Origin of the sequence: Pseudomonas sp. B40(2017) (assembly GCF_002112855.1) — a bacterium.
In the GTDB taxonomy this organism is placed as follows: Bacteria; Pseudomonadota; Gammaproteobacteria; order Pseudomonadales; family Pseudomonadaceae; genus Aquipseudomonas; species Aquipseudomonas pharyngis.
In genome coordinates this window covers 1-57,671 of the sequence record NZ_NEIT01000012.1, presented here as the reverse complement: position 1 = coordinate 57,671, position 57,671 = coordinate 1, and the positions used below count along the sequence as shown (strand labels likewise).

Sequence of the window (57,671 nt, the reverse complement as noted above, 5' to 3'; positions counted from 1 at the left end):
TGTACTTCCAGGATCAGTTCGTGTTCCGCGACAAGATGAAGGACTACGATCCGGCGAACCCGGGCAACATCCTGTTCTACTTCAAGCAGAAAGTGACCGCGCCGGCACGTCTGGCCGGTGGCGTGCTGCTGGTGCACGAGACCCTCGACCAGGTGAAGGAGCCGCGTTCGGCGTGGGTCTACAACGCCGGTCAGCGCCGCGTACGCCGTGCGCCACAAGTGTCCTATGACGGCCCGGGTACCGCGGCAGACGGCCTGCGTACCTCCGACAACCTGGACATGTTCAACGGTGCGCCGGACCGCTACGACTGGAAACTGGTCGGCAAGCAGGAGATGTACATCGCCTCCGACAGCTACAAGCTCGACGATCCGAAACTCAAGTACGCCGACATCATCAAGGCCGGGCACATCAACCAGGATCTGGCGCGTTATGAACTGCGTCGCGTCTGGCATGTGACCGCGACGCTGAAGGAAGGTCAGCGCCACATCTACGCCAAGCGTGACTTTTTCATCGACGAGGACACCTGGCAAGCGGCGGTGATCGATCACTACGATGGTCGCAACCAACTGTGGCGCGTGGCGGAAGCCCACTCCCAGAACTACTACAACGTGCAGGTGCCTTGGTACACCCTGGAAACCCTCTACGATCTGCAATCCGGTCGCTATCTGGCGCTGGGCATGAAGAACGAAGAGAAGTCGGCGTATGACTTCGGCTTCACTGCCACCACCAGCGACTTCACCCCGGCCGCCCTGCGTCAGGATGGTGTTCGCTAAGCGCCTGTAAATCGAGGCCGCATCCTCGTGAAAACGCCCCGACAGGTTCGGGGCGTTTTTTTTGCTTGCAGTTTTTCCGTAGGCTTTTTGTAGCCATTTGTAGCAACGACCTTCATAACCGCTCCGTTTAAGGCTAGTCTGCGGACATCTGCTACGCCGCCAACAGCCATACGAACAAGAGCCGGCCATGACTGATCTGTCCCCACTTCCGGGTCCCGCAAGCGTTGCCGTCGCGGCACTGGACGGACGTTTTTTCCGTCCTCCGCTGCCTGATGGGTACGTATTGCGACCACGACTTTGCGAGCGCCTGCAAGCCGGGCTCGGTGGACGTCTGTTGCTGGTCAGCGCCCCGGCCGGGTTTGGCAAAAGCTCGCTGGCCGTGGAGTTCTGTCAGAGTCTGCCGGCGCACTGGCAAAGTTTGTGGCTGGGGCTGAGCGCCCGCGACAGTGACCCGGGACGCTTCCTCGAACGCTTGCTCGAGGGCCTGCAGGACTACTTTCCCGAACTCGGCAGCGGCGCACTCGGTTTGTTGAAAATGCGCCAGCGTCACCAGCCGTTCGCCTTCGAAGAATGGCTCGACGGCTTGCTCGATGAGCTGGCTCTGCACCTGCTACCGACTTCGCCGCTGCTGCTGGTACTCGACGATTACCACCTCGCCCAAGGGCCGGTGCTCGATCGTTGCCTGCAATTTTTCCTCAACCATTTGCCTGATGGTCTGCTGGTCATGGTCACCAGTCGGCAGCGCCCGGACTGGCATCTGGCGCGCTTGCGTCTGTCGCGGCAGTTGCTGGAGTTGCATGAGCAGGATCTGCGCCTGACCCATGACGAAGCCCTCACGTTACTCGATCGCCACAGCAGCTCTTTGCGCGGTGAAGCGCTGGAAAGCCTGATCCAGCGCAGTGAGGGCTGGGTGGCGGGGTTGCGATTCTGGTTGCTGGCGATTTCTGAAGCAGGTACCGAATCGGCGTTGCCGCAGGCTTTGAACGGCGGGGAAGGGCTGATCCGTGAATACCTGCTGGAGGAAGTCATCGACTGTCTGCCGGCCGAGGTGCAAGCGTTCCTTTATGACACCGCACCACAGGAGCGCTTTTGCAGCGAGCTTTGCGATGCTGTGCGCGAAGCCCACGACAGTGCCGAAATCCTGCGTTTCCTGCTGGCGCATCAGGTGTTCCTGGTGCCGCTGGACGAGCACGGTCACTGGTATCGCTACCATCATCTGTTTTCCGATCTGTTGCGCAGTCGGCCGATCACTCGGGCGATAGTCCCGGCCGCCACGCTGCACTTGCGCGCCTGCCGCTGGTTCAATGCCCAGGGCCTGCTGGATGAAGCGGTGGAGCAGGCCCTGCGCGCAGGACATCTGGATGTCGCAGCCAATCTGGTGCAGAACCTGTCCGAAGAACAACTGCTGGCCGAGCAGAATGTCGGCATGCTGCTGCGCTGGAAAATGGACTTGCCTGACAGCCTGCTGATCAGCACCCCGCGCCTGATCGTGTTGTACAGTTGGGCGTTGGGGCTGGCCTGTCAGCTCGACGCGGCCGAAGAACTGGCCAGCCATCTGAGCCGGTTTCTGCCGGCGCCATCGGCAACCGCCCAGAAGTCGATGCTCGCCCAATGGCTGGCGCTCAAAGGCATCATCGCCCGTGGACGGGGTCATCGCGAGCAGACCATCGAGTATTGCAGCGAGGCACTGGAAAGCCTGCCGGCCAAGCGTTACGGCCAGCGCCTTATGTGCCTCTCAACCTTATCCAATCTGGCGATTGCCGACGGCGATCTCTGGCGTGCACGGGGCCTGAACCGCGAGTCGCTTGAACTGGCGCAGCGGGTCGGCAATCCCTTGTTCGAGGCGTTGGCGCATTACGATCGTGCCCGGGTCCTGCAGGCGCGCGGCGAAATCCTGCGCGCGCTCGATGAAGTGCACCAGGGGCTGGAGCGCTTGCGCGGCTTGTCCGCACAGCGGTTGTACGCCGTGCGTGCGCGCCTGACGCTGTATGAGGGGTTTCTGCTGGCCATGCGGTTGCAGCCGCAGGCGGCAAGGGCGCGATTGCAGGCAGGCCTGACGGAAGCGCGGGCCTGTCGTGACATCAGTGTGTTGATCGGCCACTGCGTGATTGCACGACTCGACGGCAGCAGCGGCGATTTCGCCAAGGCCTTCGCCGAGCTGGCCGAGGCCGAACGTCTGATGCACATTTGGGACGTTCCGCCGATCTACTACCTGGCGATGATCACCCTGGTCAAATGTGAACTGTGGCTGGCCCAGGGGCGCATCGATCTGGCTGAAGCCTGGCTGGCTCGACTGGGGCAGACTTACACCGGTGAACGCGCGGCGGCGCCACCGGAGTTTCATCCGCAGTTGCCGTTGCATGTCGAATTGCAGCAGGCGTTGCTGGATGTCATTCAGGGGCAGCCGATGCTCGCCGAAGGCCGATTGAATGTGCTTTTGGAAAACGGTCAGCAGACCGGACGACAACTGCTCAGCGTGATGGCGTTGACGCAAAAGGTTGTGCTTTTACTGGCGGGCGGGCGCGAGTCCGAGGCTCGCAAGGCTTTGGGGCAGGCGCTGGAGGCGGCTGCTGGCGGTGTGCTGCAACCTTTCGAGATCTTGCTCAAAGAGCATTCGGAGTGGTTGCGCGGGCAATTGCAACTGAACGCAGCGACCGCGTTTTGCCAGCAGTTGCTGGAGCACTTTCCGCAGGCGAGCGTCCGATCGCAAGCGGAATCCGTTGCGACCGAGCAGCTCAGTTCCCGTGAATTGGCCGTATTGCGGTTGATTGCACAAGGCTGCTCGAACCAGGAAATCAGCGATCAACTGTTTATTTCCCTGCATACCGTGAAGACCCATGCCAGCCACATCAACAGCAAACTCGGAGTCGAGCGACGTACACAGGCAGTGGCACGCGCCAAGGAGCTGGGGGTCTTGAGTTGATCGGTACAGGTTTCCACACAACAAAACGCCCCGAACCAGTCGGGGCGTTTTGTTTTACGGGCTGACCTGTTTCAGGTCATGTTCGCAGATTAGGCCACCAGATCATTGGCGCTGAAACTGTTCACACCCACCAGTTGGATTTCAAAGTCCGCACCGGCGTTGCCGCTGACATTGCCTGACAGCACGTGATCGACAAAGCGCAACTGGCCTGCGCCGGTGAAGTCATTCGCGCCGATGAAGCTGAAACCGTTGAAACCGGCACTTAACAGGTTGGCGTCGAATTTGCTCAGATCGATCTTGTCGCCCTGCAGGCTGCTGAAATCAGTGATGACGTCACGGTTGGCACCGGTTCCCATCTCATTGACTGCCGAGAACACGAAGGTGTCGGCACCGGCTCCGCCGGTCAGCAGGTCGGCCCCAGCTCCGCCATCAAGGATGTTATTGCCGGCATTCCCTACCAGATTGTTCTTGAGGGTATTGCCGGTGCCGCTGAAATTGCCCCCGCCCAGCAACAGCAGGTTTTCTACGTTGGCACTCAGGCTGTAGCTGATCCACGACATGACAGTGTCGATTTCAGAGGCGGAAGTACCGGTCTCGATCACGACGTCACCGACATTGTCTACCAGGTAAGTGTCGTTGCCGGCACCGCCATTCATGATGTCCGCACCGCCCAGGCCGTCGAGCACGTTGTCTCCGGCGTTGCCGATCAGGGTGTTGCCGAGGGCGTTGCCGACACCGGCCAGGTTGGCGCTGCCGACCAGAATCAGGTTTTCCAGGTTGGCGCCCAGCGTCCAGCTTACCGAGCTCTGCACAGTGTCGATTTCGCTGGCGCTGGTGCCGGTTTCGATGACCACGTCCAGAGCGTTGTCGACGATGTAAGTGTCGTTGCCGGCTCCGCCGTTCATGACGTCCGTGCCGAGGCCACCATTGAGTACGTTGTTGCCGGCATTGCCGATCAACACGTTATTCAAGGCGTTGCCAGCGGCGTTGAGGTTGTCGCCACCCAGCAGGGTCAGGTTCTCGACGTTAGCGCCCAGGCTGTAATTGATCCAGGAGAGCACGGTGTCGACTTCGCTTGGCGAAGCGTTGTTTTCGATCACCACGTCACCGACGTTATCGACGATGTAAGTGTCGTTGCCCGCGCCGCCGCTCAGGGTGTCGGCGCCGCCCAGACCATCGAGCACGTTGTTGCCGGCGTTGCCGATCAGGGTGTTGTTGAGGGAATTGCCGACGGCGCTGAGGCTGTCGCTGCCGAGCATGGTCAGGTTTTCGACGTTGCTGCTCAGGCCATAGCTGATCCAGGACAGGACGGTGTCGATCTCGGTCGGCGAGGCATTGGTTTCGATGATGGTGTCGGCGGCGTTGTCGACGATGTAAGTATCGTTGCCGGCACCGCCATTCATGATGTCCGCGCCACCCAGGCCGTCGAGCACGTTGTCGCCGGCGTTGCCGATCAGGGTGTTGCCGAGGGCATTGCCGACACCGGCCAGGTTGGCGCTGCCGAGCAGGGTGAGGTTTTCCAGGTTGGCGCCCAGTGTCCAGCTGATCGACGACTGCACGGTGTCGATTTCGCTGCTGCTGGTGCCGGTTTCAATAACCACGTCCAGGGCATTGTCGACGACGTAAGTGTCATTGCCGGCGCCGCCGTTCATGATGTCCGCGCCGAGGCCACCGTTGAGCACGTTGTTGCCGGCATTGCCGGTCAGCACGTTGTTGCCGGCGTTACCGGTGGCGTTGAGATTGTCGCCACCCAGCAGAGTCAGATTCTCAACGTTGGCGCCCAGGCTGTAATTGATCCAGGAGAGCACGGTGTCGACTTCGCTTGGCGAAGCGTTGTTTTCGATCACCACATCACCGGCGTTATCGACGATGTAGGTGTCGTTACCCGCGCCGCCGCTCAGGGTGTCCGCACCGCCCAGACCATCGAGCACGTTGTTGCCGGCATTGCCGATCAGGGTGTTGTTGAGGGCATTGCCGACGGCGCTGAGGCTGTCACTGCCGAGCATGGTCAGGTTTTCGACGTTGTTGCCCAGGCCATAGCTGATCCACGACCAGACGGTATCGACCTCGGTTGGCGAGGCATTGGTTTCGATGATGGTGTCGGCGGCATTGTCGACGATGTAAGTGTCGTTGCCGGCACCACCGTTCATGATGTCCGCACCGCCCAGGCCGTCGAGCACGTTGTCGCCGGCGTTACCGATCAGGGTGTTGCCGAGGGCATTGCCGACGCCGGCCAGGTTGGCGCTGCCGAGCAGGGTGAGGTTTTCCAGGTTGGCGCCCAGCGTCCAGCTGACCGAGGTCTGCACGGTGTCGATTTCGCTGGCGCTGGTGCCGGTTTCAATGACCACGTCCAGAGCGTTGTCGACGATGTAAGTGTCGTTGCCGGCGCCGCCGTTCATGATGTCCGCGCCGAGGCCACCGTTGAGCACGTTGTTGCCGGCATTGCCGGTCAGCACGTTGTTGCCGGCGTTACCGGTGGCGTTGAGGTTGTCGCCACCCAGCAGAGTCAGATTCTCAACGTTGGCGCCCAGGCTGTAATTGATCCAGGAGAGCACGGTGTCGACTTCGCTTGGCGAAGCGTTGTTTTCGATCACCACGTCACCGGCGTTGTCGACGATGTAAGTGTCGTTACCCGCGCCGCCGCTCAGGGTGTCGGCGCCACCCAGACCATCGAGCACGTTGTTGCCGGCATTGCCGATCAGGGTGTTGTTGAGGGCGTTGCCGACACCGGCCAGGTGGGCGGCGCCGAGCAGGGTAAGGTTCTCGAGATTCGCCCCCAGCGTCCAGCTCACTGCCGACAGGACAGTATCGATCTCCGTTGGAGAGGTGCTCGTTTCGATGATGGTGTCACCGGGGTTCTCGACCAGGTAGGTGTCGTTACCCAGCCCACCGATGAGTACGTCTGCGCCGGCACCACCATTGAGCACGTTATTCCCGGCGTTGCCGGTCAGAGCGTTGTTGAGCGCGTTGCCATTGGCAGTGAGGTTGGCCGTGCCCATCATCGTCAGGTTTTCGACGTTGGCGGTAAGGCTGTAATCCACCCACGAGAGAACTGTGTCGATCTCCCAGGGCGAGCTGCCGGTTTCCACGACGGAGTCGGCAATATTGTCCACAACATAGGTGTCGTTGCCGGCCCCGCCATTCATGGTGTCAGCCCCGCCACGCCCGTCAAGGACGTTGGCCAGCGCGTTTCCGATAAGTACATCATTTTGCGCTGAGCCGACCGCATTCTCGATCTGGGTTCCATAAGCAATGGCCAGACCCTGGTTGAACATGGTCATGTTGTCGTATTTGAGGAACGCCTTGCCGATCTGACTGAACTGACCTTCATTGAGGTTCAGGATAACGGCGGTGTTCTGGTTGCTGGCATCGATCGTATCGTTGCCGCCGGCATCCCAAATGGTCTCGAAAACAGATTGGTCGGGCGCCCAGCTATAGGTGTTGTTACCTGTCTGCCATTGAGTATTGGCGCCGTAGATTGTCTGCATGGCAGCAATGTCCAGCATCATCGGCGTGGTGGGCTGGAAAGCATAACCATCGTTGTAGCTCATGACGGTGTAGCGAACATCGTCCAGTGCATAGGGCAAGGTGTTGAAGTTGCCGATGCCAATGCTGAACGGATGCTTGAGTCCCAGGGCGTGACCGATCTCGTGTACGAAGGTCAGGTAGTCGTAGGAGCCTTTCGACGGATCCAGGCTGTCGGTTTCCGGACCGATCCAGACGTCTCCGGCGCGCGGAGTATCGTCGGGCAAGTACGCCCATGCCACCGTGCCGTCTGGCATGTTCGAATAGCCGCCAAAACGCAGGTCTCCGACATTGCTCGAGGTCTCGGTGACTTGTATGAATTTGACGTTGGCGACCGAGCTCCATGCGCTCAAGGCACTCTGGACGGCCGTTTTCTGTACGTCCGTCAGTTCAAAACTCTTCAGGAATTCGTTATTACTGCTGTAGTTGCGAGCGAAACTCGATTGGCCAATCGAAAGAAAGCTGTAGGTTAGGCTGGTGATGGCGCCGGTATGGTTCAAAGGATTGTTCATCCATTTGGTACCGAACAACAGACTGTCGATCTGCGCGTTTCCGGTGAGATCGACATTTGAACTATAGGAGTAACCAATCGGGCTGGGCATGCGGATTTCCTGAGTGCTCTGCGGCCCTTCCTGGATGCGGCCGCTACAAAAAAAGAAGCGATTTTGCACGAGTCACAGTGAGTTTGACATCACTGTGCCACTATTTTTCGGATCAATGGCGTCAAATTGCTGACTTGGCGGAATGTATCGGCGATTACAGTAGAATCCTGAGGCTGTTTCAGTGCCGTTTGTCCAGGAACCTCATCTCTTATGACAGTCACCGCTCCAACGCTCATCCGCGAAACCTTCCCTGTCGGTCCTCTGCAGTGCAACTGCACGATCATCGGCGATCCGATCACTAAAAAAGCCATCGTTCTCGATCCGGGCGGCAATTCTGACCTGATCATGGCTCGCCTCGATGCGCTCGGTCTGAAAGTGGTCAGCATCATTCACACCCACGCGCACCTCGATCACTTCCTGGCTTCCGGCCAGATGAAAGAGAAGACCGGCGCCACGTTGCACCTGCATAAAGAGGATCAGTTCCTGTGGGACAACCTCGAGATGCAATGCCAGATGTTTGGTGTGCCTTATACCCCGGTGCCGTCACCGGATCGCTGGTTGAGCGACGATGAAGAGCTGGCCTGTGGCTGTGGCGTGGCGTTGCACACGCCGGGGCATACACCAGGTTCCATGAGCTTCTGGTTTTCCGAGGCTAAGCTGTTGATAGCCGGCGACACGCTGTTTCGTCGCGGAGTAGGGCGCACGGATTTGTGGGGCGGCGATCAGGCGACCATCGTGCGATCGATCAAGCAGCGGCTGTACACCCTGGATGAAGACGCGACCGTTGTGGCCGGGCATGGTCCGGATACGCGTCTTGGGGATGAAATGCGCGAGAACCCGTTTGTGCGTGCCTAAACATTTTGTCACGGGTGCCCAGCGGAATTTTTGTGCATTGTCATGATCCAACGCCCGCACGGGCCAATTGCCAATGGCCGCGGCATCACAGAATGCAAAATGTAGGAGCACTCCATGTTCACCACGCGTCGTTTGATTATTGTCGCTACTGCCGTGGCCGTCTTGTCCGGCTGCGCCTCGCCCAACCCGTATGACAATCAGGGTCAGGCCGACGGTGGCTCTCAGGGCATGAGCAAAACCGCCAAGTACGGTGGCCTCGGTGCACTGGCCGGCGCGCTGGCTGGTGCCGCCATCGACCACAACAACCGCGGCAAGGGTGCGCTGATCGGCGCAGCCGTGGTCGGTGCCTCGGCCGCCGGTTACGGCTACTACGCCGACCAGCAGGAGAAAAAACTGCGCGCCAGCATGGCCAACACCGGGGTTGAAGTGCAGCGTCAGGGCGACCAGATCAAGCTGATCATGCCCGGCAACATCACCTTCGCCACCGATTCGGCGAACATCGCTTCCAGCTTCTATCAGCCGCTGAACAATCTGGCCAACTCCCTGAAGGAGTTCAACCAGAACCAGATCGAAATCGTCGGCTACACCGACAGCACCGGCAGTCGTCAGCACAACATGGACCTGTCCCAGCGTCGTGCGCAGAGCGTGGCGACCTACCTGACTTCGCAAGGCGTCAGCGGTGCCAACCTGAGCGCCCGCGGTGCCGGCCCGGATAACCCGATCGCCAGCAACGGTGACGTCAACGGCCGGGCGCAGAACCGCCGCGTCGAGGTGAACCTCAAGGCGATCCCGGGCCAGCAGTATCAACAACCTGGCCAGCCTGTTCAGCAGTACTGAAAAAGGGCCGAACAAAAAAACCGACAGTTCGCTGTCGGTTTTTTTTTGAATACTTTTGCGTGAGCGCTACGGATCATGGCGCAGGCGCGTCCACGGTGCTTCTCAAGGCGAAGTCTTTTCCACGCTTTTTGCCTGTGGAAGTGGGCGATCAAACCACTTCTTCAGCGACATGGATGGTTTTTCAATGACTTTCCAGGACACAAATGCTGCTGGGGCAAGTACCACCATCGTAATCAGGAAGTAGCTGAAAACATTTAGTTTGACGCTGTGTTGTGCTGCGATTGCAACGATTGCCTGCGCAATCGGCCAGCCATAAATGTAAACGCCATAAGAAATGTCGTTCTTCAAACTCATCAGAGGCCTGGTGTGTTTGCCGAGGTAAATGATGAAGGCTGGAAATGCCACCATGTAGCCAATTCGTACAAACTGCTCAAATGATACTTTTGGCCCCCACAAAAACGGAATGTTACTGGAGATCCATTCGTAGATTGCCAGCGGCAGGGGCAGGTAGGCGAGAAAGGCCAAGATGGCGCAAGACCACACTGCGAGTTTTCCGAAGCACAATCTGGCTTCAACAAGCGCAATGAACATCCCCGCCAGGAACATCATGATCAGCGGGGCAATGACCAGAACAGGCGCACTGTCACTGGACAGGTTCAAGAGATAGAGCAGCCAGGCCACAGCAAAGAATACCGAGAATCCGTCACGGTTAAGTGTTCCCAGCAGTCCGAGTACGGCAAGCATCAAATAACACACAACTTCCCAGGTCAACGTCCAGACCGGGCCGTTTGCGATATACGGTACGGGGTTCTCTTTGAAACCTCCGAAATGACTGGCAATCAATCCTGTTGCAAACATGGCGACAAGCAGTCCTGGCAATATGCGCAACACCCGGTTTGCAGCAAAGGAAACAAACGTGCTGCTTCTCAAGTAGCTCTGGCAAATCAGATATCCGCTAATGACGAAGAAGCCATGAACGGAAAGGTTTCCAAGAGACCGACCCCATATAATCGGCTCCTCGTAACCCAGCAAGGCATACGAGTGTGAAAACACAACTAGCGTTGCAAACACCAGTCGCAGCAAATTGAAATTATTATGATGGGATGGCACGGCCATTCTGCTTGTCCTTTCTGGCGCACCCGTGTGCGACGTATTGAGAATATTTCTTTCTTGCCAGCGATATCCGCAGCATCTTCAAAAAATGGTTACTGGCTGCAAAACTCGGTCGAGAGTGTGATCCCCGGGTTGCTGCACCATCCTGAGCCTGTGGCATGGGCGAGGCATCGGATTCATGTCTTCGTCACCGGGCGAGACTGAATTTTTGCGCATGATAGCGTGTGGACCCCGCCGTTAGGTAATCCAGGTATGTGCTGCATGTCCGGCAGTGGAGTGGTGAGACGGCATTTCAGTGGCCTCACGCTCCCTGGAAAACGAAAAACCCGCCAAGCGTAATGCTTGCCGGGTTTTTTTTTGGTTCGAATTTGTGTTGTGGTGTTGCTTGATTACTTCTTCAGGCCGTAATGCTCATCAAGCATGCCCGGCGAGTTCGGGGTCTTCGGCGCGTAGTCACGCGGCGGTTCCTGATCCCGTGGTGGCGTCAGGCGTTCCCGTGGGGCCTGTGCTGCTTCGGAGTGCAGCGAGGCCAGCAGGCGTTGACGAGTCTGTTCGTCCAGGGCCAGGCGGTTGGCACCCTCGGCGAGGTGATCCTGCACTTCCTGATAGCTCTGGGTCAGTTTCTTGACCAGATTGGCGGTGCTGTTGAAGTGGGTTACCACTTCGTTCTGATAACTGTCGAAACGTTCCTGAATATCGTCCAGTTGACGCTGCGTGCGGCTTGGCGCGGCGTTCGGCGCAACGCGAGCGATCAGGAAACCAATGGCGACACCCACAACCAGGGCAAGAGTCGGTAACAACCAAACTAAGAGCGAGTGTTCCACGAGTCCTTCCTCTATAAACGGCTTTGCTTTACGTTAACGGCTCGAACCTGCGCTGTATACCGCGATTCACTCGCAATAGACTGGCACAGACAATTTGCTAGACGAGTCGACCCGATCCGAGGTCACGGAGTTCCTTCCTTGCTGATGCGTGAAACCCCTGTAGTGATTGATGGCCCGGTAGGGCAACTTGAGTCTTTGTATCTGGACAACGAGCAGCCGCGCGGCATCGCGTTGATCTGCCATCCTAACCCGGTGCAGGGCGGCACCATGCTCAACAAGGTCGTCTCGACCCTGCAGCGCACCGCACGCGACGCCGGCCTGATCACCTTGCGTTTCAACTATCGCGGCGTCGGTGCCAGCGAAGGCTCCCATGACATGGGCACCGGTGAAGTCGAGGACGCCCAGGCCGCTGCCGCCTGGTTGCTGGAAAAGCATCCGGATCTGCCGCTGACCCTGTTCGGTTTCTCCTTCGGCGGATTTGTTGCAGCAAGTCTCGGCGGCCGTCTCGAAGCCCAAGGCATTCAGCTCAAGCATCTGTTCATGGTCGCGCCGGCGGTGATGCGCCTGGGCGAGCAGGATCAACTGCCGCAGCAGGGCGAGTTGACCGTGATCCAGCCGGAAACCGACGAAGTGATCGATCCGCAGATGGTCTACGACTGGTCTGAAAAACTCCAGCGCCCCCATGAGCTGCTGAAAGTGGCAGAATGCGGACACTTTTTTCATGGCAAGCTGACCGATCTCAAGGATCTGATCCTGCCGCGTCTCTCGAATTGATTGCAGTCTGACAAGCGATTACCCATGACGAACCGTACCCGCATCCTCACCGGCATCACCACCACCGGCACCCCGCACCTGGGCAACTACGCCGGCGCCATCCGCCCGGCGATTCTCGCCAGCCGCGACAGCCATGCCGATTCGTTCTACTTCCTGGCCGACTATCACGCCCTGATCAAGTGCGATGACCCGCTGCGCATCCAGCGCTCGCGTCTGGAAATCGCCGCGACCTGGCTGGCCGGTGGCCTGGATGTGGATCGCGTGACCTTCTATCGTCAGTCCGACATCCCGGAAATCCCCGAGCTGACCTGGCTGCTGACCTGCGTCGCCGCCAAGGGCCTGCTCAACCGCGCCCATGCTTACAAGGCTTCGGTGGACAAGAATGTCGAGACCGGCGAAGACCCGGATGCCGGCATCACCATGGGCTTGTACAGCTATCCGGTGCTGATGGCGGCGGACATTCTGATGTTCAATGCGCACAAGGTGCCGGTCGGTCGCGATCAGATCCAGCACGTGGAAATGGCCCGCGACATCGGTCAGCGCTTCAACCACCTGTTTGGCCAGGGCAAGGAATTCTTCACCATGCCTGAAGCGCTGATCGAGGAAAGCGTGGCCACGTTGCCGGGCCTGGACGGTCGCAAGATGTCCAAGAGCTACGACAACACCATCCCGCTGTTCTCCAGCGCCAAGGAAATGAAGGACGCGATCTCGCGCATCGTTACCGACTCCCGCGCGCCGGGCGAAGCCAAGGATCCGGACAACTCGCACCTGTTCACCCTGTTCCAGGCTTTCTCCACGCCAGCGCAGGCCGACGAGTTCCGCAGCGAGCTGCTGGGCGGTCTGGGTTGGGGCGAGGCGAAGAACCGTCTGTTCCAGCTGCTCGACAACGAGCTGGGCGAATCCCGCGAGCGTTATCACCAGTTGATCGAACGTCCGGCAGATCTGGAGGACATCCTGCAACACGGCGCCCAGAAGGCCCGTGCGGTGGCGACGCCGTTCCTCAACGAGCTGCGCGAAGCGGTCGGCCTGCGTTCCTTCGTCAATCAGGTTCAGGTGGCCGCGACTACCAAGAAGAAAGCCGCGAAAGCCGCACGTTTCGTCAGCTTCCGTGAAGACGACGGCAGCTTCCGTTTCCGTCTGCTGGCGGCTGACGGCGAGCAACTGCTGCTGTCGCGCAACTTCGCCGACGGTAAAACCGCCGGTCAGGTGACCAAGCAGCTGCAATCGGGTCAGGCGCTGGATGTACGTAGCGAAGGCCTGGGCTTCAGTGTCTGGCTGGAAGGCGAGTGCGTCGGCGACAGCCCGGCGTTCGCCGACGTGGCTGCGCGGGATGCAGCTGTCGAGGCCTTGCGGATCGCTCTGACACCGGTTCAGGAATAATCAACGGCTCGGCCCGACCAAGGGCCGATTGCCATTCCCACGGGCCATCGCTACAGTGACGGCCCGTTTTTGTTGCCTTGCTAACGAATTATGACGCCCCTAGAACGATATCAAGCTGATCTGAAACGCCCGGACTTCTTCCATGATGCCGCGCAGGAAACTGCCGTTCGTCATCTGCAACGCCTGTACGACGATCTGATCGCGGCCGAGCAGAACAAGCCGGGTTTGCTGGGCAAGCTGTTTGGCAAAAAGGATCAGACGCCGGTCAAGGGTCTGTATTTCTGGGGCGGCGTGGGTCGCGGCAAGACTTACCTGGTGGACACCTTCTTCGAGGCGCTGCCATTCAAGGAAAAGACCCGTACCCACTTCCACCGCTTCATGAAGCGTGTGCACGAAGAGATGAAAACCCTCGGCGGCGAGAAAAACCCGCTGACCATCATCGCCAAGCGTTTTGCGACGGAGTCGCGGGTCATCTGCTTCGATGAATTCTTCGTCTCCGACATCACCGACGCCATGATCCTCGGCACGCTGATGGAAGAGCTGTTCAAGAACGGCGTGACCCTGGTCGCCACTTCGAACATCGTGCCGGACGGCCTGTACAAGGACGGCCTGCAACGCGCGCGCTTCCTGCCGGCCATCGCGCTGATCAAGCAGAACACCGAAATCGTCAACGTCGACAGCGGCGTCGACTACCGTCTGCGTCACCTCGAACAAGCGGAACTGTTCCACTTCCCGCTCAACGAAGCCGCTCATGAAAGCCTGCGCAAGAGCTTCCGCGCGCTGACGCCGGAATGCACGGCGGCGGTGGAAAACGATGTGTTGATCATCGAGAACCGCGAAATCCGGGCCCTGCGCACTTGCGACGACGTGGCCTGGTTCGACTTCCGCGAACTGTGCGACGGTCCGCGCAGCCAGAACGATTACATCGAACTGGGCAAGATTTTCCACGCCGTGCTGCTCAGTGGCGTGGAGCAGATGAGCGTCACCACCGACGACATCGCCCGACGCTTCATCAACATGGTCGACGAGTTCTACGATCGTAACGTCAAACTGATCATTTCTGCCGAAGTCGAGTTGAAAGACCTGTACACCGGCGGGCGTCTGACGTTCGAGTTCCAGCGTACCCTCAGCCGTCTGCTGGAGATGCAATCGCACGAATTCCTGTCCCGGGCACACAAACCTTAAGCGGATTCGGCAAACAAAAAGGGCCTGCAGATGCAGGCCCTTTTTTGTGTCTGGTCGAGTCGTCAGGCAGCCTGCTGAAACTGCTGTCGATACTGGTTCGGCGACAGTTCCGTGTGCTGGCGGAACAGCCGTGCGAAGAAGCTCGCATCGTCGTAGCCGACTTCGTAGCTGATGGTCTTGATGCTCTTGCGGCTGCCGGACAACAGCCCTTTGGCGGTCTCGATGCGAAGCCGTTGCAGGTAGTGCAGCGGCTTGTCGCCGGTGGCGGTCTGGAAGCGGCGCATGAAGTTGCGGATGCTCATGCCGTGCTCCCGCGCCACGTCCTCGAAGCGGAACTTGTCGGCGAAATGCTCTTCGAGCCAATGCTGGATCTGCAGGATGATCACGTCCTGGTGCAGCTTCTGACCGCCGAAACCGATGCGTCCCGGGGCGTAGCTGCGCTGCACTTCATAGAGAATGTCGCGAGCTACTGCCTGGGCCACGTTGGCGCCGCAGAAGCGCTCGATCAGGTAAATGTAGAGATCGCAGGCCGAGGTGGTACCGCCGGCGCAATACAGGTTGTCGGCGTCGGTCAGGTGCTTGTCCTGATTGAGATAGACCTGCGGGAAGCGCTCGGCGAAGGCGTTGAAGAAACGCCAGTAGGTGGTCGCTTCCTTGCCGTTGAGCAATCCGGCCTCGGCCAGCCAGAACACCCCGGTCGCCTCGCCGCACAGCACGGCGCCCCGGGCATGCTGTTCGCGCAGCCACGGCAGGATTTGTGGATAACGCTGGCACAGGGTATCGAAATCGTCCCAGAAGGCCGGAAGGATGATGACGTCGGCGTTTTCCAGGCCGCCGTCCACCGGCATGATCACGTCACTGAAGCTGTTCACCGGTTTGCCGTCGGGGCTGACCAGGCGGGTTTCGAACGCCGGAGTCAGGCCGTGGCCCAGTTGTTTGCCGTAACGCAGGCTGGCCAGATGGAAGAAATCCTTGGCTTGCATGAGGGTAGAAGCGAAAACCCGGTCGATCGCCAGGATGCTGACGCGCCGCAAGGGCGGGGAGACGTGCTTGGACATAATTCAACTTTTGTTTTTATAAGGGAAAGTGGTCACCAGACGGCTGGATCGTCTTATTTTTTGTCGGATGTGTCCAGTGTCCTGTATCGGAAGTGAGGCTTAGTCTCTGAAGGTCTGATCCGTCCAACAATAAAGAAAAGGTGCCGTATGATTCCCAGAACCTTGTTCAGCTCCGAGCACGAATTGTTCCGCGACAGCGTACGAACATTCCTCGAAAAAGAGGCCGTGCCGTTCCATGGGCAATGGGAAAAGCAAGGCTACATCGACCGCAAACTGTGGAACAAGGCGGGGGAGGCGGGGATGCTCTGTTCGCACTTGCCGGAGGAATACGGCGGGCTGGGGGCGGACTTTCTCTACAGTGCGGTGGTGATCGAGGAAGTCGGCCGGTTGGGCCTGACCGGCATTGGTTTCTCGCTGCATTCGGACATCGTTGCGCCGTACATCCTGCATTACGGCAGCGAGGCGCTGAAGCAGAAGTACCTGCCGAAACTGGTGTCCGGCGAGATGGTCACCGCGATCGCCATGACCGAGCCGGGCGCCGGTTCCGACCTGCAAGGGGTCAAGACCACGGCGGTACTGGATGGCGATGAGTATGTGATCAACGGTTCGAAAACTTTTATCACCAATGGCTTCCTGGCGGATCTGGTGATCGTCGTCGCCAAGACTGACCCCAAGGCCGGCGCCAAAGGCACCAGCCTGTTTCTGGTGGAGGCGAACACCCCGGGCTTCGACAAGGGCAAGCGCCTGGAGAAGGTCGGAATGAAGGCGCAGGACACGTCGGAATTGTTCTTCCAGGACGTGCGCGTACCGAAGGAAAACCTCTTGGGTCAGGCCGGGGCTGGGTTTGCCTATTTGATGCAGGAACTGCCGCAGGAACGTTTGACCGTGGCGATTGGCGGTCTGGCTTCAGCCGAGGCGGCGCTGCAATGGACGCTGGATTACACCCGTGAGCGCAAGGCGTTCGGCAAGTCGATTGCCGACTTCCAGAATACCCGCTTCAAACTGGCGGAAATGGCCACCGAGATTCAGATCGGCCGAGTGTTCGTCGACCGCTGCCTGGAGCTGCACCTGCAAGGCAAGCTCGACGTGCCGACAGCGGCGATGGCCAAGTATTGGGGGACCGATCTGCAATGCAAGGTGCTCGATGAGTGCGTGCAACTGCATGGTGGCTACGGTTTCATGTGGGAATACCCGGTGGCCCGGGCCTGGGCGGATGCGCGGGTGCAGCGGATCTATGCCGGGACCAATGAAATCATGAAGGAGATCATTGCGCGGTCGCTGTAATGCAGTGTGATCGTTCCCACGCAGACGGTTCGCCGCCTCGACGTGGGAACGATCATCGTCTTGGATCAAGGCGCCGGGTTCGGATGATCCTTGTGAATAGCTTCGATCCCTTCCAGCACTTCCCTCGACAGTTTCAGCTCGTAGCTGGCGATGTTGCTGTCCAGTTGCTCCAACGTCGTCGCGCCGATGATGTTGCTGGTGACGAACGGTTGCTGATTCACAAACGCCAGGGCCATTTGCGCCGGATCCAGACCGTGTTCCCGAGCCAGTGCCACATAACGGCTGCACGCCGCTTCCGATTGCGGGTTGAAATAGCGGCTGAAGCGGCTGTAGAGGCTCAGGCGGCCTTTCGGCGGACGCGCCCCACCTTCGTACTTGCCCGACAGGAAACCGAACGCCAGCGGCGAATAGGCGAGCAGGCCGCACTGTTCACGGATGGCGATTTCTGCCAGGCCGATCTCAAAACTGCGGTTGAGCAGGTTGTACGGGTTCTGGATCGACACTGCGCGCGGCCAGCCCCGCGCTTCGGCCAGGGCGAGAAAACGCATGGTGCCCCACGGCGTTTCGTTGGAAAGACCGATGTGGCGGATCTTGCCGGCCTTCACTTGCTCATCGAGCGCCTCAAGGGTGTCTTCGAGCGGCGTCAGGTTGGCTTCGGTCTGGTGCTTGTAGCCCAGTTGTCCGAAAAAGTTGGTGCTGCGCTCCGGCCAGTGCAATTGATACAGATCGATGTAGTCGGTTTGCAGGCGCTGGAGGCTGGCGTCCACGGCTTCGGTGATGTGCTGGCGATTGTGGCGCAGGTTCCTGTCGCGGATGTAGTCGATGGTGTTGCCGGGGCCGGCGATCTTGCTGGCGAGGATCCAGTCGGCGCGGTCGCCGCGGCTCTTGAAGTAATTGCCGATGTAGCGCTCGGTGGTGGCGTAGGTTTCGGCTTTCGGTGGCACCGGGTACATCTCGGCGGTGTCGAGGAAATTGATCCCGGCCTCTTTTGCCCGTTCGATCTGGGCGAAGGCTTCAGCTTCAGTGTTTTGCTCGCCCCAGGTCATGGTGCCGAGGCAGATTGCACTTACGTTCAGGTCGGTACGGCCTAGCTGGCGATAGTCCATCGGGTGCTCCTTGGGCAAAACAAGCATAAAAGCAGGTTGAAATTTTTTTCGCAATCTGCATAATTGCCGACCTCTTTCTGCAGTGGAAGTGATGCCCCGCCGCCGAAGAATCTTGCCGTTGAACGGACGCGCCGACCCGAGCCCCCGAAAGCGTCTGTATCCGGCTGCCTTTGACTTGTCAAAGTACGCACTATTCAGTAAGATCCGCCGTCTTATTTACAGGCGGCCCCTGAGGCTATAAAGAATGAAAACTTTTACTGCTAAACCGGAAACAGTAAAGCGCGACTGGTTTGTCGTCGACGCTGCTGGTCAGACCCTGGGTCGTCTGGCCACCGAAATCGCGAGCCGTCTGCGTGGCAAGCACAAGCCTGAGTACACTCCTCACGTTGACACCGGCGACTACATCGTCGTAATCAACGCTGAGCAGATCCGTGTTACCGGCGCTAAAACCACTGACAAAATGTACTACTCCCACTCCGGTTTCCCGGGCGGCATCAAGTCGATCAACTTTGAAAAGCTGATCGCCAAGGCCCCTGAGCGCGTGATCGAGACCGCGGTTAAAGGCATGCTGCCTAAAAACCCACTGGGTCGCGACATGTACCGTAAGCTGAAAGTCTATGCGGGCGCTGCACACCCTCATACTGCTCAGCAGCCCCAAGAACTGAAGATTTAACGGAATAGTTCATTATGTCGGCGACTCAAAATTACGGCACTGGCCGTCGCAAGACCGCAACCGCACGCGTTTTCCTGCGTCCGGGTACTGGTAACATCTCCATCAACAACCGCTCCCTGGACACGTTCTTCGGTCGCGAAACTGCCCGCATGGTAGTTCGTCAGCCGCTGGAACTGACTGAGACTGTCGAGAAGTTCGACATCTACGTCACCGTCATCGGTGGTGGTGTAAGTGGTCAGGCTGGCGCAATCCGCCACGGCATCACTCGCGCTCTGATGGACTACGACGAAACCCTGCGTGGCGCTCTGCGCAAAGCTGGCTTCGTTACTCGCGACGCACGTGAAGTTGAACGTAAGAAAGTTGGTCTGCGTAAAGCGCGTAAGCGTCCGCAGTACTCGAAGCGTTAATTTCGCTTCCACGTTCAAAAAGAACGCCCGATTCCTCACGGAACCGGGCGTTTTTTTATGCGTGCGATTTCTTGAATAATTGCGCTGTGACAACTTGCCACATTCGTAGACCCCCTATACTACAAGGCTTGAGGGCCAGCCCTCCGGGTAATTACCTTGTCAGAATTGGGGGTTTTCATTACCATTCGGCAAAATTTTTATAAGTACATAGTTTCAATTTAGTAGACGCCTGATTTAACAGGCCACAAAGCTGATGGGAGAGGACTGAATGAGCAATGACGGCGTGAATGCAGGCCGGCGTCGCTTCTTGGTAGCAGCCACATCCGTGGTGGGTGCTGCAGGAGCGGTGGGGGCTGCGGTCCCGTTCGTGGGGTCATGGTTTCCCAGTGCCAAGGCGAAGGCTGCCGGAGCACCGGTGAAAGTGAATGTCAGCAAAATCGAGCCAGGACAGCAGATGATTGCTGAATGGCGAGGCCAGCCGGTGTTCATTGTCCGCCGTACCGAGGAAATCCTGGGGAATCTCAAAAAGATCGAAGGCCAACTCTCCGATCCGACCTCCAAAAACTCCACGCAACCCACTTATGTCGACCCTGAAGTGCGCTCGATCAAGCCGGAAATCCTGCTGCTGATCGGGATCTGCACTCACCTGGGTTGCTCACCGACCTTCCGTCCCGAAGTGGCACCCGCGGATCTGGGCAAAGACTGGGTAGGCGGTTATTTCTGCCCTTGCCACGGTTCCCACTACGATCTGGCTGGCCGCGTCTACAAGTCGCAACCTGCGCCTTTGAACCTGCCAGTACCCCCGCATTCCTATGAGACCGATGACCTGATTGTCATTGGCGTCGATACGGAGAAAGCGTGATGAGCAAGTTCATGGATTGGGTTGATGCACGCTTCCCCGCCACCAAAATGTGGGAAGACCATCTCAGCAAGTATTACGCTCCAAAAAACTTCAACTTCTTCTATTTCTTCGGCTCGCTGGCGCTGCTCGTTCTGGTCAACCAGATCGTCACCGGCGTCTGGCTGACCATGAGCTACACCCCGTCGGCGGAAGAAGCGTTCGCTTCCGTCGAATACATCATGCGCGACGTCGAGTACGGTTCGATCCTGCGCCTGCTGCACTCCACCGGCGCTTCGGCGTTCTTCATCGTGGTCTATCTGCACATGTTCCGTGGCCTGCTCTACGGTTCGTACCAGAAACCGCGCGAGCTGGTGTGGGTCTTCGGGATGCTGATTTATCTGGCGCTGATGGCTGAAGCCTTCATGGGTTACCTGCTGCCGTGGGGCCAGATGTCCTACTGGGGTGCCCAGGTGATCATCTCGCTGTTCGGCGCGATTCCGGTCATCGGCAACGACCTGACCCAGTGGATCCGTGGTGACTACCTGATTTCCGGGATCACCCTGAACCGCTTCTTCGCCCTGCACGTGGTCGCGCTGCCGATCGTGATTCTCGGTCTGGTGGTGCTGCACATCCTGGCGCTGCACGAAGTCGGTTCGAACAACCCTGACGGCGTGGACATCAAGAAGCACAAAGATGAAAACGGTATCCCGCTGGACGGCATTGCCTTCCACCCGTACTACACCGTGAAAGATATCGTCGGCGTCGTGGTGTTCCTGTTCATCTTCTGCTTCATTGTGTTCTTCTTCCCGGAAATGGGCGGTTACTTCCTCGAAAAGCCTAACTTCGAGCAAGCCAACCCGTTCAAGACCCCTGAGCACATTGCACCGGTCTGGTACTTCACACCGTTCTACGCAATCTTGCGGGCGGTCCCTGACAAGCTCATGGGCGTTATCGCCATGGGGGCGGCCATTGCGGTGCTGTTCGTCCTGCCATGGCTGGACCGCAGCCCGGTCAAGTCGATGCGCTACAAAGGCTGGATGAGCAAGATCTGGCTGGTGGTGTTCTGCATTTCGTTCGTGATCCTCGGCATTCTGGGCGTTCTGGCCCCGACGCCAGGCCGTACGCTGCTGTCGCAGGTCTGCACCTTCCTGTACTTCGCCTACTTCATTCTGATGCCGTTCTACACCAGGCTCGAGAAGACCAAACCGGTTCCGGAAAGGGTGACTGGCTGATGAAAAAGTTATTTTTTGCTCTGATTTTTGCTGCTCTGCCAGTGCTGTCTTTCGCGGCTGAACACGGTGGTCCGGAACTGGAAAAGGTCGACATCGACGTTTCCGACAAGGCTGCCCTGCAGGATGGCGCGCGTACCTTCGCCAACTATTGCATGGGTTGCCACAGTGCCAAGTTTCAGCGTTACGAGCGTGTCGCCGATGACCTCGGTGTTCCGCACGAGCTGATGCTGGAAAAACTGGTGTTCACCGGCGCCAAGATCGGCGATCACATGAACATCGGTATGCAGCCGGCCGACGCCAAGACCTGGTTCGGCGCAGCGCCGCCGGACCTGACGCTGGTGGCTCGTGTTCGCGGCACCGACTGGCTCTACGGTTACCTCAAGTCGTTCTACGAAGATCCTGCACGTCCATGGGGCGTGAACAACAAGGTCTTCCCGAACGTCGGCATGCCTAACGTGCTGGTCGGCCTGCAAGGTCGTCAGGTCGTAGGTTGCAAACAGGTACAGATCGTCGAAGACGGCAAGAAGCAATATGACCCGCTGACCGGTACGCCTTTGACTCATGAAGCGTGCGATCAGTTGACCATCGTGCCGAAAACCGGAACCCTCAACGAAGAGCAGTTCGATGAGAAGGTCAAGAATCTGGTAACCTTCCTGGCTTACTCGGCTAACCCGGTTAAGCTGCAACATCAGCGCATCGGTACTTACGTCTTGTTGTACTTGGCGTTCTTCTTTGTGTTCGCCTACCTGCTCAAGCGTGAATACTGGAAAGACGTGCACTGATAACGCTTCAAGCAATTGCTGTTAATCGCGCGCGCCCAAGGGCGCCTCTGAAAACGCAACGCCTGGTTCACCAGCCGTTGCGGGAGGCGCCCTCTGGGCGCGCGCGTTTTTCCGGCTCCGACTATTTCAACAAGCGAGGAGGATCGCCATGGGCGTGACCAATCGGTTGGCCTGTTACTCCGACCCCGCCGACCACTATTCCCACCGAGTGCGCATCGTGCTTGCAGAGAAGGGTGTCAGCGCCGAAATCATTTTTGTGGAGGCTGGTCGTCAGCCGCCTAAACTGATTGAAGTGAACCCTTACGGCAGTCTGCCCACGCTGGTCGATCGTGACCTGGCGTTGTGGGAGTCGACCGTGGTGATGGAGTATCTGGATGAGCGTTACCCGCATCCACCGTTGATGCCTGTGTACCCGGTGGCGCGTGCCAACAGCCGTCTGCTGATTCATCGTATTCAGCGCGACTGGTGTGGTCTGGTGGATCTGATTCTGGATTCGCGCACCAAGGAAGCGGCTCGTGCCGTGGCGCGCAAGGAATTGCGCGAAAGCCTGACGGGCGTGTCGCCGCTGTTTGCCGACAAGCCGTTTTTCCTCAGTGAGGAACAAAGTCTGGTGGATTGCTGCCTATTGCCAATACTCTGGCGTTTGCCGATTCTGGGTATAGAACTGCCGCGGCCGGCCAAGCCGCTGCTTGATTATATGGAGCGTCAGTTTGCGCGTGAGGCATTCCAGGCGAGTCTGTCTGGTGTCGAACGCGACATGCGCTAAGGCTTAAGGAGCCGCTATGAACTCCAGTCGACCTTATCTGGTCCGCGCGCTCTACGAGTGGATTGTAGATAACGATTGCACCCCGCACATGCTGGTCAATTCCGAGTACCCGGCGGTGCAGGTGCCACAGGGATTTGCCAGCGACGGGCAGATTGTCCTGAACATTTCGCCAAGTGCCGTGCGGCATTTGCACATGGACAACGACGTTGTGACCTTCGAAGGTCGCTTCGGCGGCGTCCCGCATAGTCTGTACGTGCCGATTGCTGCAATCCTGGGCATCTACGCCCGGGAAAACGGTCAGGGCATGGTGTTCGATCTCGAGTCGCCGATGGATGACGAGGACGAGATCGAGCAGGACGACGATGTTCCGCCACCGGACAGCGAGCCGCCGCGCCCAAGCGGCCGGCCAAGCCTGAAAGTGGTGAAGTAATAAAAAAGGCGATCCGGTTGGATCGCCTTTTTTGTGCCAGTGGGAGCGAGCCTGCTCGCGATAGCGCTTTCGTAAGCGCCACCGAGGGCAAGTCGTTCTCAGTCGATGTACTCGAACAGCTTCACAATCTTCTGCACACCGGAAACGCCCTGCACCAGATTGGTCGCCTGGGCGGCTTCCTGTTTGGTCAGCAGTCCCAGCAAGTAGACAATGCCGTTCTCGGTCACGACCTTGATCCGCGAGCCGGGAATGCTGGCGTCGGTGAGCATCTGGGTCTTGATCTTGGTGGTCAGCCAGGCATCGTTCTGGCGGGCCAGCAGGGAGGAGGGCTGCAACACTTGCAGTTCGTTATGGACCTTTTTCACGCGCTGAACGTTGGCGGCGGCCTGTTCGGCCTTCTCCTTGAGGTCCGCGCGCGGGGTCTGGCCGGCCAGCAGCACAACGCCGTTGAAGCTGGTGACGACGATGTGCGAGTCGTTGTCCAGGGCCGGATCGGCCTTGGCCACGTTAACGCCGACTTTGGTTTCGATCAGCGAGTCATCGATCTTGCTGCCGAAAGTGCGGGTGCCGCGGTCGTCTTCGATCGGCGCTTCACGGCTGGCATTCACCACAGAGGTGCAGCCGCTGATGCCGAGGCACAGGGTCAAGGCCAGAAGGCCAAGGCGATTAGGGGTCATTCTTCACTCCCGAACAGTTGGCTGTCGATCAGATCGCAAAGGCAATGGATCGCCAGCAAGTGGACTTCCTGAATACGTGCGGTGACGTTGGCCGGTACGCGAATCTCGACGTCTTCAGGCAGCAGCAGTGAAGCCATGCCGCCGCCATCGCGTCCGGTCAATGCTACGACAATCATTTCGCGATCATGTGCGGCCTGGATCGCCTGAATAATGTTCGCCGAGTTGCCGCTGGTCGAAATCGCCAGCAGCACGTCACCCGGCTGGCCGAGTGCGCGGATCTGCTTGGAGAACACTTCGTTGTAGCTGTAATCGTTGGCAATCGAGGTGATGGTCGAACTGTCGGTGGTCAGTGCGATGGCTGGCAGGCTAGGACGCTCACGCTCGAAGCGGTTGAGCAGTTCCGAGGAGAAGTGCTGGGCATCGCCGGCCGAGCCGCCGTTGCCGCACGAGAGCATTTTGCCCTCGTTGAGCAGGGCGTTGACCATCACCTGGCTGGCTTGCTCGATGTGCGGTGCAAGTACGTCCATCGCCTGTTGCTTGGTGTCGATGCTGGCCTGGAAAAGCTGGCGAATTCGGGATTGCATGTCCATCTGTGTGACCTTAATTAGCGCGGCTGTCCGGCACGTGAATGTGCAGCCCGCAAAGCAAAGAGCAAAAGTGTTGAGTGAAAGTGTCCGGGTCGGAGCAGGCGGTCAACTGTCGAACGCATTCTGCAACCAGTTCAGCTGACCGTGGCGGCTGTCGATGGCCACCACGTCGAAGCGGCAGGGGGAATTGGCCCAACGCGACTCGCGCTGAAGAAAATACTGTGCGGCGAAAATCAGTTTCTGCCGTTTGCGCTCATCGATGCTGTCGAGTGCGCCACCCCATTGAGTGTTCTTTCGGTAACGGACTTCGACGAATACTACTGTATCGCCATCAAGCATGACCAGATCAAGCTCACCGCGTTTGCATAACCAGTTCTGCGCCAGCAGGCGCAGACCCTGGTGTTGCAGATGCTCGAGCGCCTGGCGCTCGGCATCCTTGCCGCTTTGCAGGTGTGACCTGTCGGGCATCAGCGTGAAGTGTCCGGCAGGCGCTGAATCTGACCGCTGACGAACTGCGCCCATGGCAACTGACGCACAACGCGCTGGGACTGGGTCATGCCCAGGCTGCCCGACTGACCTTCGATACGGCTGTCCGGCAGTGCCTTGAGCTGATCCAGTCGTGGCGCCAGGCGGTAGGCGTCGACGCCCATCGCGTACAGGCGGCCCAGGCTGCCGGCGGCTTGTGGCCATTGCGCGGTGACCTGCTGGCGCAGCGGATCGCTGGTTTCCAGCAGCCACGGGGTTTCGCAGAAGCGCACGCCGTTCATGTCGTTGTACTGGTTCACGTCGCCGCTGGCGCTGAACACGTGGGAGGTCGCGTAGACCGGCACGTCACCGGCGTACTGGAAGTTCAGGGTAGGCTTGATCTGCTGCGCCTGCTGCGGAGTGGCGGCAAGGAAGATGAATTCGATGTCCTGGCGACGCGAAGGCTGGGCGGCAACGTTGGTGCCGGCAGCATTCTGCAGGCTCTTGGCGCGAGCTTCGCTTTGACGCAGCTGGAACATGTCGGCGATCTGCTGGGCCAGTTGCACTGGCTGATCGACGCGTTCGGTGGCGACGATGCTGCCGCCGTTGGCTTGCCAGTCCTGGCTGAAGGCGCGCAGGACGCGGTCGCCCCATTCGCCTTTCGGCACCATGATGGCGGCGCGGTGCAGGCCGTCGGCACGGGCGCGGCGGGAGACTTCGCGGGCTTCGTCTTCAGCGGCCAGGCCGAACTGGAACAGCTGCGCCGGGCCTTGGTCACCTTCGCTGTAGTTCAGAGCGAGGGTGGTGATCGGCAGTTGCGGGCGAGTGCTCAGCTGTTTGACCAGCGGCTTCTCCAGCGGGCCGACGACCAGTTGCACGCCATCGGCCTGGGCCTTGCGGTAGAACTCGTCGAGGTTGGTCAGTTTCGAGCTGTCATAGAATTCGATGGCCGGTGGTTTCTGGCCGGCTTGCTGAGCCTGATAGTGCGCGGCCATGAAGCCGTCACGCAGGGCCTTGCCGACCGAGGCCAGTTGGCCGTCCTGTGGCAACAGCAGGGCAATCTTGCTCAGAGGCTGGCTGGCCAGCTCCTTGAGTTTGGTCAGGGGCAGCGGCAGGTTGATTGCAGCTGGGTGTTTCGGATGCTGGTTGCGCCAGTTGTCGATGGCGGCTTGCTGTTGCTCCAGGGTGCCGGCGGTTTTCACTGCCAGAGCCAGGCTCATCCAGCCGCCAAGGTCATCGGTGGTGTTCGCTTGCAGTTGATCGGCCGGCAGCGACGCAATCAGGGTCCAGATCGCTTCGTGGTTCTTGCTGGCGGCTTCGCCTTCCAGCATCGGCGCGATGAAGATGCGTTCGCGGGCGGCCGCCAGGGTCTGGCCATCGGCTTCAAGGGCGCGGGCGTGAACGGTGCCGGCGCGAACTTGCAGCGGTACGGACATTTCGCTCAGGCGTTGCAGGCTTGGGTGGCTCAGGGCGGTCAGCGCGGCTTTCGGATGATTACGGGTCATGGCCAGCTCAGCAGACAGGGTGCTGGCGAATGCCTGCTGGCCAGGCTGGAGTTGTTCCATCGGCACTTGTTGCAGGATTTGCGCGGACTGTCCGGCATTGCCTTGGCGGTACGCCATGTCTGCCGCACTCAGGCGCAGCAGCGCAGCCTTATCCGGCGATTTGGCCTGGGCAGCCTGTTCGAGCAGTTGCTCGATAGTGGCATCCGGGGTCCGTGGAAGTTCGCCAAGGCTGGAGGAAGGGGAGCTGGCGCAAGCCGCCAGCAAGGCAGCGAGGCAGAGGGCAGTGAACAGCCGCAGGCAAGCGATCATGTAAGTGTTCCTGATACTCGATCAAATTAGCGTCGAATTGTACCCAAGCACTGGCCGGGGCGCGATGTTACTGGCGTGAAACCGTCAATTTAGCTGATACAAAGAGTGCGCAGCCTCACAATGGTGCGACAAACCGTGTCCGACCCGGACGCATCGTCCGGCGCACGACGCGCTACAATGGCGGCTTTTACCGATCATGAGGTGTGCGCTTTGACTGCTCCAGGTCCTTTGAATTCCGCTGCGGGCTCGCTTTATGTGGTGGCGACGCCCATCGGCAACCTGGATGACATCAGCGCCCGGGCGTTGAAGATCCTGCGCGAGGTGGCGCTGATCGCCGCCGAAGATACGCGCCACTCCCAACGCCTGATGCAGCACTTCGGCATTACCACGCCGCTGGCAGCCTGTCATGAGCACAATGAGCGGGACGAAGGCAGTCGTTTCATCACCCGTCTTCTGGCAGGAGACAACGTCGCGCTGATTTCCGATGCCGGTACGCCGCTGATTTCCGATCCCGGTTATCACCTGGTGCGTCAGGCGCGTGCTGCGGGGATCAATGTGGTGCCGGTGCCAGGTGCGTGCGCATTGATCGCGGCGTTGTCGGCTGCCGGTCTGCCGTCCGACCGTTTTATCTTCGAAGGCTTTTTGCCGGCCAAGGCCGTGGGGCGCAAAGCGCGCCTGGAAGCGATCAAGGAAGAACCGCGCACGCTGATTTTCTACGAGGCACCGCATCGCATTCTTGAATGCCTGCAGGATATGGAGGCGGTGTTCGGCGCTGATCGTCCTGCATTGCTCGCTCGTGAGATCACCAAGACTTTTGAAACCCTCAAGGGATTGCCGTTGAGCGAGTTGCGGGCGTTCGTCGAGGCGGACAGTAATCAGCAGCGCGGCGAATGCGTTGTGGTAGTGGCGGGCTGGACCGCGCCGGAATCCGAAGACGCCGTCAGCAGCGAGGCGATGCGCATCCTCAATCTGTTGCTGGAAGAGATGCCGCTCAAGCGTGCGGCGGCCTTGGCGGCGCAAATCACCGGTGAGCGCAAAAACGTGCTGTACCAGGTGGCGCTGGATCAGCAAAAAGACGCGTAACCCGTCGCGCAGACCGGTTTGCGGGCTATTAGCGCTTGTTCTTCGGCCGCTCTGCCGTTAACCTGCGCGGCGGAGAGTCGATCGGACAGTCGCTGCCCTCTATGAAAATTAGGGGGGGGAGGAAAGTCCGGGCTCCATAGGGCGAAGTGCCAGGTAATGCCTGGGAGGCGTGAGCCTACGGAAAGTGCCACAGAAAATAACCGCCTAAGCGCTTCGGCGCCGGTAAGGGTGAAAAGGTGCGGTAAGAGCGCACCGCACGTCTGGCAACAGTTCGTGGCTAGGTAAACCCCACTTGGAGCAAGACCAAATAGGGTCCCAAGGCGTGGCCCGCGCTGGGACCGGGTAGGTTGCTAAAGATGTCCAGTGATGGCCATCGTAGACGAATGACTGTTCAAGACAGAACCCGGCTTACAGATCGACTCTCCACCTTTTTCTTTTCCCTGCTTGAATTAAAGGCGACAGGGCTGTTTATTATCAGCAGGCCTGCGCTGGAAACCTGGCAGCGGCAAACGCAGTAATAGCCATTTCCCACCTTGCTTCAATCAACAGCAGAAGCGCTTTTGTAATACCGAAAAAATCTTACTCTTAACAAATTACTTTAACTTTCGAGCGCAGCTTTCAGTGCTGCTTCAAGTTATTGGATAAAAGCATCCGCCAGATTCTCGTTGCTCCTCCTTTTATGCTCCTAAATCTCCGTTCTGTAAGGGTTTTCCTTTAATCCGCGCCTTGACGGTGTGGTGGGCGCATTCCTATAGTGTGCGCAAGTGGCGGAAAGTGGCATGAAGTGGGTTTTTTGAGCTCAAAACGATAAAAATTGGAGAAACGCAGACGTGTTTCGCGGAGCTAACGCTATCAGTCTCGATGCAAAGGGCCGTCTCGCCATGCCGAGCCGGTACCGTGACGAGCTCGATTCGCGCAGCTCCGGCCAGTTGATCGTGACCATTGATGCCGTTGATCCATGTTTGTGTGTCTACCCGCTCGATGAGTGGGAAATTATTGAAACCAAGTTGCGCGCGCTTCCTTCGCTTCGCGAAGAGAACCGTCGTCTGCAACGTTTATTGATTGGTAATGCCGTTGACCTCGAGCTCGACGGCAGTGGTCGTTTCCTGGTGCCGCCGCGCCTGCGCGAATACGCGAAGCTCGACAAGCGCGCGATGCTGGTGGGCCAACTGAACAAGTTCCAACTGTGGGACGAAGATGCCTGGAACGCGGTTTCTGCCGCTGACCTGGCTGCCATACAACAACCGGGCGCCATGCCTGACGAACTGCGTGATCTGATCCTGTGACTATTGATAGCGGCTTTAACCACATCACCGTACTGCTTGACGAAGCCGTCGAGGCTCTCGCCGTACGTCCTGATGGCTGCTATCTGGACGGCACGTTCGGTCGCGGCGGGCACAGCCGGTTGATCCTGAGCAAGCTCGGGCCGGATGGTCGGCTCATCGGATTCGACAAGGATCCTCAAGCGATTGCCACCGGGCAAACGCTAGCGGCCGAAGACGGCCGCTTTGTCGTTGTGCAGCGCAGCTTTGCCGAGCTCGGTTCGGTGGTTGCCGAACAGGGTCTGGCCGGCAAAGTCAGCGGCATTCTGCTGGATCTGGGCGTGTCTTCGCCGCAGCTCGATGATGCCGAGCGCGGCTTCAGCTTCCTCAACGACGGTCCGCTGGACATGCGCATGGATCCGTCCCGTGGCATCAGCGCCGCCGAGTTCGTCAACACCGCGCCCGTGGAAGAAATCGCCCGTGTGTTCAAGGAATACGGCGAAGAACGCTTCTCTGGTCGCATGGCCCGTGCCGTGGCCGAACGTCGTGACATCACGCCGTTCGAGCGCACCGCCGATCTGGCCGAAGTGCTGAAAGTCGCCAACCCGGCGTGGGAAAAGGGCAAGAACCCGGCAACTCGCGCTTTCCAGGGCCTGCGCATTCACGTCAACAACGAACTGGGCGATCTGGAAGCGGGTCTTGAAGCCGCGCTCGAATGCCTGGAAGTGGGCGGTCGTCTGGTCGTGATCAGCTTCCACTCGCTGGAAGACCGTATCGTCAAACTGTTCATGCGCAAGCTGGTGAAAGGCGAAGCCGACAACCTGCCGCGCAACCTGCCGGTTCGCCACGTTGCGTTCGAACCGAAAATCAAAGTCCATGGCAAAGCGCAGACGGCCTCCGACGCCGAACTCAAAGCCAACCCACGTTCCCGAAGCGCCGTCATGCGCGTCGCGGAGAAGCTGCGGTGAGCAAGCTTTTCGCCAAGCCACTGCCCGGCGGCAGCTTTTTCATGCTGCTGTTGTTCATCGGCGTGCTCGTGTCGGCCATCGGCGTGTCTTACAGCGCTCACTGGAACCGGCAGTTGCTCAACACCCTGTACAACGAACTGAGCGTGCGCGACAAGGCGCAGGCCGAATGGGGGCGCCTGATCCTGGAGCAAAGCACCTGGACCGCCCACAGCCGGATCGAAGTACTGGCCACCGAACAACTGAAGATGCACATCCCCGGCGCGGCTGACGTGAAGATGGTGGCGCCATGATGAAACTCGAGGGGGCTCTTTTCCCGTGGCGCTTCCGTCTGATGGTGGCACTGCTCGGCGTGATGGTCGCGGCGATCTGCTGGCGCATCATCGACCTGCAAGTGGTTGACCGTGACTTCCTCAAAGGCCAGGGCGACGCGCGCAGTCTTCGGCACATTCCGATTCCGGCTCACCGTGGTCTGATCACCGACCGTAACGGCGAGCCGCTGGCCGTGAGTACCCCGGTGACCACGCTGTGGGCCAACGCCAAGGAAATGCAGACCGCCAAAGAGAAGTGGCCGGCACTGGCCGCCGCGCTGGGGCAGGATCCTAAAGCCTTGGCCGAACGCCTCGAAGCCCAGGCCAACAAGGAATTCATTTATCTGGTGCGCGGGTTGACCCCCGAGCAGGGCCAGGCCGTGCTCGACCTGAAAGTGCCGGGCGTCTACGGCATCGAAGAGTTCCGCCGGTTCTACCCGGCCGGTGAAGTCACCGCGCACATGGTCGGGTTCACCGACATCGATGACCACGGTCGTGAAGGTGTCGAACTGGCCTACGACGAATGGCTGGCCGGCGTACCCGGCAAGCGGCAAGTCATCAAGGATCGGCGTGGACGGCTGATCAAGGATGTCCAGGTCACCAAAAACGCCAAGGCCGGCAAGCCCTTGGCGTTGTCGATTGACCTGCGCCTGCAATACCTGGCCAACCGCGAACTGCGCAACGCGATCATTGAGAACGGTGCGAAAGCCGGCAGTCTGGTGATCATGGACGTGAAGACCGGCGAGATTCTCGCCATGGTCAACCAGCCGACCTACAACCCGAACAACCGTCGCAACCTGCAGCCGGCGATGATGCGTAACCGCGCGATGATCGATGTGTTCGAACCCGGTTCGACCATGAAGGCGATCTCGATGAGCGCCGCGATCGAAACCGGCCGCTGGAAACCGAGCGACACCGTCGAGGTGTATCCGGGCTCCCTGCAGATCGGCAAATACACGATCAAGGACGTATCGAAGACCGAAGGTCCGGTGCTCGACCTGACCGGCATTCTGATCAATTCCAGTAACGTCGGCATGAGTAAGGTCGCGTTCGATATCGGCGGCGAAACCATTTTCCGCCTCGCACAGAAAGTTGGCCTCGGCCAGGACACCGGCCTCGGCTTCCCGGGCGAACGTGTCGGCAACCTGCCGAACTACCGCGAGTGGCGCAAGGCCGAGACCGCGACGCTGTCCTACGGCTACGGCATCTCGGTGACCGCGATCCAGTTGGTGCACGCGTTCTCGGCGCTGGCCAATAACGGGCGTCTGGCACCACTGACCCTGATCAAAACCGACAAAGCGCCGCAGACCACCCAGGTGCTGCCGGAAGCCGTCGCCAAAACCATGCAAGGCATGCTGCAACAAGTGATCGAAGCCCCGCGCGGCGTGTTCCGTGCGCAGGTGCCGGCGTATCACGTGGGCGGCAAGTCCGGTACCGCGCGTAAGACATCGGTTGGCACCAAGGGCTATGCCGAAAACTCTTACCGCTCGCTGTTCGCCGGTTTCGGCCCGATGAGCGATCCACGTTATGCAATCGTCGTGGTGATCGATGAACCGACCAAGGCCGGTTACTTCGGTGGTCTGGTCTCGGCGCCGGTGTTCAGCCGCGTGATGTCGGGCACCCTGCGCCTGATGAACGTTACCCCGGACAACCTGCCGACCACACAACAGGCCAACGCCACCCCGGTCGTTCCGCTGAAAGCCAATGGAGGGCGCGGCTGATGTCTCTGAGTCTGAACAAGATTTTCCCCCACGCCGGCCATGATCTGTTGATCCGTGAACTGGCGCTCGACAGTCGCAATGTACGCGCGGGTGATCTGTTCCTCGCGGTGCCGGGCGGCAAGTTCGACGGGCGTGCGCACATCGCCGACGCCTTGCAGCGCGGTGCTGCTGCCGTGGCCTATGAAGTGGAAGGCGCAACGGTGCTGCCGATCACCGAAGTGCCGCTGATTCCGGTCAAGGGGCTGGCGGCGCAACTGTCGGACATCGCCGGGCGTTTTTACGGTGAGCCGAGTCATCACCTGAACCTGATCGGCGTGACCGGCACCAACGGCAAGACCAGCGTGACCCAGTTGGTGGCGCAGGCGCTGGACTTGCTCGGCCAGCATTGCGGCATCGTCGGCACCCTCGGCTCCGGTTTCCACGGTTCGCTGCAAAGCGGCCTGCACACCACGCCGAATCCGATTGCCATGCAAGCGACCTTGGGCGACCTGAAAAAGGCCGGCGCCAAAGCCGTGGCCATGGAAGTCTCGTCCCACGGTCTGGATCAAGGCCGGGTTACCGCGCTGGCATTCGATGTGGCAGTGATGACCAACCTGTCCCGTGATCACCTCGATTACCACGGCACCATGGAAGCGTACGCCGAGGCCAAGGCCCGGCTGTTCGCCTGGAATGACCTGAAGTGCCGCGTGGTCAACCTCGACGACGATTTCGGCCGGCAACTGGCCGCTGAAAAACGTGAGTCACGTTTGATCACTTACAGCCTGCTCGACAGCAGCGCCTATCTCTATGTGCGTGAAGCGCAGTTCGACGACGAAGGCGTGCGTGCCACACTGGTCACGCCGCAGGGCGAACACCATTTGCGCAGCACGCTGCTCGGCCGTTTCAACCTGAGCAACGTACTGGCCGCCGTCGGTGCATTGCTCGGTCTCGATTACGCCCTCGACGAAATTCTCAAGGTGCTGCCAAAGCTCGAAGGCCCGGCCGGTCGCATGCAGCGTCTCGGCGGCGGCACTCAGCCACTGGTGGTGGTCGATTACGCCCACACTCCGGATGCCCTGGAAAAAGTGCTGACCGCACTGCGCCCGCATGTCAAAGGCCAATTGCTGTGTCTGTTCGGCTGCGGCGGTGATCGCGATCGCGGCAAGCGTCCGTTGATGGCTGAAGTGGTCGAGCGTCTGGCCGACCGCGTGCTGGTCACCGATGACAATCCGCGCACCGAAGACCCGGCGGTGATTTTCGATGATATCCGCGCCGGCTTCACGGCTGTGGACAAGGTGACGTTCGTGGCCGGTCGTGGCCAGGCCATCGCGCAACTGATTGCCGGCGCTTCGGCGGATGACGTGATCGTTCTGGCCGGCAAAGGTCACGAGGACTATCAGGAAATCAACGGCGAGCGCCATGCATTCTCTGATCTGGTCGAGGCGGATCACGCCCTGACCGCGTGGGAGGTGGCCCATGCTTAAGGCCCTGAAACTCAGCGAGCTGACCAGCGCGCTCGACGCCCGCCTGATCAGCGCCGACGCCAGTTTTGACGGCGTGAGCATCGACAGCCGCGCGATCAAGGCTGGCCAACTGTTTATCGCCCTGACCGGCCCGCGTTTCGACGGTCATGACTATCTGAATGAAGTCGCCGCCAAAGGCGCCGTTGCTGCATTGGTCGAGCGCGAAGTCGCCGACAGCACGCTGCCGCAATTGCTGGTCAAGGACACTCGCCAGGCGCTCGGCCAGCTGGGTGCCTTGAACCGTGCCGCGTTCACCAAACCGGTCGCTGCGGTTACCGGCTCCAGTGGCAAGACCACGGTCAAGGAAATGCTCGCAAGCATCCTGCGCACACGCGGTCCGGTGCTGGCGACCCGTGGCAACCTGAATAACGATCTGGGTGCGCCGCTGACCCTGCTCGAACTCGCCCCGGAACAAAGCGCGGCGGTGATCGAACTGGGCGCCTCGCGTCTGGGTGAAATCGCCTACACCGTAGGGCTGACCAAGCCGCACGTAGCGATCCTCAACAACGCCGGGACCGCCCACGTCGGTGAGTTCGGCGGGCCGGAGAAAATCGTCGAAGCCAAGGGCGAGATCATCGACGGGCTGGCGGCCGATGGCGTCGCCGTGCTGAACCTCGATGACAAGGCGTTTGGTATCTGGAAGACCCGCGCCGGCGCGCGCAAGGTGCTGACGTTTGCCCTGAGCAACACTCAGGCGGATTTTTACGCCAGCGACCTGGCCACCGATGCCCGTGGTTGCCCGGCGTTCAACCTTCACACTCCTGAAGGTGTGGAACGGGTTCAACTGAACCTGCTCGGCACCCACAACGTCGCCAACGCCATGGCCGCCGCCGCTGCCGCTCACGCCCTGGGCGTGTCGCTGTTCGGCATTGCCACCGGGCTTGGCGCGGTACAACCGGTCAAGGGTCGCACCGTCGCGCAACTGGCGAAAAACGGCATGCGCGTGATCGATGACACTTACAACGCGAACCCCACCTCGATGTGCGCGGCCGTTGATATACTCGCCGGCTTTTCCGGTCGCACCGTTCTGGTGCTCGGGGATATCGGCGAGTTGGGCGACTGGGCGGAGCAGGGGCACCGCGACGTGGGCGAATACGCCCGGGGCAAGGTTTCCGCGCTTTACGCTGTCGGGCCGAACATGGTCCACGCCGTGAACGCATTCGGTAACGAGGCGCAGCACTTCGGCACACAAGCCGAACTGATCCAGGCCCTCGGCGCCGAGCAGGACACAAACACCACCATTTTGATCAAGGGTTCGCGCAGCGCAGCGATGGAAAACATCGTTGCGGCCCTGTGCGGGTCCAGTCTGGAGAAACATTAATGCTGCTGCTGCTAGCGGAGTATCTGCAACAGTTCTACAAAGGCTTCGCGGTCTTCCAGTACCTGACCCTGCGCGGGATCCTCGGTGTGCTGACCGCGCTGGTCTTGTCGCTGTGCTACGGCCCGTGGATGATCCGCACCCTGCAGAACCGTCAGATCGGCCAGTCCGTTCGTAACGACGGCCCGCAATCGCACCTGTCCAAATCCGGTACGCCGACCATGGGCGGTGCGCTGATTCTGTCTTCGATCGGAGTCAGCACTCTGCTGTGGGCTGACCTGAGCAACCGCTACGTGTGGGTCGTGCTGCTGGTGACCCTGCTGTTCGGCGCCATCGGCTGGGTCGACGACTACCGCAAGGTGATCGAGAAGAACTCCCGTGGCCTGCCGAGCCGCTGGAAATATTTCTGGCAGTCGGTGTTCGGCCTCGGTGCGGCGATCTTCCTTTATATGACGGCCAGCACACCGGTGGAAACCACCCTGATCCTGCCGATGCTCAAGGACTACAGCATTCCGCTGGGCGCGGGTTTCATCGTGCTGACGTACTTTGTGATCGTCGGTTCGAGCAACGCGGTCAACCTCACCGACGGCCTCGACGGCCTGGCGATCATGCCGACAGTGATGGTGGGCGGTGGCCTGGGCATCTTCTGCTACCTGTCGGGTAACGTGAAATTTGCTGAGTACCTGCTGATCCCTTACGTACCTGGCGCAGGCGAGCTGATCGTGTTCTGCGGCGCGCTGATCGGTGCCGGCCTGGGCTTCCTGTGGTTCAACACCTACCCGGCGCAAGTCTTCATGGGTGACGTTGGCGCACTGGCGCTGGGCGCGGCCCTGGGCACCATCGCGGTGATCGTCCGTCAGGAAATCGTCCTGTTCATCATGGGCGGCGTGTTCGTGATGGAAACCCTGTCAGTCGTCATTCAGGTTGCGTCCTTTAAGCTGACCGGTCGCCGTGTGTTCCGCATGGCGCCGATTCACCACCACTTTGAACTCAAGGGCTGGCCCGAGCCGCGCGTGATCGTCCGTTTCTGGATCATCACCGTGATTCTCGTGCTGATCGGCCTTGCCACCCTGAAGCTGAGGTAGAACGAGTGTCTCTGATCGCTTCTGACCACTTCCGCATCGTTGTCGGCCTCGGCAAGAGCGGCATGTCCCTGGTTCGCTTCCTGGCGAACCGGGGCGTGGCGTTTGCCGTGGCCGACACGCGGGAAAATCCACCGGAACTGGCCACGCTCCAGCGTGACTATCCGCACGTGGAAGTGCGTTGTGGCGAGCTGGACGTCGAATTCCTGTGCCGTGCCGACGAGCTCTACGTGAGCCCCGGCCTGGCGCTGGCGACCCCGGCCCTGCAAGCCGCCGCGGCCCGTGGCGTGAAGCTGTCCGGCGACATCGAGCTGTTCGCGCGCAACGCGAAGGCGCCGATCGTGGCCATCAGCGGTTCCAACGCGAAAAGCACCGTCACCACCCTGGTCGGCGAGATGGCGGCTGCGGCCGGCAAGCGCGTGGCCGTGGGCGGCAACCTCGGTACGCCGGCGCTGGATCTGCTCAGCGATGACGTCGAGCTGTACGTGATGGAGCTGTCGAGCTTCCAGCTGGAAACCACCGACCAGCTCAACGCCGAAGTGGCGACCGTGCTCAACATCAGCGAAGACCACATGGATCGCTACAGCGGTCTGCCGGCCTACCACCTGGCCAAGCACCGGATCTTCCGGGGTGCGAAGCAGTTCGTGGTCAACCGCCAGGACGCCTTGACCCGTCCGCTGATGGGCGAGGGCCAGCCGTGCTGGACCTTCGGCCTGACCAAACCCGATTTCAAGGCATTTGGCCTGCGCGAAGAGAATGGCGAGAAATACCTGGCCTTCGAATTCCAGAACCTGATGCCGGTGCGCGAACTGAAGATTCGCGGCGCCCACAACCAGTCCAACGCCCTGGCGGCGCTGGCGCTCGGCCACGCGGTCGGGCTGCCGTTCGACGCCATGCTGGCGGCGCTGCGCACCTTCGCCGGTCTCGAACACCGTTGCCAGTGGGTACGTGATCTGGACGGCGTCGGTTACTACAACGATTCCAAGGCCACCAACGTCGGCGCTGCGCTGGCCGCCATCGAAGGTCTGGGTGCGGACATCGACGGCAAGGTCGTGCTGATCGCCGGTGGCGACGGCAAGGGTGCCGACTTCAAGGACCTGCGCGATCCGGTGGCGGCCCATTGTCGCGCCGTGATCCTGATGGGTCGCGACTCCGACAAGATCGGCGAAGCGATCGGCGATGCCGTGCCGCTGATTCGCGCGACCACGCTGGTCGACGCGGTCGCCCAATGCCGCGCCGCCGCCCAGCCGGGTGACGTGGTGCTGCTGTCGCCGGCCTGCGCCAGTTTCGACATGTTCAAGAACTACGAAGACCGTGGTCACCAGTTCGTCCGCGCCGTGGAGGATCTGGCATGAGCTTGAGAAACATCATCAAGCCATATCCGTCGCCGCTGATTACCGGACGCGGAATCGACCTCGACTTCCCGATGCTCGCCGGTTGCCTGGCGCTGCTCGGTCTGGGCCTGATCATGATCGCCTCGGCATCGACAGAAGTCGGCGCGGCGCAGTCGGGCAGTGCTCTCTATTACATGACTCGTCACCTGATCTACGTGGTGCTGGGCCTCGGTGCCTGCATCGTCACCATGATGATCCCGATCGCCACCTGGCAGCGCCTCGGCTGGATGATGCTGATCGGTGCGTTCGGTCTGCTGGTGATGGTGATCATCCCGGGGATCGGCCGTGAGGTGAACGGTTCGATGCGCTGGATCGGTTTCAGCTTCTTCAACGTACAGCCGTCCGAGATCGCCAAGGTGTTCGTGGTGATCTACCTCGCCGGTTACCTGGTGCGTCGCCAGAAAGAGGTGCGCGAGAGCTGGATGGGCTTCTTCAAGCCATTCATCGTGCTGCTGCCGATGGCGGGCTTGCTGCTGATGGAGCCGGACTTCGGTGCCACCGTCGTGATGATGGGCGCTGCGGCGGCGATGCTGTTCCTCGGCGGGGTCGGGCTGTTCCGGTTCTCGCTCATGGTGGTGCTGGCCGTTGGTGCGGTGGTGTTGCTGATTCAGATGCAGCCGTACCGGATGGCGCGTCTGACCAACTTCGCCGACCCGTGGGCCGACCAGTTCGGCGCCGGTTATCAATTGTCGCAAGCCTTGATCGCGTTCGGTCGCGGTGAATGGCTGGGTGTTGGTCTTGGCAACAGCGTGCAGAAACAGTTCTACCTGCCGGAAGCGCACACCGACTTCGTGTTCTCGGTTCTCGCCGAAGAGCTCGGCGCCGTGGGCTCGCTGTGCACCGTGGCGCTGTTCGTGTTCGTGTGTATTCGCGGGATGTACATCGGTCTGTGGGCCGAGAAGGCCAAACAGTTTTTTGCCGCTTATGTTGCCTACGGCCTGTCGTTCCTGTGGATCGGCCAGTTCCTGATCAACATCGGCGTGAACGTCGGCCTGTTGCCGACCAAGGGCCTGACCTTGCCGTTCCTCAGTTATGGCGGCAGTTCCCTGGTGATCTGCTGCGCCTGCCTTGGCCTGTTGCTGAGGATCGAGTGGGAGAGCCGGACCCACCTGGGCAGTGAAGAGATGGAATTCCATGAGAGCGACTTCGCCGAGGAGCCGAACCATGGGCGCTAACGTATTGATCATGGCCGGCGGTACCGGTGGCCACGTGTTCCCGGCGCTGGCCTGTGCCCGCGAATTCCAGGCGCGCGGCTACACCGTGCACTGGCTCGGGACGCCGCGCGGGATCGAGAACGATCTGGTACCGGCGGCAGGTATTGAACTGCACCGCATCAACGCCACTGGCCTGCGTGGCAAGGGCAAGCTGTCGCTGCTCAAGGCGCCGTTCATGCTGCTGAAATCGGTATGGCAGGCGCGGGCGATCATTCGCCGCTTGCGGCCGGTGTGCGTGGTCGGATTCGGCGGCTATGTGACCGGCCCCGGTGGTCTTGCCGCCAAACTGGCCGGCGTGCCGGTGATCGTTCATGAGCAGAACGCCGTGGCCGGCACCGCCAATCGGTTGCTGGTGCCGTTCGCCGCCCGGGTGTGTGAAGCGTTCCCCGACACCTTTACCCTGTCGGACAGCCGCCGTACTACCGGTAACCCGGTGCGCAGCGAGCTGTTCCTCGAAACACCGCGCCCGGCCCTGGCCGGACGCAAGGCGCGTTTGCTGATCCTGGGCGGAAGCCTGGGCGCAGAACCGTTGAACAAGTTGCTGCCTGAAGCCCTGGCACAAGTCGCTGCCGACTTGCGTCCGGAAGTGTTTCATCAGGCCGGCAGAAACCACGATGAAGTGACTGCAGAGCGCTACCGCGCCGCCGGCGTGGACGCGCAGGTGCAGCCGTTCATCAAAGACATGGCCCAGGCCTATGGCTGGGCTGACCTGGTGGTGTGCCGCGCCGGCGCATTGACCATCAGCGAACTGGCCGCCGCCGGTCTGCCCTCGATGCTGGTGCCCTTGCCCCACGCGATCGACGATCACCAGACCCGCAACGCCGATTATTTGGCCCGCGAAGGCGCTGCCTTCCTGATGCCGCAAAGAACGACTGGTGCCGCGGACCTTGCCGCGCGCCTGACAGAGGTCTTGATGCAACCGCAACGACTCGAACAAATGGCCCAAGCGGCCCGCCGTCTGGCGAAACCCGAAGCCACCCGCAGCGTGGTCGATACCTGTCTGGAGGTGGCCCATGGTTGAGAATCAGAAAGCCATGCCGCAACCGGAAATGCGCCGCATCCGTCGCATCCACTTCGTCGGCATCGGCGGCGTGGGTATGTGCGGTATTGCTGAAGTGCTGCTGAACCTGGGCTATGAAGTGTCCGGTTCCGACCTGAAAGCTTCGCCGGTGACCGAGCGCCTGGAATCCTTCGGTGCGCAGATCTTCATCGGCCACCGTGCCGAGAACGCCGCTGCCGCCGATGTGCTGGTGGTGTCGAGCGCCGTCAACACCTCCAACCCGGAAGTCGCGACTGCGCTGGAACGCCGCATCCCGGTGGTGCCGCGTGCCGAAATGCTCGCCGAGCTGATGCGCTACCGCCACGGCATCGCCGTCGCCGGTACCCACGGCAAGACCACCACCACCAGCCTGATCGCTTCGGTGTTCGCCGCCGGTGGTCTGGATCCGACCTTCGTCATTGGTGGCCGTCTGAACGCTGCGGGCACCAATGCCCAGCTCGGCACCAGCCGTTACCTGATCGCCGAGGCCGACGAAAGCGACGCCAGCTTCCTGCACCTGCAACCGCTGGTGGCCGTGGTCACCAACATCGACGCCGACCACATGGCGACCTACGACGGTGACTTCAACAAACTGAAGAAAACTTTCGTCGAGTTCCTGCACAACCTGCCGTTCTACGGTCTGGCGGTGATGTGTCTGGACGATCCGGTGGTGCGTGAAATCCTGCCGCTGGTCAAGCGTCCGACCGTGACCTATGGCTTCAGCGAAGACGCCGACGTGCGCGCGATCAATGTTCGTCAGCAGGGCATGCAGACCTTCTTTACCGTGCTGCGCCCTGATCGCGAGCCGCTGGATGTGTCCGTGAACATGCCGGGCAACCACAATGTGCTCAATTCCCTGGCGACCATCTGCATCGCCACCGACGAAGGCGTCAGCGATGAAGCCATCGTCCAGGGCCTGTCCGGGTTCCAGGGGGTCGGCCGACGCTTCCAGGTCTACGGCGAACTGCCGGTGGACGGCGGCAACGTGATGCTGGTCGACGACTACGGTCACCACCCGACCGAGGTCGCAGCAGTCATCAAAGCCGTGCGTGGTGGCTGGCCGGAGCGCCGTCTGGTGATGGTCTACCAGCCGCACCGTTACAGCCGCACCCGTGATCTGTACGACGATTTCGTCAATGTACTGGCCGACGCCAACGTGCTGCTGCTGATGGAAGTCTATCCGGCTGGCGAAGAGCCGATTCCGGGCGCCGACAGCCGCAAGCTGTGCAACAGCATCCGCCAGCGCGGTCAGCTCGACCCGATTTACATCGAGCGCGGCGTCGATCTGGCGCCGCTGGTCAAGCCGCTGCTGCGTGCCGGCGACATTCTGCTGTGCCAGGGCGCCGGTGACATCGGCGGCCTCGCACCGAAACTGTTGAAAAGCGAGTTGTTCGCCGGTGCCGTGGCGGCATCGGTCGAGGGGAAGTTGAAATGACTGCTGCCTACGCCAACCTGTTCTCCACCATCGCCCCGAAGGACTTCGGCCGTGTGGCCGTGCTGTTCGGTGGCCTGAGTGCCGAGCGTGAAGTCTCGCTGAAGTCCGGCAATGCCGTGCTCAGTGCGCTGCAAAGCGCGGGTGTGGACGCGTTCGGCATCGATGTCGGCGCCGATATCCTGCAGCGCCTGCTGAGCGAGAAGATCGACCGCGCGTTCATCATCCTCCACGGTCGCGGCGGTGAAGACGGCAGCATGCAGGGCCTGCTCGAGGTGGCCGGCATTCCGTACACCGGCAGCGGCATCCTGGCGTCCGCGCTGGCGATGGACAAACTGCGCACCAAGCAGGTCTGGCACACGCTCGGGATTCCGACGCCACGTCACGCCGTGCTGCGCAGCGAGGCCGATTGTATTTCGGCAGCGACGGAACTGGGCTTCCCTTTGATCGTCAAACCGGCGCATGAAGGTTCAAGTATCGGGATGGCCAAAGTGAGTTCCGCGTCCGAGTTGATCGACGCATGGAAAGCGGCCAGTACCTACGATTCGCAAGTGTTGGTCGAGCAATGGATCCACGGTCCCGAGTTCACCATCGCCACCCTGCGTGACCAGGTGTTGCCTCCTATCGCCCTGGGTACGCCGCACACGTTCTACGACTACGACGCCAAGTACATCGCCAACGATACCCAGTATCGGATTCCGTGCGGGCTCGATGCCGCCAAGGAAAAAGAACTCATGGACCTCACGGCGCAAGCCTGCGAGGCGCTGGGTATTGCCGGTTGGGGTCGGGCGGACGTGATGCAGGACGCCGACGGCAAGTTCTGGTTCCTGGAAGTCAACACCGCTCCCGGCATGACCGATCACAGCCTGGTACCGATGGCGGCGAAAGCGGCCGGTCTGGATTTCCAGCAACTGGTCCTGGCCATTCTGGCCGCCAGTGTCGATGCCGATGGCAAGAAAGAGGCGCGAGGTTAAGACCATGCAAGGCGCTCATCTCAGACATCAGCCACCCGCCCCCGGCCGCAAGCCGGTGCCGCGGGGTGCCAGCCGAATGGTGGCCAAAGAGCCGATGTCCGCGCGCCTGCCGAAAGCCAACTTTGGTTTCCTGAAAGGTCTGTTCTGGCCGGTGCTGCTGGTGGCTCTGGGGTTCGGCACTTACGAAGGCGCACAGCGTCTGCTGCCGTACGCCGACCGGCCAATCACCAAGATCGCGGTGCAGGGCGACCTGAGTTACATCAGTCAGCAAGCGGTGCAGCAGCGGATCGCCCCGTATGTGGCGTCGAGCTTCTTCACCATCGACCTGGCGAGCATGCGCACGGAGCTTGAGCAGATGCCGTGGATCGCCCACGCCGAAGTACGTCGGGTGTGGCCGGACCAGGTGGTGATCCGCCTCGAAGAGCAACTGCCGGTGGCCCGTTGGGGCGACGAGTCGTTGCTCAACAACCAGGGCCAGGCGTTCACGCCCAAGGAACTGGCGAACTACGAACACCTGCCGCAGCTGTTCGGTCCACAGCGGGCCCAGCAGCAAGTGATGCAGCAATACCAGGTGCTGAGCCAGATGCTCCGGCCATTGGGCTTCTCGATTGCGCGGCTCGAGCTGCGTGAACGTGGCAGCTGGTTCCTGACCACCGGTGCCGGCAGTTCCGGCCCCGGGATCGAGCTGCTGCTGGGACGCGGCAACCTGGTGGAAAAGATGCGCCGCTTCATTGCCATCTATGACAAGACGCTCAAAGAACAGATTACGAACATTGCGCGCATCGATCTGCGCTACGCCAACGGCCTCGCTGTTGGCTGGCGGGAACCAGTAGCGCCGACGACAGCCCAACCCGCTGTCGCAAAGAATTAAGAAGAGGCAGGACCCATGGCAAACGTGCAAAGCGGCAAAATGATCGTCGGTCTCGATATCGGCACCTCCAAGGTGGTGGCGCTGGTCGGCGAGGTTGCGGACGACGGCTCGCTGGAAATCGTCGGGATCGGCACTCATCCGTCCCGCGGCCTGAAGAAAGGCGTGGTGGTCAACATCGAGTCCACCGTGCAGTCGATCCAGCGCGCGATCGAGGAAGCCCAGTTGATGGCGGGCTGCCGCATTCACTCGGCATTCGTCGGCGTGGCGGGCAATCACATCCGCAGCCTGAATTCCCACGGGATCGTCGCAATTCGTGATCGCGAAGTCAGCTCGGCTGACCTGGAGCGCGTACTCGACGCCGCCCAGGCGGTGGCGATCCCGGCCGACCAGCGTGTGCTGCACACCCTGCCGCAGGATTACGTGATCGATAACCAGGAAGGCGTGCGCGAGCCGCTGGGCATGTCCGGCGTGCGTCTGGAAGCCAAGGTTCACGTGGTCACCTGCGCCGTCAACGCCGCACAGAACATTGAAAAATGCGTGCGTCGCTGCGGTCTGGAAATCGACGACATCATTCTCGAGCAACTGGCCTCGGCCTACTCGGTCCTGACCGACGACGAAAAAGAGCTGGGCGTGTGCCTGGTCGACATCGGCGGCGGCACCACCGACATCGCGATCTTCACCGAAGGCGCGATCCGCCACACGGCCGTGATCCCGATTGCGGGCGACCAGGTGACCAACGACATCGCCATGGCGTTGCGCACCCCGACCCAGTACGCCGAAGAGATCAAGATCCGCTACGCCTGCGCCTTGGCCAAACTGGCCGGCGCCGGCGAGACCATCAAGGTGCCGAGCGTCGGCGACCGTCCGCCGCGCGAACTGTCCCGTCAGGCCCTGGCCGAAGTGGTCGAGCCGCGATACGACGAACTGTTCACCCTGATCCAGGCCGAGCTGCGTCGCAGCGGCTACGAAGACCTGATCCCGGCCGGCATCGTGCTGACCGGTGGTACGTCGAAGATGGAAGGCGCCACTGAACTGGCGGAAGAAATCTTCCACATGCCGGTCCGCCTGGGCGTGCCCCACGGCGTGAAAGGTCTGGATGACGTGGTACGCAACCCGATTTATTCCACTGGCGTTGGCTTGTTGATGTACGGCCTGCAGAAGCAGTCCGACGGGATCTCGTTCTCGGGCATCGGCAGCCGCGACAGCTACAGCAACGATGAGCCGCAGGCGCCGTTGCTGGACCGTTTGAAGAAGTGGGTTCAAGGCAACTTCTAATGCTTTACCGCAGCACCGCAACAAACAGCAGTAGGCGAAAAAACTAGAGAATGTAAGGAGAGGGAAAATGTTCGAACTCGTAGACAACATCCCCGCAAGCCCGGTAATCAAAGTTATCGGTGTTGGCGGTGGCGGCGGCAACGCTGTCAATCACATGGTCAAGAGCAACATCGAAGGCGTGGAATTCATCTGCGCCAACACCGATGCTCAAGCGCTGAAAAACATCGGCGCGCGCACCATTCTGCAATTGGGTACCGGCGTGACCAAAGGCCTGGGCGCCGGCGCCAACCCGGAAGTCGGCCGTCAGGCTGCGCTGGAAGATCGCGAGCGCATCGCTGAAGTGCTGGCCGGCACCAACATGGTGTTCATCACCACCGGCATGGGCGGCGGTACCGGTACCGGTGCGGCGCCGATCATCGCCGAAGTGGCCAAGGAAATGGGCATCCTGACCGTTGCGGTCGTGACTCGTCCGTTCCCGTTCGAAGGTCGCAAGCGTATGCAGATCGCCGACGAAGGCATCCGCATGCTCTCGGAAAGCGTCGACTCGCTGATCACCATTCCGAACGAAAAACTGCTGACCATCCTCGGCAAGGACGCAAGCCTGCTGTCGGCTTTCGCCAAGGCTGACGATGTACTGGCCGGTGCCGTTCGCGGTATCTCCGACATCATCAAGCGTCCGGGCATGATCAACGTCGACTTCGCCGACGTACGTACCGTGATGAGCGAAATGGGCATGGCGATGATGGGCACTGGCTGCGCCAGCGGTCCGAACCGTGCACGTGAAGCCACTGAAGCGGCCATCCGCAACCCGCTGCTGGAAGACGTGAACCTGCAAGGCGCACGCGGCATCCTGGTGAACATCACTGCCGGTCCTGACCTGTCCCTGGGTGAGTACTCCGATGTGGGTTCGATCATCGAAGCCTTCGCTTCCGAGCACGCGATGGTCAAGGTCGGTACCGTTATCGATCCGGACATGCGCGACGAACTGCACGTGACCGTGGTTGCCACCGGTCTGGGCGCGAAAATCGAGAAGCCTGTGAAGGTCATCGACAACACCGTTCACACCTCGATGGCCGCTGCTCAGGTACAGCAACCGGCACCCGCTCGTCAGGAGCAGCCAGCGGTGAATTACCGTGACCTGGACCGTCCGACCGTCATGCGCAACCAGGCTCAGGCCGGTGCTGCGACTGCCGCGAAGATGAATCCGCAAGATGACCTGGACTACCTGGACATCCCGGCTTTCCTGCGTCGTCAGGCCGATTGATGAAATGTATCAGGGGTATTCAGGTGATTGGTGTTCAGCAAAGGCTCGGTCTGCTATCATCGCCAGCCTTTGTTGATACCAGTTCGCAATTTGCGCTGAAGCGGCCCATGCCATGATTAAACAACGCACACTGAAAAATATTATCCGTGCCACCGGTGTAGGTCTGCACTCCGGGGAGAAGGTTTACCTGACCCTCAAGCCTGCACCTGTCGATACCGGGATCGTCTTTCGTCGTGCCGATCTCGATCCGGTTGTCGAGATACCGGCTCGCGCGGCCAACGTCGGCGAGACAACCATGTCGACGACGCTGGTCAACGGTGACGTGAAGGTAGACACGGTGGAGCACTTGCTCTCGGCCATGGCTGGCCTGGGCATCGATAACGCCTACGTCGAGCTCTCCGCGTCTGAAGTCCCGATCATGGATGGCAGCGCAGGACCTTTCGTATTCCTGATTCAATCGGCTGGCCTGGAAGAACAGGACGCCGCCAAGAAATTCATCCGCATCCTGCGTGAAGTGACAGTGGAAGACGGCGACAAGCGCGCCACTTTCGTCCCTTTCGAAGGGTTCAAGGTGAGCTTCGAGATCGATTTCGATCACCCGGTTTTCCGGGACCGCACCCAAAGTGCAAGCGTGGATTTTTCCAGCACTTCGTTCGTAAAAGAAGTCAGCCGCGCCCGTACTTTCGGTTTCATGAGTGACATCGAGTACCTGCGCAAGCACAACCTCGCACTCGGCGGTAGCGTGGAAAACGCGATCGTGGTCGATGCCGATGGCGTACTGAACGAAGACGGCCTTCGCTACGAAGACGAATTCGTGAAGCACAAGATCCTCGATGCGATTGGCGACCTGTACCTGCTGGGCAACAGCCTGATTGGTGAGTTCAAGGGCTTCAAGTCCGGCCACGCACTGAACAACCAGCTGCTGCGCAAGTTGATTGAGCAGAAAGATGCCTGGGAAGTCGTGACGTTCGAAGACGCCAGCACTGCACCAATCTCTTACATGCGCCCGGTTGCGGCGGTGTAAGTAAAAAACCTCTCTAGTTTTTTGAAGGCCACCTTTGGGTGGCCTTTTTTTATGCCTGTTTTCAGGCGACGACGACCCGGTTTCGCCCACCTTCCTTGGCCTGATACAACGCCTTGTCCGCCGCGAACAACAGCTGCTCCAGACTGATTTCGCTCGTCGCCGTCCAGGTACTGATACCGACGCTCACGGTCATCGGTGACTGGTCTTGATTCAGGCTCGGCAATTGCTCCACCGCTGCACGAATGTGTTCGGCGATCTGCTGCGCCCCGGCACTGTCGGTTTCCGCGAGGATCACCGAAAACTCCTCACCGCCATACCGAGCCACCAGATCCGCCGGACGCCGCACATTGGCGGTGATCACCCTGGCCAGTTCACGCAACGCCTGATCTCCGGCCTGATGCCCGTGGCGGTCATTGAAGGCCTTGAAGTGGTCGGCGTCGATCATCAGCAATGAAAGCGGCTTGCCCGAGCGCTGGGCGCGGAACCACTCGTGGCGCAGTGACTGATCGAGCATCCGCCGGTTGGCGACGCCGGTCAGGGCATCAGTTGCGGCGAGTTGTGCCAGTTCATGTTCGGCCCGCTGACGCAGGCGCAGCTCCCGGGCCAGCAGCCAGGTCAGCCACAGCAGACCGGCACACAACACGCCGGTAGCGCCGCTGATCAGGATCGCCGTGCGTCGCCACGCGCCGAACACTTCCTCGCTGGACAGGGCAACGATTACCGTCAGCGGCAGATTGCCGACCCGCGAATAGGTGTACAGCCGTTGCTGATAATCCATGCTCGAAATGCTGTTGAAACTGCCATTGCCGTTGTTGTCGCGCAGAATCCGCACCACATTGGGCCGGGCGGCAAAGCTCTTGCCGATCGAGTCGCTCTGCAGATAAGGCTTCTGCGCCAGCAGGATGCCATCGTTGTTGATGATGTTGAGAGTGCTGTCGATGCCGATGTCGAGGCTGTTGAACAACTGATCGAAGTAATCGAGCTTCATCGACGCCACGGCCACGCCCAGAAACTCACCGGTGTCTGAAGAAATGCGCCGACTGAAACTGATCCGCCACTGGTTCGCGTCATCGCAGTCGCAGCGGGGTTTGAACGGACGGCTGATGAACATGCCGGTGTCGCGGTTGAAGGCGTGGGCGAGGAAGTAGTCACGGTCGGCGAAATTGCCCGGCAGCGGATCGACCCGCGAGGAGTCGGCAATCACCTCGCCATACTTGTCGAGCAACAGGATGTCGCCCTTGAAGCGCGCCGTGGTGGAGCGGTCGAACAACGCCAGATGGCGGATCTGCGGCGACACGTCTTTCAGGTCGTCACGCTGGGCGGCGGCGATCAGCCCTTGCAGCGTCAGGTCATACAGCTCGACGGTGCGCAGTACATCGGCGTCGATCAACTGGGCGATGGTGGTGGCGCCACGGGTGGCCGATTCCTGGGCGTTGGCGCGTTCACGGATCAGCAGGAACGTGACGATGCAGACAATCGCGATCACGCTCAGCAGGCTGCCTGAGATCAACAGCAGCTCGGAGCGTCCGGTCGTGCCGGGAACGGTAGGGGTGCGGCTCGCGATCATGGTCCGGTTTTCGGTTGGGGGTTCTTCTAAGCGTAGTTGTACCCGCTCGCTGCCACAGGCAAGAAAAAGGCCAGCGCGTCAGGCTGGCCTTTTATCGCAGTGCCGATCTTAGAAGACGTTGATCGGGTAGTCGATGATCACACGGTATTCATCGGTGTCCGTATCGATTGCGCCGTAACCGTTGCCGCCGCGGTTGGTCGCCCATTGCAGGCATACCGCCAGGTCTTTGGCCTGGCCGCTCTGCACCACGTATTTGAGGTCGATGTCGCGCTCCCAGTGTTTGGCGTTGCGGCCTTCGGCGCTGTACCACGAGGCGTAACCCTTGCTGTCCGGATCGGCCTTGGTCAGGTCCAGCGTACCGCGTGAGTAGGACAGCGACGAGGTCAGCCCCGGCAGGCCGACGCCGGCGAAGTCGTAGGCGTACTTGAGTTTCCACGAGCGCTCGTTCGGGCCGTTGAAGTCCGAGTACTGCTGCGAGTTGTCGAGGTAGACGCTGTCGCCCTGGCTGATGTAATCGAACGGCGTGTTGCCGTTGACCCGCTGATACGCGGCGGTAACGCTGTGGCTGCCGATGCCCACGGTGAAATGCAGGCTGTAGGTGTTGTTGTCGATGTTGCCCAGCAGCGCGTCGCCGGTGTCCTGGGTGTGATAGAAGTGCAGGCCCGGGTTGAGGGTCACCAGGTCATTCAGTGCCCAGGTGTAGTCGAGGTCGTAGTAGTACTGGTTCCAGATGTCCTTCAACTCGGAGGCATACAGGCTGCTGGTCAGGCCTTCGACGCCGCTCCAGGCCACGCCGGCCCAGTTCAGGTGCTGGCTCTTGTCGCCGTCGGCGAGGGTGCCGTAAGAGGTGCCGATACGTTTGTGCCCGCTCTGGTTGTAGGGTTTGGTAAAACTGGCCTGACCACCTTCGATCATCCAGCCGTCGAAGCTGTGATTGGTCAGGCTGAGGCCGCGAAAGGTCTGCGGCAGCATGCGCGTCTCGCCACCGGCGATCACCGGGTTGGCAAGGAACAGGTCGCCGGCCTTCAGTTCGGTATCGAACGCACGCATTTTCAGGGTGGCGCCCGCCGTGGAGAACGAGCCCGGCGCTTTGCCGCTGCCGTCACTGACCGGCAGGATGCTGGAGTTGTCCGTGCCACCACCGCCGTCAAGTTTCAGGCCGAGCATGGCGTGGGCGTCGATGCCGAAGCCGACCGTGCCTTCGGTGTAGCCCGACTCGAATTTGCCGAGAAACCCCTGGCCCCACTCGATGTTGTCGTCCGTCTGCTGCAGACGGTTGCGGTTCATGTAGTAGTTGCGGGCATTGAGGTTCAGGCTCGAGCCTTCGACGAAACCTTGCTGCTCGGCTTCGGCAGCGTGGGCGGCGGGGGCAATCGTTGCGGCAATTGCAATGAACAGCGGGGTGACGCGAACTGGGTAACGCACGTGCGGTAAAGCTCCTTGGGTCAACTGACACTTCAATGTCATGAGGTGCGGGATGTTTCCAGTTGTTAAAGACGTACCAGACAGCTTTCAGACCACAACGAAAAAAGGCCGCTGAAAATCAGCGGCCTGCAAGGACGACGGTTGAACGGGAAGAGCCAAACAACCGCGTCGAGGGAAACGTTGCGCAGTGCGCGACTCAGCTGTCTTTCTCGGAGGCTTGAGCCTGAGAATTTAAGGCCTGCGGGGCTTGCGTAGCGTCCTGAGCCTTGGCCATCACTTCTGCCTGATGCTGTTCGAATGCGTGAGCGCGAGCGGCGTTTTGCGCTACAAACGTCTGGGATTCTTCAGCCATCGCCATCGGCGACAGGATCAATGAGGACAAAACGAAAGCGCTGGCAATACCCATACTGTTGGACATCTTGAAAACCTTCTTGCTTGGCAAGTGCTGTTTGGTGCGGGCAAAGATAAGGTTGCCGGGCGTTGGGAAACAGCGTGATTTTCATAAATGACTGTTACAGCAAAAGCAAAAGTCACCCCCTCACCCCAACCCTCTCCCCCAAGGGGGCGAGGGGGAAAGGGAGCCGATTGGGGACTTTTCAGAATCTGAGTTCGACTGGATTTTTCAGGTCGGCGTAACTCGAAAGAACAACTCGGTCAGTCCCCTCTCCCTCCGGGAGAGGGTTAGGGTGAGGGGGCTTTTCAGACCGGGAGGTGGATTCCGAAAGTGTTCATCCCGCGATCACTGCGCACAAACACATCCCCGCCATGCATCAGCGCAATCGCCTTGACGATCGCCAGCCCCAGGCCATGGTTGTTGCCGCTGTTGCTGCGCGACGCATCGACCCGGTAGAAGCGCTCGAACAAGCGCGGCAAATGCTCGCTGGCAATCGGTGAGCCGGGGTTGGCCACGCCGATGCTGACCTGATGTTCCTCGACCGTGATCTGCACCTCGATCACCTGTCCCGGCGCGGTATGTTGCACTGCGTTGCTCAACAGATTGATCAAGGCCCGGCGCAGATGAGCAATCTCGATCTGCACCTGCGCATCGCCGCTTACCCGAACCTGGACCTGCGCATCCTCAAGGATGAAATCGAGGTATTCGAGAGTGGTCGCCACTTCATCGGCCAACGAAGTCGACGTCAGTTTGGTGGCCTTACTGCCCTGATCGGCGCTGGCCAGGAACAGCATGTCGTTGATGATCGAGCGCAGGCGTTCCAGCTCTTCGAGGTTGGATTGCAGCACTTCGAAATAATGCTCGGCCGAGCGTCCGCGAGTCAGGGCGACCTGGGTCTGGCCGATCAGGTTGGTCAGCGGCGAACGCAGCTCATGGGCCACATCGGCGTTGAAGGATTCGAGACGTGAATAGGCTTGTTCGACCCGCTCCAGCGTCGAGTTGAACGAGTCGACAAACTGCTCCAGCTCCGGCGGCAACGGCGACAGACGCAGGCGCCCGGCCCGCAACGGCGGCGCCAGACGCTGGGCTTCGTGGGACAGTTTGATCAGCGGTTTGAGGCCGATTCGCGCCACCCAGTAACCCAACGCCGAGGCCAGTAGCACGCCGATCACCGCCAGACTCACCAGCGCGATCAGCAACTGATGCTGGGTCTGGTGAAAGGTCTCGGTGTCGATGCCGATCATGAAGCGCAGCGGCGGGCGTTGATCCTTGGCCGGCAGTTCGGTGAGCAGCACTTTCAGCGGATAGGGATGGTCGGGCAGTTGCAGGTCGCGCATGCCCAGCGGGCCTTGGGCAAAGGCGCGGATCGAGACATCGGGCTCGCCGAATTCATAGCCCGGATTGCCGCTGACCACCCAGAACCGGATGCGCTTGTCTTCTTCGCCGAGCAGCTTGAGCTTGGCGTTGATCTTCACCCAGTGCTCGGGGGTGCCATAGCGGTTGAGCGCCGATTCGAGCACGCTGTAACGTGCATCCAGTTCCGCTTCCGGCAGCAGGCCCAGGCCTTTGTCCACTTGTTGATACAGCGCGCCGCCGATCAACAGGAACACCAGCAGCGCCACCAGCGTGAACATCCCGCTCAAGCGCAGCGCGATAGAGTTACTGGACACCACGGCTCTCCAGCACATAACCCATGCCGCGGATGGTGTGCAGCAGTTTCTCGTCGAACGGCCCGTCGAGCTTGGCGCGCAGGCGCTTGATCGCGACTTCGACCACGTTGGCGTCGCTGTCGAAATTGATGTCCCAGACCATTTCCGCAATCGCGGTTTTCGAGAGGATTTCGCCTTGGCGCCGAGCCAGCACGCTGAGCAGTGAAAACTCTTTCGCGGTCAGATCCAGCCGGTTGCCTGCGCGGGTGGCCTTGCGGCTGATCAGATCGATCCACAGGTCGGCGATGCTCACTTGCACCGGTTCGTGGCCGCCGCTGCGGCGGGTCAGCGCTTGCAGGCGCGCCACCAGTTCGAGGAAGGAAAACGGTTTGCCGAGGTAATCGTCGGCGCCGTCGCGCAGGCCGCGGATCCGGTCTTCGACCCGTTCGCGGGCGGTGAGCATGATCACCGGCGTCTGCTTGCGCGCACGCAATGCGCGCAATACGCCGAAGCCGTCGAGGCCCGGCAGCATCACGTCAAGGACGATCACCGCGTAGTCGCTTTCCAGTGCCAGGTGCAGGCCCTCGACGCCGTCGCGGGCCCGATCCACGGTGTAGCCCTGTTCCGTCAGGCCGCGGTGCAGGTAGTCCGCGGTTTTCTCTTCGTCTTCGATAATCAGAACGCGCATGACCCGCCTCAGTCTGTCGTTGCCAGCGCCGCGACGGGCGCAGGTTTGGGCTTGTGGAACAGCCGCTCGAGCCACAAGTATATGACCGGCGTGGTGAACAGCGTCAGCATCTGGCTGACCAGCAGGCCACCCACCACTGCGATCCCCAGCGGCTGGCGCAGTTCGGCGCCGGTGCCGTAGCCGAGCATCAGTGGCAGGGCGCCGAGCAGGGCGGCGAGGGTGGTCATGATGATTGGCCGGAACCGCGTGATACATGCCTCGAAAATCGCATCCTGCGGCGACAAGCCGCGATGACGCTGCGCTTCCAGGGCGAAGTCGATCATCAGGATGCCGTTCTTCTTCACGATACCGATCAGCAGCACCAGCCCGATCAACGCCATGATCGAAAAGTCCTGGCCACAGATCCACAGCATGATCACCGCACCCAGCCCCGCCGCCGGCAAGGTCGAAATGATCGTCAGCGGATGGACGAAGCTCTCGTAGAGCACGCCGAGAATGATGTACACCGCCACCAGCGCCGCGAGAATCAGCCACGGCTGACTTTTCAGCGAACTCTGGAACGCCTGGGCCGCACCCTGGAAGTTGCCGCTGATCGCGGTCGGCATGCCGATCTCGGCCTTGGCCTGATTGAGCAAAATCACCGCGTCGCCCAATGCCACGCCGGGCGCCAGGTTGAAGGACAGGTTGGCGGCCGGGAACATGCCGTCGTGGGCAATCGACAGTGGGCCGATGGTCGGCGCGTCGAATCGGGCCAGCGCCGACAGTGGCACCATTTCTCCGCTCAACGGTGAGCGCAGGTAGAAATAGTTGAGGCTTTCAGCCTTGCCGCGCTGTTGGGTGTCCAGTTCCAGGATCACGTTGTACTGGTTGACCTGGGTCTGGAACTCGTTGATCTGCCGCTGGCCGAAGGCGTCGTACAGCGCCTCGTCGACATCACTCGCCGTCAGGCCGAAACGCGCGGCGGCGCTGCGGTCGATGCTGATGTGGGTGATGCTGCCGCCCAGTTGCAGGTCGTTGGAAATGTCACGGAACGCCGGGATGCTGCGCAGTTTCTCGGTGAGTTTCTGGGTCCAGGTGGCGAGGGTCGGCCCGTCGTTGCTCTTGAGCACGTATTGATATTGCGCACGGCTCGGGCCGGAGCTGAGGTTGATGTCCTGGCCGGCGCGCAGGTAAAGCACGATGCCGGGGACTTTCATCAGTTGCGGACGAATGCGATCGATGAACTGGCTGGCGGAAACATCGCGGTCACCGCGTTTTTTCAGGGCGATCCAGAAGCGGCCGTTGGCGATGGTCTGGTTGCTGCCGGACACGCCCACCGAGTGGGAGAACGCCTGCACGGCCGGGTCGGCGGCGACGATTTCGGCCATCGCCAGGTGTTTTTTCACCATGTCGCTGTAGGAAATATCGGCGGCGGCTTCGGTGGTGCCGAGGACGAAACCGGTGTCCTGCACCGGGAAGAAACCCTTGGGGATAAACACGTAGCCGCCAATCGCCAGTGCGACGGAAATGCCGAACACGCCGATCATCAATTTCTGGTGAGCGAGGGCGCGGCGCAGGCCTTTTTCGTACCAGCCGAGCAGGCGTTCGCTGAAGCCCGGTTTGTCATGGGCGTGATGCACCGGTTTGCGCATGAACAGCGCCGCCAGCGTCGGCGCCAACGTCAGCGATACCACCACGGAAATCATGATGGTCGAGGTGGCCGTCAGGGCGAATTCCTTGAACAAGCGCCCGACCACGCCGCCCATGAACAGCAGCGGAATGAACGCCGCCACCAGCGAGAAACTGATCGAGACCACGGTAAAACCGATCTCGCCGGCGCCCTTGATCGCGGCATCGCGCATGCTGTCGCCGGCCTCCAGATGACGGTGGATGTTTTCCACCACCACGATGGCATCGTCGACCACGAAGCCCACGGCCACCACAATGGCGACGAGGGTCAGGTTGTTCAGGCTGAAACCGAACAAATACATCAAGGCGAAACTGGCCGTCAGCGACACGCCGAGCACCGCCGAGACAATCATCGTCGCCGACAACTGGCGCAGGAACAGCGCCATGACCGCCACCACCAGCAGGATCGCGATCAGCAGGGTGATTTCCACCTCATGCAGCGAGGCGCGGATGGTCTGGGTGCGGTCGATCAGGGTTTTGACCTGCACCGAGGCCGGCAGCATGGCTTCGAGGCCGGGCAGGGCGGCTTGAATCCGGTCGACGGTTTCGACGATGTTGGCGCCGGGCTGGCGCGAGATCACCAGATTGACCCCCGGTCGATCGCCGGCCCAGGCCTGCACGTAGGCATCTTCCGAACCGTTGACGACTTTGGCGACATCCTTGAGGTGAACCGGGGCACCGTCCTTGTAGGAAACGATGAGCTGGCTGTATTCCTCGGGGTGGAACAACTGGTCGTTGGTCGACAACGTGGAAATGCTCGATTCGCCGTACAGCGCGCCCTTGGCGAGGTTGAGGCTGGTCTGCTGGATCGCTACACGAATGTCGGCGAGGGTCAGGCCGATGGCCGCCAGTTTGTCGGCCGAGGCCTGTACGCGAATCGCCGGACGTTGCTGACCGGTGATGTTGATCTGGCCTACACCGTCGATCTGACTGATCTGACGCGCAAGCAGGGTTTCCACCAGGTCGCTGAGTTCAGTGCCGGGCATTTGCGTGGAGCTGACGCTGAGGATCAGCACCGGGCTGTCGGCCGGGTTGACCTTCTTCCAGGTCGGCAGGGTCGGCATGTCTTTCGGCAGTTTGCCGGCGGCGGTGTTGATCGCGGCCTGCACTTCCTGGGCGGCGGTGTCGATGCTCTTGTCGAGGGTGAATTGCAGGGTCAGCAACGTGGAGCCCAGCGCACTGCTGGAGGTCATCTGGGTCATGCCGGGGATGGCGCTGAATTGCACCTCCAGCGGCGTGGCCACGGACGAAGCCATGGTGTCCGGGCTGGCGCCGGGCAACTGTGCTGAGACTTGAATCGTAGGAAATTCCGCTTCCGGCAGCGGGGCAATCGGCAGGCGCGGGAAGGCAATCAACCCGACCAGTACCAGCGCGATGGTCAGCAGAATCGTCGCCACCGGGTGATCGATGCACCAGGTCGAAACGCCTTTGTGCTGCTTCATGGCTTGGGCTCCGCTTGCACCACCTGCGGCGGTTCGCTCATGACCTGCACGGTCGAACCGGGCTTGAGCCGCGACTGGCCGTCACTGACCAATACGTCGCCGGGTTTCACGCCCTTGATGATGTCCTGGCCGCTGCCCTGATAAACCATTTGCACCTGCACCGCTTCAACCTTGTCGCCGTTGACCCGGTACACGAAGTGTTGATCGAGGCCGCGTTGTACGACGGTGGGCGGGACCACCAGCGCGTCTTTATCCAGCGCTGTCTGAATCTTTACCGTCACCAGCAGGCCCGGCCAGAGTTTCTGGTTGGGATTGTCGAACTCGGCCTTGGCGCGGATGGTGCCGGTGTTGGCGTTGATCTGGTTGTCGATCAGGGTCAGGTGACCTTCGCCCAGCAGGTTGCCGGTTTCGCCGTCGGTGTCGGCGCCGATGTAGGCCTTGACCTGCGCGCGCTGCGGGTCGCTGATCAGGCCTTGCAGGGTCGGCAGCATTTGCTGGGGCAGGGAGAACTCAACGGCGATCGGGTCGATCTGGGTCACGGTGAACAGACCCTGGGTGTCGGTCATGCGCAGGAAGTTGCCTTCGTCGACCGTGCGAATCCCGACGCGACCGGTGACCGGGGAACGAATCTGGGTGTAGGAAAGTTGTACCTGTGCCGCGTCAATCGAGGCCTGGTTGCCTTGGGCGGTGGCCTTGAGCTGGTTGACCAGTGCCTGTTGCTGGTCGTAGGTCTGCTTGGACACGCCGTCGTCGACGCTGAGCAGTTTGTAGCGTTTGAGGTTGACCAACGCGACTTGCAGTTGCGCCTGGCTTTCGCCAAGTTGCGCCCGGGCCTGGTCGAGGCTGGCGCGGATCGAGCGGTCGTCGATGGTGGCGAGCAGGTCGCCCTGTTTCACCAGTTGGCCCTCTTTGACCAAAAGCTTGGTGAGGATGCCGTCGATCTGTGGGCGCACCACGACGCTGTGCAGTGAGAGGACCGAGCCGATGCCGCTGGTGTAGCGGGGGACGTCTTTTTCGCTGACGGCGACGACCCTGACCGGGATGGCGGTGGGGGCTGCCAGTTTGGCCGGGGCGGGTTTGTATGCGTACCACAGACCTGCGGCTGCGAGGGCGATCAACAGGGTGGCGAGCAGGGCTTTTTTCTTCTGGATTTGCATGCTTGTGGGGCGCCAGGGGGACGTGGTTTGGGCAGGTTTTGTCTTTATAAACTTGTTTGGGGGTCAGGAGGGTGACGGCTAGCTGACGGCGCTGTCAGTTTCGGGCTTTGACTTGGCGGCCTTTGGGCCGGCCATGCTGTTTTGGGTTTGGGTGAATATCCGTTTCTTCGGGTGTTGCGGCTGGCGGTTCCGCTCTTACAGCGGGTCACTTTGGCAAACGCCGGAATGCCGGCCCAGCCCAAAGTAACCAAAGGGCTTGGCCCCTGCGTTCGGCGCCTCGCTGTGGCTCGGCGTTCCTTCGTTCCGGGATTCATCCGGGGGCATCGCCTACGGTTTGCTTCGCTGCACCTCCTCTCGATGCATGCGGCTGCGCCGCACGGTCGCTGCGCTCCCACCCCCGGATAAATCCCTCCACTCAGCCTTCCGATGGGGCCGGCACGTCAAAAGCGGTACTCGAGCTAACGCTCATCGTGTTGAGTGGTGAAGGGCGTGCGGTCGGCTTTTGGTTTTTGTTGGGTTTGCTCACCTCGGCCCCTTCTCGAGGGAGTGGAGGACAACACAGGAGCTTTTCAAAAGCTGAATTCACCTCGGTCTTTCACGTCGGCGTACCTCCTCCAAACACCTCGGTCAGTCCCCTCTCCCTCTGGGAGAGGGCTAGGGTGAGGGGAGCTTTTGAGGTTGTTTAAATCTCAACAACTACACCGGATCCTTCCCACAATGTTTTCAGGTTGTCCGTCGGAAGCACGCTCTCTAGTCTTTGGCTGTCGCTGCCAATTCAGCGAACAGGCGTGGAAACCTGATTTCAAGTAGTTGCAAAGCATCTCCCCGTAATCGTTGCCGATGTCTTCTTTCGTCTGCAAACTGCGTCGCGGCGGCTGTGCGCAGGCAGACTTCGGTCTGGCCGGTTGCCTACTTATCGGTTTTCCACCCTGCGTACAGCTGCCACCTTTTGTCGTGTGGAAACGACAAGGGATGGCTCCATAGCCAAGTAGGAGCTTTTCATGGACAAACTGATACCCGACCCACCCCTCGAATCC

The 57,671-nt window shown here is 60.5% G+C and carries 48 protein-coding genes and 1 other RNA gene (1 of these 49 running past the window's edge); 33 read left to right on the top strand and 16 right to left on the bottom strand.

Features of this window, described 5'->3' with window-relative positions; all coding sequences use genetic code 11:
• Both CAF76_RS27495 and CAF76_RS27490 read left to right on the top strand, forming a co-directional pair.
• Window positions 1–773 carry the 3' portion of a DUF1329 domain-containing protein gene (locus tag CAF76_RS27495; protein WP_085649205.1) on the top strand. The gene continues 592 nt to the left of window position 1, outside the view, so only the last 773 of its 1,365 coding nucleotides appear in the window; its start codon lies off the left edge, out of view; it ends in the stop codon at window positions 771–773.
• A gap of 187 nt (window positions 774–960) precedes the next feature.
• Window positions 961–3,696 carry a LuxR C-terminal-related transcriptional regulator gene (locus CAF76_RS27490; RefSeq protein WP_085649204.1) on the top strand — a complete coding sequence of 912 codons (2,736 nt, stop codon included), beginning with the start codon at window positions 961–963 and terminating at the stop codon, window positions 3,694–3,696.
• An 89-nt stretch (window positions 3,697–3,785) separates the two neighbouring features.
• Here the strand turns inward: CAF76_RS27490 and CAF76_RS27485 are convergent, their stop codons facing one another.
• Window positions 3,786–7,823 (bottom strand): M10 family metallopeptidase C-terminal domain-containing protein, encoded by a 4,038-nt coding sequence (locus CAF76_RS27485; RefSeq protein ID WP_085649203.1) that lies wholly within the window; start codon window positions 7,821–7,823, stop codon window positions 3,786–3,788.
• Between the two features lie 210 nt (window positions 7,824–8,033).
• Between CAF76_RS27485 and CAF76_RS27480 the strand changes: the two genes are divergently transcribed.
• Window positions 8,034–8,678 (top strand): MBL fold metallo-hydrolase, encoded by a 645-nt coding sequence (locus tag CAF76_RS27480; protein WP_085649202.1) that lies wholly within the window; start codon window positions 8,034–8,036, stop codon window positions 8,676–8,678.
• A gap of 114 nt (window positions 8,679–8,792) precedes the next feature.
• Window positions 8,793–9,515: an OmpA family protein gene (locus CAF76_RS27475; protein ID WP_085649201.1), complete on the top strand. Its 723-nt coding sequence runs from the start codon at window positions 8,793–8,795 to the stop codon at window positions 9,513–9,515.
• 102 nt (window positions 9,516–9,617) lie between these two features.
• Here the strand turns inward: CAF76_RS27475 and CAF76_RS27470 are convergent, their stop codons facing one another.
• On the bottom strand, window positions 9,618–10,631 hold the full coding sequence (locus CAF76_RS27470; RefSeq protein WP_085649200.1) for an acyltransferase: 1,014 nt from the start codon (window positions 10,629–10,631) through the stop codon (window positions 9,618–9,620).
• A gap of 386 nt (window positions 10,632–11,017) precedes the next feature.
• Window positions 11,018–11,452, bottom strand: a complete 435-nt coding sequence (locus CAF76_RS27465) for a YhcB family protein (protein WP_039766275.1) — start codon at window positions 11,450–11,452, stop codon at window positions 11,018–11,020.
• A 144-nt stretch (window positions 11,453–11,596) separates the two neighbouring features.
• Here CAF76_RS27465 and CAF76_RS27460 point away from each other — a divergent pair, with 144 nt between their 5' ends.
• The 3 genes from CAF76_RS27460 to zapE all read left to right on the top strand — a co-directional run bounded on the left by CAF76_RS27460 (window position 11,597) and on the right by zapE (window position 14,791).
• On the top strand, window positions 11,597–12,226 hold the full coding sequence (locus tag CAF76_RS27460; protein WP_085649242.1) for an alpha/beta hydrolase: 630 nt from the start codon (window positions 11,597–11,599) through the stop codon (window positions 12,224–12,226).
• Between the two features lie 24 nt (window positions 12,227–12,250).
• The gene (locus tag CAF76_RS27455; RefSeq protein WP_085649199.1) at window positions 12,251–13,606 is read left to right on the top strand and encodes a tryptophan--tRNA ligase; all 1,356 of its coding nucleotides are present in this window, start codon (window positions 12,251–12,253) and stop codon (window positions 13,604–13,606) included.
• Window positions 13,607–13,696: 90 nt separating this feature from the next.
• Entirely contained in the window at window positions 13,697–14,791 is a 1,095-nt protein-coding gene (zapE, locus tag CAF76_RS27450) for a cell division protein ZapE (protein ID WP_064599321.1), read from the top strand.
• A 62-nt stretch (window positions 14,792–14,853) separates the two neighbouring features.
• Here zapE and CAF76_RS27445 read toward each other — a convergent pair whose 3' ends face one another.
• Window positions 14,854–15,750: a GlxA family transcriptional regulator gene (locus tag CAF76_RS27445; RefSeq protein WP_170844884.1), complete on the bottom strand. Its 897-nt coding sequence runs from the start codon at window positions 15,748–15,750 to the stop codon at window positions 14,854–14,856.
• A gap of 246 nt (window positions 15,751–15,996) precedes the next feature.
• Here CAF76_RS27445 and CAF76_RS27440 point away from each other — a divergent pair, with 246 nt between their 5' ends.
• A complete protein-coding gene (locus CAF76_RS27440) occupies window positions 15,997–17,133 on the top strand; it encodes an acyl-CoA dehydrogenase family protein (protein ID WP_007956797.1) in 1,137 nt (378 codons plus the stop codon).
• Between the two features lie 65 nt (window positions 17,134–17,198).
• On the opposite strand, the gene CAF76_RS27435 is transcribed toward CAF76_RS27440, so the two are convergent.
• On the bottom strand, window positions 17,199–18,239 hold the full coding sequence (locus CAF76_RS27435; protein ID WP_085649198.1) for an NADP(H)-dependent aldo-keto reductase: 1,041 nt from the start codon (window positions 18,237–18,239) through the stop codon (window positions 17,199–17,201).
• Between the two features lie 244 nt (window positions 18,240–18,483).
• Between CAF76_RS27435 and rplM the strand changes: the two genes are divergently transcribed.
• The 7 genes from rplM to CAF76_RS27400 all read left to right on the top strand — a co-directional run bounded on the left by rplM (window position 18,484) and on the right by CAF76_RS27400 (window position 23,370).
• Window positions 18,484–18,912 carry a 50S ribosomal protein L13 gene (rplM, locus tag CAF76_RS27430; protein ID WP_003228062.1) on the top strand — a complete coding sequence of 143 codons (429 nt, stop codon included), beginning with the start codon at window positions 18,484–18,486 and terminating at the stop codon, window positions 18,910–18,912.
• 14 nt (window positions 18,913–18,926) lie between these two features.
• Window positions 18,927–19,319, top strand: coding sequence for a 30S ribosomal protein S9 (rpsI, locus tag CAF76_RS27425; protein WP_039766266.1), 393 nt, complete (start codon window positions 18,927–18,929; stop codon window positions 19,317–19,319).
• Window positions 19,320–19,587: 268 nt separating this feature from the next.
• On the top strand, window positions 19,588–20,181 hold the full coding sequence (gene petA / locus CAF76_RS27420) for a ubiquinol-cytochrome c reductase iron-sulfur subunit (RefSeq protein WP_007917031.1): 594 nt from the start codon (window positions 19,588–19,590) through the stop codon (window positions 20,179–20,181).
• Window positions 20,181–21,392, top strand: a complete 1,212-nt coding sequence (locus CAF76_RS27415; protein WP_007956792.1) for a cytochrome bc complex cytochrome b subunit — start codon at window positions 20,181–20,183, stop codon at window positions 21,390–21,392. The genes petA and CAF76_RS27415 overlap by 1 nt, the downstream gene beginning before the upstream one ends.
• Complete coding sequence (locus tag CAF76_RS27410) at window positions 21,392–22,174, top strand: cytochrome c1 (protein WP_007956790.1); 783 nt, start codon at window positions 21,392–21,394, stop codon at window positions 22,172–22,174. The genes CAF76_RS27415 and CAF76_RS27410 overlap by 1 nt, the downstream gene beginning before the upstream one ends.
• 148 nt (window positions 22,175–22,322) lie before the next feature.
• Entirely contained in the window at window positions 22,323–22,940 is a 618-nt protein-coding gene (locus CAF76_RS27405; RefSeq protein WP_011335872.1) for a glutathione S-transferase N-terminal domain-containing protein, read from the top strand.
• Between the two features lie 16 nt (window positions 22,941–22,956).
• Window positions 22,957–23,370, top strand: a complete 414-nt coding sequence (locus tag CAF76_RS27400) for a ClpXP protease specificity-enhancing factor (RefSeq protein WP_007956787.1) — start codon at window positions 22,957–22,959, stop codon at window positions 23,368–23,370.
• A 98-nt stretch (window positions 23,371–23,468) separates the two neighbouring features.
• Here the strand turns inward: CAF76_RS27400 and CAF76_RS27395 are convergent, their stop codons facing one another.
• From CAF76_RS27395 to CAF76_RS27380, 4 genes are all read right to left on the bottom strand, one after another.
• Entirely contained in the window at window positions 23,469–24,047 is a 579-nt protein-coding gene (locus CAF76_RS27395) for a BON domain-containing protein (protein WP_011335871.1), read from the bottom strand.
• Window positions 24,044–24,637, bottom strand: coding sequence for a phosphoheptose isomerase (locus tag CAF76_RS27390; RefSeq protein WP_007928463.1), 594 nt, complete (start codon window positions 24,635–24,637; stop codon window positions 24,044–24,046). The genes CAF76_RS27395 and CAF76_RS27390 overlap by 4 nt, the downstream gene beginning before the upstream one ends.
• 102 nt (window positions 24,638–24,739) lie before the next feature.
• On the bottom strand, window positions 24,740–25,102 hold the full coding sequence (locus tag CAF76_RS27385) for a YraN family protein (protein WP_064599309.1): 363 nt from the start codon (window positions 25,100–25,102) through the stop codon (window positions 24,740–24,742).
• On the bottom strand, window positions 25,102–26,913 hold the full coding sequence (locus tag CAF76_RS27380) for a penicillin-binding protein activator (protein ID WP_085649197.1): 1,812 nt from the start codon (window positions 26,911–26,913) through the stop codon (window positions 25,102–25,104). Before CAF76_RS27380 ends, CAF76_RS27385 begins: the two co-directional genes overlap by 1 nt.
• A gap of 177 nt (window positions 26,914–27,090) precedes the next feature.
• On the opposite strand from CAF76_RS27380, the gene rsmI reads away from it, so the two are divergent.
• The 18 genes from rsmI to lpxC all read left to right on the top strand — a co-directional run bounded on the left by rsmI (window position 27,091) and on the right by lpxC (window position 46,644).
• Window positions 27,091–27,996, top strand: a complete 906-nt coding sequence (rsmI, locus tag CAF76_RS27375; protein ID WP_085649196.1) for a 16S rRNA (cytidine(1402)-2'-O)-methyltransferase — start codon at window positions 27,091–27,093, stop codon at window positions 27,994–27,996.
• Window positions 27,997–28,069: 73 nt separating this feature from the next.
• An RNA gene (rnpB, locus tag CAF76_RS27370) (RNase P RNA component class A) lies at window positions 28,070–28,423 on the top strand.
• A 403-nt stretch (window positions 28,424–28,826) separates the two neighbouring features.
• The gene (gene mraZ, locus CAF76_RS27365; RefSeq protein WP_007917012.1) at window positions 28,827–29,282 is read left to right on the top strand and encodes a division/cell wall cluster transcriptional repressor MraZ; all 456 of its coding nucleotides are present in this window, start codon (window positions 28,827–28,829) and stop codon (window positions 29,280–29,282) included.
• Window positions 29,279–30,226, top strand: a complete 948-nt coding sequence (rsmH, locus tag CAF76_RS27360) for a 16S rRNA (cytosine(1402)-N(4))-methyltransferase RsmH (RefSeq protein ID WP_039766256.1) — start codon at window positions 29,279–29,281, stop codon at window positions 30,224–30,226. The genes mraZ and rsmH overlap by 4 nt, the downstream gene beginning before the upstream one ends.
• Entirely contained in the window at window positions 30,223–30,516 is a 294-nt protein-coding gene (gene ftsL / locus CAF76_RS27355) for a cell division protein FtsL (RefSeq protein WP_007956777.1), read from the top strand. The genes rsmH and ftsL overlap by 4 nt, the downstream gene beginning before the upstream one ends.
• Window positions 30,516–32,255 (top strand): penicillin-binding protein 2, encoded by a 1,740-nt coding sequence (locus CAF76_RS27350; RefSeq protein WP_170844883.1) that lies wholly within the window; start codon window positions 30,516–30,518, stop codon window positions 32,253–32,255. Before ftsL ends, CAF76_RS27350 begins: the two co-directional genes overlap by 1 nt.
• Window positions 32,255–33,718 carry a UDP-N-acetylmuramoyl-L-alanyl-D-glutamate--2,6-diaminopimelate ligase gene (locus tag CAF76_RS27345; RefSeq protein ID WP_085649195.1) on the top strand — a complete coding sequence of 488 codons (1,464 nt, stop codon included), beginning with the start codon at window positions 32,255–32,257 and terminating at the stop codon, window positions 33,716–33,718. The genes CAF76_RS27350 and CAF76_RS27345 overlap by 1 nt, the downstream gene beginning before the upstream one ends.
• Window positions 33,711–35,078, top strand: a complete 1,368-nt coding sequence (murF, locus tag CAF76_RS27340) for a UDP-N-acetylmuramoyl-tripeptide--D-alanyl-D-alanine ligase (protein WP_085649194.1) — start codon at window positions 33,711–33,713, stop codon at window positions 35,076–35,078. The genes CAF76_RS27345 and murF overlap by 8 nt, the downstream gene beginning before the upstream one ends.
• Entirely contained in the window at window positions 35,078–36,160 is a 1,083-nt protein-coding gene (gene mraY / locus CAF76_RS27335) for a phospho-N-acetylmuramoyl-pentapeptide-transferase (RefSeq protein ID WP_007956769.1), read from the top strand. The genes murF and mraY overlap by 1 nt, the downstream gene beginning before the upstream one ends.
• Before the next feature lie 5 nt (window positions 36,161–36,165).
• Window positions 36,166–37,512, top strand: coding sequence for a UDP-N-acetylmuramoyl-L-alanine--D-glutamate ligase (gene murD / locus CAF76_RS27330; protein WP_039766248.1), 1,347 nt, complete (start codon window positions 36,166–36,168; stop codon window positions 37,510–37,512).
• Window positions 37,509–38,726 (top strand): putative lipid II flippase FtsW, encoded by a 1,218-nt coding sequence (gene ftsW, locus CAF76_RS27325; protein WP_039766247.1) that lies wholly within the window; start codon window positions 37,509–37,511, stop codon window positions 38,724–38,726. The genes murD and ftsW overlap by 4 nt, the downstream gene beginning before the upstream one ends.
• Window positions 38,716–39,786: an undecaprenyldiphospho-muramoylpentapeptide beta-N-acetylglucosaminyltransferase gene (gene murG, locus CAF76_RS27320; protein ID WP_039766246.1), complete on the top strand. Its 1,071-nt coding sequence runs from the start codon at window positions 38,716–38,718 to the stop codon at window positions 39,784–39,786. The genes ftsW and murG overlap by 11 nt, the downstream gene beginning before the upstream one ends.
• Window positions 39,779–41,239 (top strand): UDP-N-acetylmuramate--L-alanine ligase, encoded by a 1,461-nt coding sequence (gene murC, locus CAF76_RS27315; protein ID WP_011335862.1) that lies wholly within the window; start codon window positions 39,779–39,781, stop codon window positions 41,237–41,239. Before murG ends, murC begins: the two co-directional genes overlap by 8 nt.
• Window positions 41,236–42,210, top strand: coding sequence for a D-alanine--D-alanine ligase (locus CAF76_RS27310; protein WP_085649193.1), 975 nt, complete (start codon window positions 41,236–41,238; stop codon window positions 42,208–42,210). Before murC ends, CAF76_RS27310 begins: the two co-directional genes overlap by 4 nt.
• Window positions 42,211–42,214: 4 nt before the next feature.
• Window positions 42,215–43,081 carry a cell division protein FtsQ/DivIB gene (locus CAF76_RS27305; protein WP_039766241.1) on the top strand — a complete coding sequence of 289 codons (867 nt, stop codon included), beginning with the start codon at window positions 42,215–42,217 and terminating at the stop codon, window positions 43,079–43,081.
• Window positions 43,082–43,096: 15 nt separating this feature from the next.
• Window positions 43,097–44,356: a cell division protein FtsA gene (gene ftsA / locus CAF76_RS27300; RefSeq protein WP_007956755.1), complete on the top strand. Its 1,260-nt coding sequence runs from the start codon at window positions 43,097–43,099 to the stop codon at window positions 44,354–44,356.
• 67 nt (window positions 44,357–44,423) lie between these two features.
• Window positions 44,424–45,620 (top strand): cell division protein FtsZ, encoded by a 1,197-nt coding sequence (ftsZ, locus tag CAF76_RS27295; protein WP_007956754.1) that lies wholly within the window; start codon window positions 44,424–44,426, stop codon window positions 45,618–45,620.
• Window positions 45,621–45,732: 112 nt separating this feature from the next.
• A complete protein-coding gene (lpxC, locus tag CAF76_RS27290) occupies window positions 45,733–46,644 on the top strand; it encodes a UDP-3-O-acyl-N-acetylglucosamine deacetylase (protein ID WP_007956752.1) in 912 nt (303 codons plus the stop codon).
• A 61-nt stretch (window positions 46,645–46,705) separates the two neighbouring features.
• On the opposite strand, the gene CAF76_RS27285 is transcribed toward lpxC, so the two are convergent.
• From CAF76_RS27285 to CAF76_RS27255, 7 genes are all read right to left on the bottom strand, one after another.
• A complete protein-coding gene (locus tag CAF76_RS27285) occupies window positions 46,706–48,211 on the bottom strand; it encodes a sensor domain-containing diguanylate cyclase (protein ID WP_085610957.1) in 1,506 nt (501 codons plus the stop codon).
• A gap of 108 nt (window positions 48,212–48,319) precedes the next feature.
• A complete protein-coding gene (locus CAF76_RS27280; protein ID WP_178076208.1) occupies window positions 48,320–49,636 on the bottom strand; it encodes an OprD family porin in 1,317 nt (438 codons plus the stop codon).
• Between the two features lie 196 nt (window positions 49,637–49,832).
• Complete coding sequence (locus CAF76_RS27275; protein ID WP_039766234.1) at window positions 49,833–50,054, bottom strand: hypothetical protein; 222 nt, start codon at window positions 50,052–50,054, stop codon at window positions 49,833–49,835.
• 281 nt (window positions 50,055–50,335) lie between these two features.
• Entirely contained in the window at window positions 50,336–51,700 is a 1,365-nt protein-coding gene (locus CAF76_RS27270; RefSeq protein ID WP_085649191.1) for a heavy metal sensor histidine kinase, read from the bottom strand.
• Window positions 51,690–52,367 carry a heavy metal response regulator transcription factor gene (locus tag CAF76_RS27265; RefSeq protein ID WP_085649190.1) on the bottom strand — a complete coding sequence of 226 codons (678 nt, stop codon included), beginning with the start codon at window positions 52,365–52,367 and terminating at the stop codon, window positions 51,690–51,692. The genes CAF76_RS27270 and CAF76_RS27265 overlap by 11 nt, the downstream gene beginning before the upstream one ends.
• Before the next feature lie 8 nt (window positions 52,368–52,375).
• Complete coding sequence (locus CAF76_RS27260; RefSeq protein WP_085649189.1) at window positions 52,376–55,477, bottom strand: multidrug efflux RND transporter permease subunit; 3,102 nt, start codon at window positions 55,475–55,477, stop codon at window positions 52,376–52,378.
• Window positions 55,474–56,634 carry an efflux RND transporter periplasmic adaptor subunit gene (locus CAF76_RS27255; protein WP_064599286.1) on the bottom strand — a complete coding sequence of 387 codons (1,161 nt, stop codon included), beginning with the start codon at window positions 56,632–56,634 and terminating at the stop codon, window positions 55,474–55,476. The genes CAF76_RS27260 and CAF76_RS27255 overlap by 4 nt, the downstream gene beginning before the upstream one ends.
• Window positions 56,635–57,671: the final 1,037 nt, after the last annotated feature.

Coding starts and splice junctions, on each gene's coding strand:
- CAF76_RS27490 (WP_085649204.1), top strand. CDS start 961: ATGACTGATCTGTCCCCACTTCCGGGTCCCGCAAGCGTTGCCGTCGCG.
- CAF76_RS27485 (WP_085649203.1), bottom strand. CDS start 7,823: ATGCCCAGCCCGATTGGTTACTCCTATAGTTCAAATGTCGATCTCACC.
- CAF76_RS27480 (WP_085649202.1), top strand. CDS start 8,034: ATGACAGTCACCGCTCCAACGCTCATCCGCGAAACCTTCCCTGTCGGT.
- CAF76_RS27475 (WP_085649201.1), top strand. CDS start 8,793: ATGTTCACCACGCGTCGTTTGATTATTGTCGCTACTGCCGTGGCCGTC.
- CAF76_RS27470 (WP_085649200.1), bottom strand. CDS start 10,631: ATGGCCGTGCCATCCCATCATAATAATTTCAATTTGCTGCGACTGGTG.
- CAF76_RS27460 (WP_085649242.1), top strand. CDS start 11,597: ATGCGTGAAACCCCTGTAGTGATTGATGGCCCGGTAGGGCAACTTGAG.
- CAF76_RS27455 (WP_085649199.1), top strand. CDS start 12,251: ATGACGAACCGTACCCGCATCCTCACCGGCATCACCACCACCGGCACC.
- zapE (WP_064599321.1), top strand. CDS start 13,697: ATGACGCCCCTAGAACGATATCAAGCTGATCTGAAACGCCCGGACTTC.
- CAF76_RS27440 (WP_007956797.1), top strand. CDS start 15,997: ATGATTCCCAGAACCTTGTTCAGCTCCGAGCACGAATTGTTCCGCGAC.
- CAF76_RS27435 (WP_085649198.1), bottom strand. CDS start 18,239: ATGGACTATCGCCAGCTAGGCCGTACCGACCTGAACGTAAGTGCAATC.
- rplM (WP_003228062.1), top strand. CDS start 18,484: ATGAAAACTTTTACTGCTAAACCGGAAACAGTAAAGCGCGACTGGTTT.
- rpsI (WP_039766266.1), top strand. CDS start 18,927: ATGTCGGCGACTCAAAATTACGGCACTGGCCGTCGCAAGACCGCAACC.
- petA (WP_007917031.1), top strand. CDS start 19,588: ATGAGCAATGACGGCGTGAATGCAGGCCGGCGTCGCTTCTTGGTAGCA.
- CAF76_RS27415 (WP_007956792.1), top strand. CDS start 20,181: ATGAGCAAGTTCATGGATTGGGTTGATGCACGCTTCCCCGCCACCAAA.
- CAF76_RS27410 (WP_007956790.1), top strand. CDS start 21,392: ATGAAAAAGTTATTTTTTGCTCTGATTTTTGCTGCTCTGCCAGTGCTG.
- CAF76_RS27405 (WP_011335872.1), top strand. CDS start 22,323: ATGGGCGTGACCAATCGGTTGGCCTGTTACTCCGACCCCGCCGACCAC.
- CAF76_RS27400 (WP_007956787.1), top strand. CDS start 22,957: ATGAACTCCAGTCGACCTTATCTGGTCCGCGCGCTCTACGAGTGGATT.
- CAF76_RS27395 (WP_011335871.1), bottom strand. CDS start 24,047: ATGACCCCTAATCGCCTTGGCCTTCTGGCCTTGACCCTGTGCCTCGGC.
- CAF76_RS27390 (WP_007928463.1), bottom strand. CDS start 24,637: ATGGACATGCAATCCCGAATTCGCCAGCTTTTCCAGGCCAGCATCGAC.
- CAF76_RS27385 (WP_064599309.1), bottom strand. CDS start 25,102: ATGCCCGACAGGTCACACCTGCAAAGCGGCAAGGATGCCGAGCGCCAG.
- CAF76_RS27380 (WP_085649197.1), bottom strand. CDS start 26,913: ATGATCGCTTGCCTGCGGCTGTTCACTGCCCTCTGCCTCGCTGCCTTG.
- rsmI (WP_085649196.1), top strand. CDS start 27,091: ATGGCGGCTTTTACCGATCATGAGGTGTGCGCTTTGACTGCTCCAGGT.
- CAF76_RS27350 (WP_170844883.1), top strand. CDS start 30,516: ATGAAACTCGAGGGGGCTCTTTTCCCGTGGCGCTTCCGTCTGATGGTG.
- CAF76_RS27345 (WP_085649195.1), top strand. CDS start 32,255: ATGTCTCTGAGTCTGAACAAGATTTTCCCCCACGCCGGCCATGATCTG.
- murF (WP_085649194.1), top strand. CDS start 33,711: ATGCTTAAGGCCCTGAAACTCAGCGAGCTGACCAGCGCGCTCGACGCC.
- mraY (WP_007956769.1), top strand. CDS start 35,078: ATGCTGCTGCTGCTAGCGGAGTATCTGCAACAGTTCTACAAAGGCTTC.
- ftsW (WP_039766247.1), top strand. CDS start 37,509: ATGAGCTTGAGAAACATCATCAAGCCATATCCGTCGCCGCTGATTACC.
- murG (WP_039766246.1), top strand. CDS start 38,716: ATGGGCGCTAACGTATTGATCATGGCCGGCGGTACCGGTGGCCACGTG.
- murC (WP_011335862.1), top strand. CDS start 39,779: ATGGTTGAGAATCAGAAAGCCATGCCGCAACCGGAAATGCGCCGCATC.
- CAF76_RS27310 (WP_085649193.1), top strand. CDS start 41,236: ATGACTGCTGCCTACGCCAACCTGTTCTCCACCATCGCCCCGAAGGAC.
- CAF76_RS27305 (WP_039766241.1), top strand. CDS start 42,215: ATGCAAGGCGCTCATCTCAGACATCAGCCACCCGCCCCCGGCCGCAAG.
- ftsA (WP_007956755.1), top strand. CDS start 43,097: ATGGCAAACGTGCAAAGCGGCAAAATGATCGTCGGTCTCGATATCGGC.
- ftsZ (WP_007956754.1), top strand. CDS start 44,424: ATGTTCGAACTCGTAGACAACATCCCCGCAAGCCCGGTAATCAAAGTT.
- lpxC (WP_007956752.1), top strand. CDS start 45,733: ATGATTAAACAACGCACACTGAAAAATATTATCCGTGCCACCGGTGTA.
- CAF76_RS27285 (WP_085610957.1), bottom strand. CDS start 48,211: ATGATCGCGAGCCGCACCCCTACCGTTCCCGGCACGACCGGACGCTCC.
- CAF76_RS27275 (WP_039766234.1), bottom strand. CDS start 50,054: ATGTCCAACAGTATGGGTATTGCCAGCGCTTTCGTTTTGTCCTCATTG.
- CAF76_RS27265 (WP_085649190.1), bottom strand. CDS start 52,367: ATGCGCGTTCTGATTATCGAAGACGAAGAGAAAACCGCGGACTACCTG.
- CAF76_RS27260 (WP_085649189.1), bottom strand. CDS start 55,477: ATGAAGCAGCACAAAGGCGTTTCGACCTGGTGCATCGATCACCCGGTG.
- CAF76_RS27255 (WP_064599286.1), bottom strand. CDS start 56,634: ATGCAAATCCAGAAGAAAAAAGCCCTGCTCGCCACCCTGTTGATCGCC.